At 32.1% G+C, this 57,671-nt stretch carries 45 protein-coding genes and 1 tRNA gene (1 of these 46 running past the window's edge); 7 read left to right on the forward strand and 39 right to left on the reverse strand.

Annotated elements, in window-relative coordinates:
* From BUC03_RS04650 to BUC03_RS04685, 8 genes are all read right to left on the reverse strand, one after another.
* A partial coding sequence (locus tag BUC03_RS04650; protein ID WP_143159137.1) for a hypothetical protein occupies window positions 1–1,443 on the reverse strand: 1,443 nt, incomplete at its 3' end.
* Window positions 1,444–1,445: 2 nt separating this feature from the next.
* The gene (locus tag BUC03_RS15160; protein WP_159432695.1) at window positions 1,446–1,619 is read right to left on the reverse strand and encodes a hypothetical protein; all 174 of its coding nucleotides are present in this window, start codon (window positions 1,617–1,619) and stop codon (window positions 1,446–1,448) included.
* Window positions 1,620–1,901: 282 nt separating this feature from the next.
* On the reverse strand, window positions 1,902–3,977 hold the full coding sequence (locus BUC03_RS04660) for a peptidylprolyl isomerase (RefSeq protein WP_073148770.1): 2,076 nt from the start codon (window positions 3,975–3,977) through the stop codon (window positions 1,902–1,904).
* Between the two features lie 85 nt (window positions 3,978–4,062).
* Complete coding sequence (locus BUC03_RS04665; protein ID WP_073148772.1) at window positions 4,063–5,352, reverse strand: hemolysin family protein; 1,290 nt, start codon at window positions 5,350–5,352, stop codon at window positions 4,063–4,065.
* Complete coding sequence (locus tag BUC03_RS04670; RefSeq protein ID WP_073148774.1) at window positions 5,352–5,543, reverse strand: hypothetical protein; 192 nt, start codon at window positions 5,541–5,543, stop codon at window positions 5,352–5,354. Before BUC03_RS04670 ends, BUC03_RS04665 begins: the two co-directional genes overlap by 1 nt.
* Window positions 5,543–6,109: an LPS export ABC transporter periplasmic protein LptC gene (gene lptC / locus BUC03_RS04675; RefSeq protein WP_073148776.1), complete on the reverse strand. Its 567-nt coding sequence runs from the start codon at window positions 6,107–6,109 to the stop codon at window positions 5,543–5,545. The genes BUC03_RS04670 and lptC overlap by 1 nt, the downstream gene beginning before the upstream one ends.
* Before the next feature lie 10 nt (window positions 6,110–6,119).
* Window positions 6,120–7,493, reverse strand: coding sequence for a hypothetical protein (locus BUC03_RS04680; RefSeq protein WP_073148778.1), 1,374 nt, complete (start codon window positions 7,491–7,493; stop codon window positions 6,120–6,122).
* 201 nt (window positions 7,494–7,694) lie between these two features.
* On the reverse strand, window positions 7,695–8,462 hold the full coding sequence (locus tag BUC03_RS04685) for a type III pantothenate kinase (RefSeq protein ID WP_234971600.1): 768 nt from the start codon (window positions 8,460–8,462) through the stop codon (window positions 7,695–7,697).
* A 64-nt stretch (window positions 8,463–8,526) separates the two neighbouring features.
* Here BUC03_RS04685 and BUC03_RS04690 point away from each other — a divergent pair.
* A tRNA-Phe gene (locus BUC03_RS04690) sits at window positions 8,527–8,602 on the forward strand.
* Window positions 8,603–8,777: 175 nt separating this feature from the next.
* On the opposite strand, the gene BUC03_RS04695 is transcribed toward BUC03_RS04690, so the two are convergent.
* The 16 genes from BUC03_RS04695 to BUC03_RS04770 form a co-directional block, all read right to left on the reverse strand.
* Window positions 8,778–9,419: a DUF6266 family protein gene (locus BUC03_RS04695; RefSeq protein WP_073148782.1), complete on the reverse strand. Its 642-nt coding sequence runs from the start codon at window positions 9,417–9,419 to the stop codon at window positions 8,778–8,780.
* 388 nt (window positions 9,420–9,807) lie between these two features.
* Window positions 9,808–10,089 carry a helix-turn-helix domain-containing protein gene (locus tag BUC03_RS04700; protein WP_073148784.1) on the reverse strand — a complete coding sequence of 94 codons (282 nt, stop codon included), beginning with the start codon at window positions 10,087–10,089 and terminating at the stop codon, window positions 9,808–9,810.
* Window positions 10,090–10,969: 880 nt separating this feature from the next.
* A complete protein-coding gene (locus BUC03_RS04705) occupies window positions 10,970–11,314 on the reverse strand; it encodes a hypothetical protein (RefSeq protein WP_073148786.1) in 345 nt (114 codons plus the stop codon).
* A 4-nt stretch (window positions 11,315–11,318) separates the two neighbouring features.
* Entirely contained in the window at window positions 11,319–11,894 is a 576-nt protein-coding gene (locus BUC03_RS04710) for an XAC2610-related protein (protein ID WP_073148788.1), read from the reverse strand.
* The gene (locus BUC03_RS04715) at window positions 11,891–12,457 is read right to left on the reverse strand and encodes a hypothetical protein (protein WP_073148791.1); all 567 of its coding nucleotides are present in this window, start codon (window positions 12,455–12,457) and stop codon (window positions 11,891–11,893) included. Before BUC03_RS04715 ends, BUC03_RS04710 begins: the two co-directional genes overlap by 4 nt.
* 352 nt (window positions 12,458–12,809) lie before the next feature.
* Window positions 12,810–13,127, reverse strand: a complete 318-nt coding sequence (locus BUC03_RS15285) for a hypothetical protein (protein ID WP_073148793.1) — start codon at window positions 13,125–13,127, stop codon at window positions 12,810–12,812.
* Window positions 13,118–15,793, reverse strand: coding sequence for an ATP-dependent DNA helicase (locus BUC03_RS04725; RefSeq protein WP_073148795.1), 2,676 nt, complete (start codon window positions 15,791–15,793; stop codon window positions 13,118–13,120). The genes BUC03_RS15285 and BUC03_RS04725 overlap by 10 nt, the downstream gene beginning before the upstream one ends.
* Before the next feature lie 235 nt (window positions 15,794–16,028).
* Window positions 16,029–18,881, reverse strand: a complete 2,853-nt coding sequence (locus BUC03_RS04730) for a type I restriction endonuclease subunit R (protein WP_073148797.1) — start codon at window positions 18,879–18,881, stop codon at window positions 16,029–16,031.
* A 3-nt stretch (window positions 18,882–18,884) separates the two neighbouring features.
* Window positions 18,885–19,796: an Abi family protein gene (locus BUC03_RS04735; protein WP_073148799.1), complete on the reverse strand. Its 912-nt coding sequence runs from the start codon at window positions 19,794–19,796 to the stop codon at window positions 18,885–18,887.
* Between the two features lie 171 nt (window positions 19,797–19,967).
* Complete coding sequence (locus tag BUC03_RS04740; RefSeq protein WP_073148801.1) at window positions 19,968–21,161, reverse strand: restriction endonuclease subunit S; 1,194 nt, start codon at window positions 21,159–21,161, stop codon at window positions 19,968–19,970.
* Window position 21,162: 1 nt separating this feature from the next.
* Window positions 21,163–22,782, reverse strand: a complete 1,620-nt coding sequence (locus BUC03_RS04745) for a type I restriction-modification system subunit M (RefSeq protein WP_073148803.1) — start codon at window positions 22,780–22,782, stop codon at window positions 21,163–21,165.
* Window positions 22,783–22,937: 155 nt separating this feature from the next.
* The gene (locus BUC03_RS04750) at window positions 22,938–25,181 is read right to left on the reverse strand and encodes a DUF3987 domain-containing protein (protein ID WP_073148805.1); all 2,244 of its coding nucleotides are present in this window, start codon (window positions 25,179–25,181) and stop codon (window positions 22,938–22,940) included.
* Complete coding sequence (locus tag BUC03_RS04755; protein ID WP_073149400.1) at window positions 25,178–25,471, reverse strand: helix-turn-helix domain-containing protein; 294 nt, start codon at window positions 25,469–25,471, stop codon at window positions 25,178–25,180. The genes BUC03_RS04750 and BUC03_RS04755 overlap by 4 nt, the downstream gene beginning before the upstream one ends.
* Before the next feature lie 4 nt (window positions 25,472–25,475).
* Window positions 25,476–25,772, reverse strand: a complete 297-nt coding sequence (locus BUC03_RS04760) for a helix-turn-helix domain-containing protein (RefSeq protein ID WP_073148807.1) — start codon at window positions 25,770–25,772, stop codon at window positions 25,476–25,478.
* Window positions 25,773–25,889: 117 nt separating this feature from the next.
* Complete coding sequence (locus tag BUC03_RS04765) at window positions 25,890–27,350, reverse strand: hypothetical protein (protein ID WP_073148809.1); 1,461 nt, start codon at window positions 27,348–27,350, stop codon at window positions 25,890–25,892.
* Window positions 27,351–27,366: 16 nt separating this feature from the next.
* The gene (locus BUC03_RS04770) at window positions 27,367–28,680 is read right to left on the reverse strand and encodes a tyrosine-type recombinase/integrase (protein ID WP_073148811.1); all 1,314 of its coding nucleotides are present in this window, start codon (window positions 28,678–28,680) and stop codon (window positions 27,367–27,369) included.
* Between the two features lie 385 nt (window positions 28,681–29,065).
* On the opposite strand from BUC03_RS04770, the gene BUC03_RS04775 reads away from it, so the two are divergent.
* The 4 genes from BUC03_RS04775 to BUC03_RS04790 are packed head-to-tail and all read left to right on the forward strand — an operon-like array spanning window position 29,066 to window position 32,563.
* Window positions 29,066–30,016 carry an SDR family oxidoreductase gene (locus BUC03_RS04775; RefSeq protein ID WP_073148813.1) on the forward strand — a complete coding sequence of 317 codons (951 nt, stop codon included), beginning with the start codon at window positions 29,066–29,068 and terminating at the stop codon, window positions 30,014–30,016.
* Between the two features lie 20 nt (window positions 30,017–30,036).
* The gene (locus BUC03_RS04780; RefSeq protein WP_073148815.1) at window positions 30,037–31,122 is read left to right on the forward strand and encodes an MBL fold metallo-hydrolase; all 1,086 of its coding nucleotides are present in this window, start codon (window positions 30,037–30,039) and stop codon (window positions 31,120–31,122) included.
* Window positions 31,123–31,133: 11 nt separating this feature from the next.
* Complete coding sequence (locus BUC03_RS04785; RefSeq protein WP_073148817.1) at window positions 31,134–32,045, forward strand: helix-turn-helix domain-containing protein; 912 nt, start codon at window positions 31,134–31,136, stop codon at window positions 32,043–32,045.
* A 2-nt stretch (window positions 32,046–32,047) separates the two neighbouring features.
* Window positions 32,048–32,563: a hypothetical protein gene (locus BUC03_RS04790; RefSeq protein ID WP_073148819.1), complete on the forward strand. Its 516-nt coding sequence runs from the start codon at window positions 32,048–32,050 to the stop codon at window positions 32,561–32,563.
* On the opposite strand, the gene pncA is transcribed toward BUC03_RS04790, so the two are convergent.
* The 14 genes from pncA to BUC03_RS04860 form a co-directional block, all read right to left on the reverse strand.
* Window positions 32,558–33,163 (reverse strand): bifunctional nicotinamidase/pyrazinamidase, encoded by a 606-nt coding sequence (gene pncA / locus BUC03_RS04795; RefSeq protein WP_073148821.1) that lies wholly within the window; start codon window positions 33,161–33,163, stop codon window positions 32,558–32,560. The genes BUC03_RS04790 and pncA overlap by 6 nt on opposite strands.
* 5 nt (window positions 33,164–33,168) lie before the next feature.
* Window positions 33,169–34,572 (reverse strand): nicotinate phosphoribosyltransferase, encoded by a 1,404-nt coding sequence (locus tag BUC03_RS04800; RefSeq protein WP_073148823.1) that lies wholly within the window; start codon window positions 34,570–34,572, stop codon window positions 33,169–33,171.
* A 128-nt stretch (window positions 34,573–34,700) separates the two neighbouring features.
* The gene (locus tag BUC03_RS04805; protein ID WP_073148825.1) at window positions 34,701–35,066 is read right to left on the reverse strand and encodes a hypothetical protein; all 366 of its coding nucleotides are present in this window, start codon (window positions 35,064–35,066) and stop codon (window positions 34,701–34,703) included.
* 448 nt (window positions 35,067–35,514) lie between these two features.
* Window positions 35,515–37,605 (reverse strand): glycoside hydrolase family 97 protein, encoded by a 2,091-nt coding sequence (locus BUC03_RS04810; protein ID WP_143159139.1) that lies wholly within the window; start codon window positions 37,603–37,605, stop codon window positions 35,515–35,517.
* Window positions 37,605–39,035 carry a sugar porter family MFS transporter gene (locus BUC03_RS04815; protein WP_262493967.1) on the reverse strand — a complete coding sequence of 477 codons (1,431 nt, stop codon included), beginning with the start codon at window positions 39,033–39,035 and terminating at the stop codon, window positions 37,605–37,607. The genes BUC03_RS04810 and BUC03_RS04815 overlap by 1 nt, the downstream gene beginning before the upstream one ends.
* A 61-nt stretch (window positions 39,036–39,096) precedes the next feature.
* Complete coding sequence (bglX, locus tag BUC03_RS04820) at window positions 39,097–41,409, reverse strand: beta-glucosidase BglX (protein WP_073148829.1); 2,313 nt, start codon at window positions 41,407–41,409, stop codon at window positions 39,097–39,099.
* 26 nt (window positions 41,410–41,435) lie between these two features.
* Window positions 41,436–42,836, reverse strand: a complete 1,401-nt coding sequence (locus tag BUC03_RS04825; protein ID WP_084112812.1) for a glucoamylase family protein — start codon at window positions 42,834–42,836, stop codon at window positions 41,436–41,438.
* Window positions 42,837–42,843: 7 nt separating this feature from the next.
* On the reverse strand, window positions 42,844–43,557 hold the full coding sequence (locus tag BUC03_RS04830) for a carboxylesterase family protein (RefSeq protein ID WP_073148831.1): 714 nt from the start codon (window positions 43,555–43,557) through the stop codon (window positions 42,844–42,846).
* Between the two features lie 9 nt (window positions 43,558–43,566).
* Window positions 43,567–44,937, reverse strand: a complete 1,371-nt coding sequence (locus BUC03_RS04835) for a glucoamylase family protein (RefSeq protein ID WP_073148833.1) — start codon at window positions 44,935–44,937, stop codon at window positions 43,567–43,569.
* Between the two features lie 146 nt (window positions 44,938–45,083).
* Window positions 45,084–46,181 carry a LamG-like jellyroll fold domain-containing protein gene (locus BUC03_RS04840; RefSeq protein ID WP_073148835.1) on the reverse strand — a complete coding sequence of 366 codons (1,098 nt, stop codon included), beginning with the start codon at window positions 46,179–46,181 and terminating at the stop codon, window positions 45,084–45,086.
* 15 nt (window positions 46,182–46,196) lie between these two features.
* A complete protein-coding gene (locus tag BUC03_RS04845; protein WP_073148837.1) occupies window positions 46,197–47,720 on the reverse strand; it encodes a RagB/SusD family nutrient uptake outer membrane protein in 1,524 nt (507 codons plus the stop codon).
* A gap of 11 nt (window positions 47,721–47,731) precedes the next feature.
* Window positions 47,732–50,743 carry a SusC/RagA family TonB-linked outer membrane protein gene (locus BUC03_RS04850; RefSeq protein WP_073148839.1) on the reverse strand — a complete coding sequence of 1,004 codons (3,012 nt, stop codon included), beginning with the start codon at window positions 50,741–50,743 and terminating at the stop codon, window positions 47,732–47,734.
* A gap of 292 nt (window positions 50,744–51,035) precedes the next feature.
* Window positions 51,036–53,798, reverse strand: coding sequence for a helix-turn-helix and ligand-binding sensor domain-containing protein (locus tag BUC03_RS04855; RefSeq protein WP_073148841.1), 2,763 nt, complete (start codon window positions 53,796–53,798; stop codon window positions 51,036–51,038).
* A 94-nt stretch (window positions 53,799–53,892) separates the two neighbouring features.
* The gene (locus BUC03_RS04860) at window positions 53,893–54,342 is read right to left on the reverse strand and encodes a nucleoside deaminase (protein WP_073148843.1); all 450 of its coding nucleotides are present in this window, start codon (window positions 54,340–54,342) and stop codon (window positions 53,893–53,895) included.
* 37 nt (window positions 54,343–54,379) lie between these two features.
* On the opposite strand from BUC03_RS04860, the gene BUC03_RS04865 reads away from it, so the two are divergent.
* Together BUC03_RS04865 and BUC03_RS04870 are read left to right on the forward strand one after the other, a co-directional pair.
* Window positions 54,380–56,158 (forward strand): 1-deoxy-D-xylulose-5-phosphate synthase, encoded by a 1,779-nt coding sequence (locus BUC03_RS04865; protein WP_073148845.1) that lies wholly within the window; start codon window positions 54,380–54,382, stop codon window positions 56,156–56,158.
* A gap of 67 nt (window positions 56,159–56,225) precedes the next feature.
* On the forward strand, window positions 56,226–57,197 hold the full coding sequence (locus BUC03_RS04870; RefSeq protein WP_073148847.1) for an NAD(P)H-quinone oxidoreductase: 972 nt from the start codon (window positions 56,226–56,228) through the stop codon (window positions 57,195–57,197).
* Here BUC03_RS04870 and BUC03_RS04875 read toward each other — a convergent pair.
* Window positions 57,194–57,671 carry the end of an MFS transporter gene (locus BUC03_RS04875; RefSeq protein ID WP_317041145.1) on the reverse strand. 692 nt of this gene lie beyond the right edge of the window, so only the last 478 of its 1,170 coding nucleotides appear in the window; its start codon lies beyond the right edge, outside the window; its stop codon occupies window positions 57,194–57,196. The two genes, BUC03_RS04870 and BUC03_RS04875, sit on opposite strands and share 4 nt — an antisense overlap.

Raw genomic sequence — 57,671 nt, forward strand, 5'->3', positions numbered from 1 at the left:
TAATGTTACTCCAGCAGGGTTGTTTACTTCTAAATAATCTACATCAAAACCTTCTCCCGTTAAAGTTTGCGCTGTAGTTCCTGTAAATTGAAGTTCTCCATCTGTAATTAAGATAGTACCGTGATTATCAAAATCTCCATTTACATCTAAATCAAATCCACTATTAAAAGTAATTTGAGCTCCACTTTCAATAATGAAATTATCTACTTCTGCTGAAGAAGAATATACAGGAAAAAAATCTGCATCTCCAGAAACTGAAATACTAGCAGTACCATCATTAGGAGGTACAGCATCACACCAGTTAGCCGCATTGGTAGGATCTGTATCTGCACCACCAATCCAAATGTATTCATTTGGATCATTAGCTTGACCATAAGTAGCAGTTAAATCTATAGTTAAAATAGAATCACCACCTTGAGTCTCCCGCATTCTAATTTCTATTTGGCTATTGGCATCTAAATAACCATCCCAAACATCTAGAGTTGCCACACGGTTATCCCAAGTAGTTTTTTGATATACCGTTACCCCATCTACAATCACCTCAATAGCATCATCATGTCTTAAAATATCTAAATTATAATAACCACAATCAAAACCTTCTCTTCTGTAAACATAAGAGTGTCTGTCATCTGAAATTCCTGTAGTACCAACATAGCCATCAGTTAAAGAAGTAGGACCACTAGCATCAGTAGGATTATCGCTATCAGCCCAAAGGTCTTCCGTATTAAAAGAAACCCCTTTATGATTATAAGAACCGTAATAAGTGTCAAAATTAGCGCCATCATAAACCCCTACCTTCCATTCAAAATTACCAAAAGAAGTATCTTCTGGAGGTGTAGTTGGGCCAGCAGGAATATTCTCAAAAAGCATTCTACCATAAGATTGGCCTGCACGTTCAGACCAAATAAATATTATTTCAGAATCTCCATCTAAAGAACCAGACCAAACATTAGCACTAACTGAACAACATCCTGTATTACTCCAGACTAATGTCCCGTCAATATAAAGTTTAGCTGCATCATCATTTCCATTTTCACCTGAAGCCCCCTCTATACTAATTTGATAGTCTGTAGCAACAGGAAAACCTTTTCTTTTGTAGACTACATTATATGTATCATTACCTGACATTGGACACCCTTGATAAGTTAAAGCTGTACTTGGGTTAGACGAAGTATTAAAACTGTCTGAAGAATCAAAGCTAATACCACTTGTACCGTAACCTGCATCTATATAATACCCCTGGTAATTAGAGATGGTATCAAATGTTGAGGAGTTATAATCATTAGTACTAGATGAATAATCATATGTATGAGCTATCCATTCATTATTCCCAAAATCATTTTGACTATACGTACTACTACTAGTAGGTAAACATTGTGCTATTGAGTTATAACTTAATAGAAAAAAAAACAAACTAGATAAAAAAAAGTAATTTTTCTTCATAACTACTTCTTAATTTTTTTCACCCCATATACACCTCCGGCTAAAAAACCTAAACAAACTAATGCATCAATAGGTGCCGCTGGAGTTTCATCATCTACATCATCTCCAAAACCTGGAAGCTGAGCAAATGCAGAAAATGAGCAAGAAAACAATAGTATTGTGAATACTAAACTCATTTTTAAATAATTTTTTTTCATAACAATAATCACTTAAATATTTAAAAAAGTAAAAAACAATGTTTGAATTTCTAGCTTTCACAAACCAGTACTTTCAAGGTTTTTACGATACAAATCTATTTGGAAAAAAAATAAAGGGGAAAAAATTGAAGCTAAAAATATAATAATTAACAATATCAATGTATATCGTCTATTAAATAGGTATTTCACCGAGTTTAGCAAAAAAAAGGCCGCAAAATGCGACCCTTTTTATATAAAAATTTAAAAATTTTATGCCAATTTCTAGTAGAAATCTGCTCTATTATCTTCTATTTCTGCAGAGCTTTTTAATGCTTCATTTACTCTATTTAATGCATTAGCTGATCTAGATTTGCTTTCTCTTTCTGCAAAAGTTCTATAAGAGTTAAGTGGAGTAACTTCGTTTTTCTTAACTAACTCTACTAAATAAACTCCTTTTTTTCCAGCAATAGGATCTGTAACTTTTCCTGGCTCTAAGCTAAAAGCTGCACCTACAACTTCTGGCTCACTAGTAGCTCCTGGTAATGTAGGGTTACTTAAACTTACCGCACTTGCAGATTGAATAGAAACGTTTTCACTAGAAGCTACATCTGCCATACTTTTTCCAGCAATTTTCTTCTTTATAATTTCTGCTTGTTTCTCTGCTCTTAATATTGGTGTAACTACTGGTGATGCATCTTCTGCAGATTGTACACCTTTACCTTTTCTAGATACTAACTTTACTACCACATAACCAGAATTTAAATCAAATCTTTTTGTAGCACCTACTTTAGTATCCTCATTAAACGTCCATTGTACAATAGATCTTTGGTTACCTAATGCAGAATTAATATTTTCTTGCATTGCCTTGATGTTATTTACTGTTTTTACATCGTAGTTTCCTTCTTTGGCAATAGCATCAAAATCTGCATCTTTAGATTTCATTTCAAAACTTGTAGTCTCTGTATATAAGTTACTAGAGGTAGTTTCTGAAGCAACAATTTCTTTTGCAATAGTAGCTAACTGAACAGCTTTTTGAAAATTGTTAGCCTCTTCAATCATTACAATATGAAACCCTATTTGATTTTCAATTAACTCTACATCACCTTTTTCATTATTGTAAGCAAAATCTTTTACTTCTGGTGTTAAACGAGCGTTAGTGTAACGATTCCACCCTAAATCTCCTCCTTTGTCTTTAGAGCTTACATCATCTGAAAATTCTGGAGCAAGTTCATCAAACTTAGCTGTATCTGCATTTACTGCAATTAATAGACTATCTGCTAATGCTTTTGCTTGCTCTTTTGTTTTAGTGTAATTTCCTTGGTCTATTGCAGAACCTTGGTAAGAAACTAAAATTCTTCTTAGTTTAACAGAATCTGCAATTTGCTTAACTCCTGTAACCTTAGTATACTTCCAGAAATCATTTTCTTTATACGGACCAAAGTTTTCTCCTTCATTTAAGTTAAAAATTTGATCTGCGTTAGTAGATGGCAATGCAGATTTAAACTTAAATGTACCGTCATAAGGCATATCTGAATTTTGAGCTACAAACGACTCGTTATTTTCTGCCTCATTAAACTGTGCTATTATCTCGGTAATCTCTTCTTTAGCTGCATTATCGTCTTCTAATGAAGGTTTTTCTTCAAAATAAACATATTTGATAGCTGTATTTGCTTCTTGCTCAAAACGAGATTTGTGTTTATTAACGTATTCTTTAATTTCTTCTTTAGAAACTTCTACGTTATCTACAGAAGTATAAGGTACTAATACAAATTTTAAGTCTACGCTTTCGTTTTGCATTAAATATGCTTGCTCACCTTCTACTAATGTTGCTCCAACTCCAGCTCTAATCATATTATAATAAATTTGATTTTTTGCTTGAAGCTCAATTTGCTTTTCCATTAACTTCCACTGCTCATAAGCTTGTGGTGAAGTTACTTTTAAATTAGCTACGTACTCTTCTAAAACAGCTACATCAAATAAACCTGCCTCGTTAGTAAAGTTTGGGTTACCTGCATAAACTTGTTTAAGCATGTTGTTAAACTGCTCATCTCCAACTTTAATTCCTGTTTTTTCAATTTGCTCTTCTAATAAAGATTCTTGCAAGGTTAAATCCCATACTTCATTTACAGCTTGTGTACTAGTAACATTTCTACGGTTACGTTGAAAGTTTTCTACTTTTCTAGCAAAAGTTTCTCTATCTACATCTTCTCCGTTAATGGTAGCAATTGTATTTTGATTTTTTGCCCCCGTAAAACCTCCGCTTTTAAACAAATCTGCCAAAACAAATGAGAATAAGGCTAGAGCTATTATTATAATTAAGAAAAAAGAACGCTGTCTAATTTTATTTAATACTGCCATTTTATGTGATTTTTAACTCAATAGTGGGCGAAAATAAGATATTTATGTATATTATAAAATATATATTACTTAAAAAGTAAATGTTTTAATCTTCTTGCAATATCTCTAACTCTACCAACTCTATTTTGGTGTTAGAAACTTCTACAATTGTGATTCTAAATTGTTCTATATAAACAGTACCGCCTTGCTCTGGAATTTCTTCTGTATGATTAACAATCCAGCCTCCTAAGGTTTCATAATTCTCTTCTTCTGGTAAGTTTAATTTGTAGGTTTCATTAATATAATCTACCTCCATTCTGGCAGAAAACTTATATTTATTTTCTGAGAATTGCTCTTCTATAAGAACTACAGAGTCATGCTCATCTTCAATTTCACCAAACAGCTCTTCTACAATATCTTCTACTGTTAACATACCGCTAGTACCCCCATACTCATCAATTACCACGGCTATACTTTTTCTTTTTTTTATTAAAACGTTTAAAACATCTTTTACCAGCATTGTTTCAGGAATATACAATACCGACATTAAAACAGATTGAAGATCTTTTGGGTTTTTAAAAAGCTCAAAACTATGTATATAACCTATAATATCATCGTTAGTTTCTCTATATACTAAGATTTTTGAGAGCCCGGTTTCTGTGAAAATCTTGGTTAAATTTTTTGGTGATTCTGATATATCTACCGAAATAATTTCATTTCTAGGTATCATTACTTCACGAGTTTTAACTTCTGAAAACTCTAAAGCATTTTTAAAAATTTGTATCTCAGAGTCTACCTCATCATCATCTTCTGCCGTTTCCATTTGCTCTGTAATATAATTACCTAACTCTACCTTGCTAAAAGCCAATTGCACTTCATCTCCATCGGTTTTAAAGAATAATTTTAAAACTAAGTCTGAAATCCAAATAACAAAAGAAGAAATAAATGTGAAAAAGATGTAGAAAAAATACGCAGGCAATGCAAAAAGCTTAAGCATAGAGTTTGCATAAATTTGAAAAAACACCTTCGGAAGAAATTCTGCGGTAAATAATATTACAATCGTAGAAATTAATGTTTGTGTAATTATTAAACCATCAGTAATCCAATAATTAAAAAAAGCTGTGTCAAAAGGCCCCATTTGAGAGAGCCAATTTACCAGTAAATCTCCCATATAAAAACCATAGATAACCAAAGCTATATTATTACCCACTAACATTGTGGCAATAAACTTAGAAGGCTTTTTGGTTAATCTATCTAATATTTTAGCTAGAAAACCATCTTGCTTCTTTTCTATTTCTATATGAATTTTATTAGAAGAAACGTAAGCAATCTCCATACCTGAAAAAAATGCAGATAATATTAGAGAGCTTATAATAATTATTATTTCTGTATGCATTAGCCGTTATTGCGATCTTCTATTTTTTTTCTAAACCTGCGTTTAAAGAAAAACATAAATACAGCTACTGCGCCTAAAAATAGGCATAAATAAGATCTATCTGAAGACTCTCCCCATACGCGGTAGGCTTCAAACAAAAACAGTACTGCAAATACTAAATAAGCGTATTCAAAATATTTAAAAAACTTCATTATTTTTTAGATTCGTCTAGGTATTGCACTCCCACATTTGAGCGTGAAATGAATTTATCAAAATTTTCGTTAGCATCAAAACCTTCTCCATCATTTAATGCTCCATTATTCATCTTTATATTGTATTTCTTATCAGAAAAAAGCCAACTTCTTGCTTGGTCCCAATATAATTGCTCTGCGTTTAAAACAGTAGTATCACTAGTAACTATTTTTACATTTCCGCGCAAATCAATTAAATCTGTTTGGCTATACACAATACCATAATCTGCCACTATCGTAGTTTTTTCTTGTTTTTCGTTAAAAAAATCTACTTCTACCCCATTAGGAAACTCTCTATAAGCAAACTGTTGGTTTGTAAAATCTAGCATTTTAGGGCTTCTTAAATTAGCCTTTACTTTACCGCTATCTGTGTAAAAAAGATTTACATTTTCTCCTACTGTTTGTGGCGTAGGATGATCTCCATCAAACTTTCTTGCCTCTGATAGTCCGTTTTGACATGAAAAAAGCATTGTCACTAATAAAATAGCGACAATGCTTTTTAAAATATGATGATATGTTACACTCATAAAGTATTTACTAATTAGCAGGAACTCTTACGCTCTCACCAATCCAACAACTAAATGATATAGAGTCTCCTGGTTTGTAATCTGATGTAAATATATCTTGTTTTTGCGGAGCAGTACCTCTATAAGAAGCTGCTGTTTGGTTTGCATTAGATTTTAATGACGGATCTACTTTACCTGCTCTATCTGCGTACTCTGCAGCTAACCAATAAACGGCTCTCTTTTCAAAAGATGTTTCACCACAGTTATTTGCACTTCCTGCATACATTGCTGCAATTTTTAAGTAAGCAATCCCTAATGATGGCTGAAACTTTAATGCTTTTCTGTAAAAACTTCTTGCATTAGAGAAACTTCCTTTTGCTTTATATTTATTAGCAATAGTGTAATATACTTTTGCTTTTGCTAAAGGCTCACTTTCTAACTCTGCAGATTGATTATAGTATTCTAAAGCTTTAGAAGAGTTACCATCTTTATCTGCTAACTGACCTAAGTAAAATGCTGTTTTTGCTGATGGCTCTGCAGTATGTAAAGCTTCTACCAATTGGAAAAATAACGGATCGTCACACTCTTTAGCAGAAAGTCTTCTTGCAGCTCTTTTTAACCATTCTGTATCTGTTTTCTTCTCTTCAAAATCTTTTTGGAACAATGGAACAAGGTTTTCACAATCTGCTTTCTCCCCTAACATACCATTAATGGCTCCTTTAATTTTCATAAAGTTAGTTAAGTATATTTCAGAATTACCTAAAACTCTTTTTTCATTAGAAGTTAATTCTTCTCCAGCTTCTTGCTTCTCAATTAACTTTTCTGCCTCTTCTGCACGAATTACTTCTTGACTTTCTATCTTCTGAATTAACTCATCGTATTTAGTAAATACGTCTTGAAGATCTTTTTTACCGTCTTCTTGTAAATCTACTAATACATTAAAGTATGCATATAATGCTTTTGGGTTATTAAAAGATTCTTTATCTATTTCCCAAGCTTTATCAAAAGCAGCGTATTGCTCTTCTTTACTTCCTAATTTGTTATCAAACATTGTTTGAGCAATATCTGAATACACTCCTCCTTTTGGAGTTTTTTCAGGGAAATTCTCTAATCTTAGCTCATAATTTTTAATTAAATCTTGAGCGTATTGCTTTTTTAAAGCCTCATTATCTTTAGCATCAAGTATTAATTGAGTATACATACGCTTACCATATTGATAAACTGCTAAATTAATTTTAGGGCAATTTTCTATAAGAACTTTATATTCTGGCAATGCAGATTTATAATCCTTAATTTTAGCACTCTGAGAAAATAAATTTAAAGTTGTATTACAGTCTACTTCTTGAGCATTTAAGCCGAAGCTAAAAAAAACAGCAACTAGTAAAGCTAACAATTTGGTTTTCATAGTTGATTTATTATATAAATATTAATTAATTTTTAATTTGAATGGCTTGCTGGCAAACTTATAGAAAAACTACCAAAGTCTTATTATAGGCACTTTTAATTTGTACGCACATATTATACTCTATACCAAAACGTGTGCCAAACCCCAGAAACACACTACAACACAAATGCATTGCAACTAATAGTTAGGCTACATATCTAGCTATTTATTAAATTCTAGAATTTGATTTAACCCCTCTATTAAAAAATTTGAGGAGGCAAATATGCTATTTTTTACGTTCTTAGACAAAACTTGACTATCGCCACCAGTTAAAATAATTGTTAAATCTTCATAAACATCTTTATACTCTTCAATAAAACCGTCTATTTCTAACGATGTTGCTTTTAATACGCCAATTTGCATACATTGTTGTGTATTCTTTCCTAAAATTTTATTTTCAATATCCATATTAAGCTCCACCAAAGGTAATTTGCCCGTATATTGATGCATTGCCTTTGCTCTCATTTTTATCCCTGGAGATATTGCTCCACCTAAATACTCTTTGGTTTTGTTTAAAAAATCATACGTTATACAAGTACCAGCGTCTATTACTAACACATTTTTATTTGGGAAATTATATGCTGCACTCGCCACAAGCGCTATTCTATCTATCCCTAAAGTATTTGGTGTTAAATATCGATTAGAAAAGAAAACAGGAGTTGCGGAAGTAAGCTTGATAAAACAGGTTTTTTGCTGAAGAATTTTTTCCCAAGTTAGCGGATGTTCTTGCACACTTGATAGTATAGAATGACTAATTTTTGGGTAAGTTTTAAAAAAATAATTAATTTTTTTTTCAAATAGATTTTGTTCCATAGAATCTACTTCGATTAGCTTATCATTTTGAAAAACAGCAACCTTAACTAAGGTATTCCCTATATCTACAATTAAATTCATTCTTCTATTTTGTTTTTCAAATATACATAAAAACATTTTTTTTGCTTTTTTTGTTGTGAGATTGTAAGAAAGAATATATATTTGCAACCGCTAACGCGATGGTGCCTTAGCTCAGTTGGTAGAGCAAAGGACTGAAAATCCTTGTGTCCCTGGTTCGATTCCTGGAGGCACCACCATAAAAACCTCAACTTTTAGTTGAGGTTTTTTGTTTTAAGCCTCATTACACTTGACTTTCGAAGGTTTTTTACAAATATTTAATATTAGCTTTTTTCAATTAGGGTGCAACATAGGGTGCAACAAAAAAACCGTTACTAAAAGCAACGGTTTTTGAAAAATGTATACCTAAATATTCTAAGCAGCCGTACCTGATCCTAAATATACACTATTTGATACTTTTGTTCCATCTGCTGAAATAAAAGCCATAAACATCTCTACAGTATCTCCCGCATATGTTGCAGGAATTTGAACGATTTGTGAGCCTACGGTTCTCTCTGCACCTTCTAATACGTACATTGACTCTTTTTTAGCTGGATTATAAACTAAAACCATAACTTTGTCTGTAGTTGCAGCATTTCCTTCATTCGAGTTATCATCCCAAATAAATGTCACTTGCTCTGGTGTGGCAAGATTTGTATCAGGATTTAAAGCTCCTGAAAGTCCCCCTCTACTTAATAAAGCATCTGCATATTGTACTTCAAAGTTTGGTGCAATACCCGTAACCGCATTATTCAATACATAAGACATAGCAGCATTAAATTCTGTTTTCTTTACCGCATAGGCTCTGTAACCTTTTTTTATGAATGGTTGGTTAGGCTGTAAAAACTCTAATGTAACCGTAAATTTATTTCTTTGGTTTACCTGACCTTCTGTTCTTGGATTGGCTACACTAGAAGGCTTAATTCTTAAATAATCAATACCTTTCCAGTTACCTCCAATTACGTTACCCACTTTACCGGATAACCCTCCTAAAATTCCTTGACTAATCTTTCCCATTTTATATACAATTTTAAATTAATACTTAACCTGTTCGGACTTGGTACGGAGAAAAAACGGCTTAGACTTTAATTTTACATTGTAAATTTCAGGATAAATAAAGCTTAAAAGAGAATTTTGAAGGGATTGGCAGCTTATTTCAGCCTTAGTCAAAAACTTCCGCAGAAAACTTGGAACATTCTCTTCAATTATTTTTTTTCAGCTAAAAAATATGCCTTTGTTATTGGCAGCGTTGGATTGCTGTCAAGGTTTTTCTGAAAAAATAGCCCGCAGGATTTTTGGAAAAAGCAATTGCTTAAAATTGCTATTTATTCCGAAAACCCGTAGGGCTTGACCTTTATAGCAAATTGCGGTTGGCTTTAAGTAAGCTGCCTATATTTGCCATATTTTATAGCTTATTCTTTTCTAATTTTTCATCGATTTCTGTTTGTTTATAATAAACTCTACTACCTAAACCATAAGATTTTAATTTCCCTGATTTAGACCAATTCCACAAAGTAGTTAAACTTACCTTTAAGTATTCTGCAGTTTCATTTCTTGTTAGAAAACTTTCTTCTTCAGCTTTAGAGTTTTCTAAATAGCTAGTTAGTTTGGGAAGTAGCTTTTCAGCTATCTTTTCTGTTAACTCTTCTACGGTCAATTCGTTAATTATAATTTTTCTTTCTTCCATTGTTTTGTGTTTAATTAGATAATCTAAAATTAATTTTTCGGCAGGTAATCTAAAAGGCGCGAGCCGTCTGCGAGTTTAACAACGGGTGTGCTGGCTTTTGGTATGTAATACCGCCAGTGCTATGTTGTAGACACGTGTTTGGCGCTGTAATTGGTTCGGAGGGAAAATAAAGGGCTGTTTTATTAATGTCTTACATATTATTGATAACGAACCCTTTTTAAAAATATTCAGAATTTTAGTCAATAACTAATTTTAAAACAGCTCTTTTGTGCGGTTTGCAATAAGGCATTTTTTTTTATGACCAACGGAAATAAAATAAATAAGCTTTATGCAAATATGGATGTTCCAATTACTGTGACAAACTATACCGCCCGTTGTTATCGCAGGCTCGCACATCAATTAGTAGCGGTTGCACCCAATAAAACATACTTGCGTAGCAAAACTTTATGGGTTTGGGTGCAAGAGTAGCTACGGGTGCTGTAGGAATGTCGTGTGTGAAATAATACAAATGAATAGCTTTTGAAGCCTGAGGATGGAAGGCGTAAAAAGCGTATGAATGGTAGGTGCAAGAGATTAGGAATTAATAGATTTTAGGCTCGGAGAAATTTATTAATTAATCTACGTATTCATTAGACCTAAATGCACTTGCAGCTATGTAGTATGAAACAAAACAGAATGACGAAAGCTCTCCTTATTACCTGCCACGAATTTGCGTTGGGAAAAGCAAGTGCAGGATGAAATGGATTGTAGTACAACGAAAAGAAATGAAGGACTGCTCTTGCTGTGCGTTGCTGGAAGTGGGTGATTGTAGTAAGTGAGGGACGAGCAAACGAAAAGAACCTACTGGAAGCAAATGGCTGTACGGTGGGAAATTTTCAAATCAGAACGGCATTGTATCAATATGCAATTTATTATTAGTTTCTTTGATTTCAAATGATACACGATCATAAGTATGGACCTCATCGTAAAAATTGTAGTAAACAATATTTTCATCATTTACCCACTTATATTTTTCTATTTTTAAGGTTAAGTTACCTTCTTTATTTTTGTGTGCACAGTAAAGAAAACTTTTAAAACAGCTGTAAAAACGAGATTTATTTGGAGAACTAACTTCTACATTATTTGACAATAAGTAAGGTATAAAAGCAGCAGAATTATTGTGAATACAACAATTAATTAAAGCTTTTTTTATTTGTTGAATTGTAAATGTTTTTTTCGTGTACATACTGTTAATAGTTAATGACCTTTAATTTGATCAGCTTATCTTGATTTATTTGATATAATATTTGTTCTCCAGTTTTAGATGAACCATCTGGTTGGGTAATTATTAGTTTCTTTTTTCTATTTATTCTTTGAATACGTAAATAATCCCATTCTTTTTGATGTTCAAATTTTTGAGATTTGAGGTTAAATAAATAGTATTTAAAATAACAAGATTGCCCACATTCGATTGGAACAGTAAAATCAATTGCTCCATCCATATTATAATCATAAAAGGTTAAAACTATTTGCCCTAAACCAATATTATCTTTAAAGTTATAGAGAGTTTGAATTTCGTTATTCATTTTTAAAATATGAAGTTCGGCAATACCTCCATAATAACCAAGGTTTGAAGAATAACTTAGTTGATTATCCCAAACAGAATTAAAGGAAAAACCCTGAATCTTTTGGATTTCTGATTTGGTAAAAGTGAGGGTCGTTGTAAGCTCGTTATCCATTACTTTCCAATCTTTACTGGTAAAACTTTGACTCTTTAAGATTGTAGCTGACAGTAATAGTAATATAAAAAGTATTGTCTTTTTCATAGTTCAATAGGATACCATTTAAGTTTTTTTTCTATTTCTTTTCGAAAATTTGTTGCGATTTGAATAGGTGTCTTTCGTATGTATTCTTCGGTTATTGTCTTAGTTAAACCATCCAATGATTTTAAATACTCTAACCTGCTTCTTGTTTTAGATTTTACCCTATCCGTTTCTTCCCAATTTGCTTTGAGATTTATCCAAATTACCACATTAATTTCGGGATGATTGGTCAACCATTCTTTAATATTTGCAATATACTTGAAATCGTTTGGTTTGGTTTTATTTGTGTGTTTATCATAATATCCAATTGCGCTTCTGGCAGAACCTTCCCTAACTGCGAGGTTTAATACTACTTCCTCTATAGTAGTATTTGTTGAGATGGCATAAAGCGACTGAACTAGTATTGCATTAGGGTCTAAAACTAGGGTTAGTCTTGAATCTTGTGAAATACGCGAAAATTCCAAGGGTAGCATAGGATCATCTTTTTGCCAACCAAAAGTGGTATTGTATTGAAGTGATTTTGGATTCCAGATTAAAGAACCCCAACCGAGGATTGCGATTTTCATAATAAATTTATTGCTTACATAAATGGTTAAATTTTGCGCAAAAGTTTGCTCTTAAATCTTTTGTTGAAATCTTCTCATCAAATTCTGCCTCTTCTATTATAGCTTTTTATAATTCTTAATAACAACTTCTAAATCCCTTTGAAACTGGTCACGGTAGATTATTTTTCGCCATTTTTACATTCATAAGATAGAATTTTTGAAGAATTTTTCCGTATAAACCAATTATTCTTAGTTTGGGTTTCGTGAAGCAACGCGCATCGAACATATCTAAAGAACTCCTCTCCAAAGATATTCTGCTCTTTAAAAGGGCTTCGCTTAGAAAAAAACGAAATAAAAATACTGGAATTCTTTTTCAATCTTTTCCCCCCATTTGTGCATAGCCATTTTCTATTTTTTTATCATACCACTTATTGTTTGACGAATTATACACCCAACCATTAATAAAGCTTTCAATCGTTTCAATAAGTGAGCATTGTAGATTGATCGCTGCAAAACCCTCCCCGTTATATTTTTCTATTTCGAGAATTGCCTGTATAGGCTCTAAATATCTTGTACGGATGCGTTCTTCAAAAAAATGGAAGGCATTACCCCAATTTTCGTTCTTTTCGGGTTTTAATATATAAGTTAACTCTTTCCAGTCATTAACTGTTAATGTTCCTGCTACTCGCATTTTAACATTTTTTTTATAATCTGTTCAATTAAAGCATCATCCAAATATGGTGAAAAGCAGTGATAAATTTCTTCACTAGCCTCCCATTTAGAAGCATATTTGTAAATTAGAGGGAGGCTATATTTGAGACCTTTGTTATTACTAAGGTTTTCAAAGCTGTTTTTCCAAATTAAATTACGTTCGTATTTGGAAAGTATTTCTTCTGTCCAATTGATTGCAGGGTTACCACTAAGCCCTCCCCAATCCCATTTATCTACATACTTGTCTATCAACCTTATAGACCAAGGAAGTGCCGAGTTATAGGATAAGTTTTCCCAGCAAAAATATTGCTCATATCTATTGATAAAACTTTCACTCCAAGGTAAGAAATCCTTAGTACTTAACCTGTACCAGTTAAACTTATCTTTAAATTCCTCTATAAATTTTTCTGACCAAGGCAGATTGGGATTATCACTTAAGCCTCCAGAAAATCCATATTCATCACCTTCCCAATCGAATTTATCGGCATTATCTCTAATAAAGTCAATAGGTAGTTTTAAGTACGTTTTATGAGATAGATAGTAAAGAGATAAACTATTTTTCCATCTATAAACCATTTCAAGCGACCAGTTTATAGCGCTATTACTTGATAAAACTTCCCAGTTCCATCTTTCATAAAAATGCTCAATTAGTACCTCAGACCACGGTAAAGATTGGTTGCTGCTAAGATTACTCCAGTTAAGTTTTTCTTTAAATTTTTCAATAAGATTAATTGACCAAGGTATAGCTTTATTAAAGCTTAAACCAGTATAAAATCTATTGTCAAAATTACTAGCCGAACCACTATGCCATTTCCATTTAGTTTTAAAAAAATCAATTAATTCTTCAGACCAAGGCAAAGATGTATTCGAGCTTAAAAACCCCCAAACCCATTTATCTTCAAATTCTTGAATTATCTCTAAAGACCAAGGGATGCCTTTATTACAGCTTAGATCAACCCAGTCCCATTCATCAATAAATTCATTAATTAATTCTATGCTCCAAGGAAGATATGGATTGTTGCTTAAGGTTTTATCTATTTGTGATTTAGGACTTGACCTCCATACTAAAAAATTCTTATAACGCTTTATAAAGGTTGTTGACCAAACAACATCTTTATAACTGCTAATTACACCCCAATTCAAATAACCTTTATTTTTTTCAATATATTCAGTATTAATCTTTATTTCTTTTGTTGGTGGGTTTTCTTTTAACTGATAAGTCTTTGTCGGTTCTAAAAAAATATATTTTTGGAATAATTCCTTACTATTAGGGTACCATTTCCAAAGTAAATCAAAAAACAATAGGAAATTTTCCCTTGCAATCTCAATAATAAGCTTCTTATAGTAAATGTCCACATTTTCTGAATTATGCTCAAAATCTAACACATGTTGACTAACCAATACATCCCAAAGGGCCAAAGGTTGTTTTAAATAAAGACCTGCTAAGCTTTTTACACGGCTTAAGGCTACATAGGCTTGGCCGCTGGCAAAAGTACCAGTATGGAAATCGATGATTAATTTTTCAAAGGTTAAACCTTGACTTTTATGGATGGTTATTGCCCAAGCAAGTTTTAAAGGGTATTGTCTAAACGTTCCTTTAATATCTTGTGTTATTCTTTTTTTCTCTCGATTATAAGTATAAGTTTGATTTTCCCAACTTACTGGAGTAACTTTTTCTATCCTATTATCCTCCAGTTCTATCTCTATTGCGTTTGCGCTCAAACTGTGAATTTTAGCTATACTGCCATTATACCATCTCTTCTCCGGATCGTTTTTTATACATACTACTTGAGCACCAACTTTTAGTTCTAGATTAAAATCTGTTGGAAATTTACTTTGTTCAAAAGTTCCATCAATATTAGCTTCATAAAAATAACTTTGTTGATTAAGTTCATTTAATTTTATGTTATTTAAGTGATTAGCTGTATTATTTCTAGTAGTAAGTGTTATCACAAACTCTTCTTCAAGAAGGTGTTTATTGTTCTCGATTTTATGATTGAAAGTATTTACCTCTTCAGCCGTTATGGAAGCATCTCTAACTTTCTGCAAAAAGTCTATAAAGTAATCGTCCTCTTGACGGAATAGCTCGAATAGCTCTACCACTGGCAATTCGATTTTCTTAAATACGTGAGCACTAAAAAAATAGGGAGAATCATATAGTTCCGCTATAATTTCCTTATCTCGATTACCTGCAACTACAGGCTCTAATTGAAATAAATCACCAATCATTACCAATTGTTTACCGCCGAAAGGAAGGGAGAGGTTGTTAGTGTTTTTACGTAAAGAATAATCGATAGCATCTAAAACGTCTGCTCGTACCATCGATATTTCATCAATAATAAGGGTATCCATTTTATTTAACAGATTACGTTTTGTTGAATTTGGAGGATAAATGGTTATACCCTCATCAGCATGAAGGAGCGGCCTAAAGGGAAAATTAAATAATGAATTAATTGTAACTCCATTTGCATTTATTGCAGCAATACCTGTGGGTGCCACTACCAAGAATTCTTTATTACAAGACTGTACAATATGTTTTAAGAAAGAAGATTTACCAGTTCCTGCTTTACCTGTTAAAAAAAATGACTGGTTTGTATTTTCTATTAGATTTAGAGCTTTTATAAATTCGTTATTTTTAAATTCCATTTTTCTTTTTTACAAAAAACCAAAGGTTATCTTTTCTAAATTCGAGTATTTCACTATCGTCAAATTGAGGTAGCATTTCAGAGTATTTAATGGTTACTCGTTGGTTTTAAAGCAATATTATCTATCTATCTTAATCTTTTAATTATTTCTACTGTAGTAGCTTTTTTACCCATATTATCATTTTATTTACCAACTTACCTATAAAAATTATAAATATTTACAGCATTAACAAACACTAATTATCCATTCCATTAATAAAAGTTTCTACGAAGTCTATTATTTTTTTTAATAAGCGATCGCCTATTTCCTTTCGGTGTAAAACAGAAGGTTTTTCACCATTTAAGAGGTTTAATAGCTCGTCTCTAAGTGGTTCTCTTTCTGCGAAAAGATAATCTTCGATTAGTCTTTGCGTTTTTTCTTTATCTAGATTTTCTTCTTCAACTAATTTATTAAAAGCTTTTTGCTGCTCTTTTGACCAGAAGTTTTCAAATTCTTGTGGAATTTCTTCTGTGTCTTTAACTAATGGTAGGTTTTCTTCAATAAACTTTTCTATTAATTCTCGCTTACTTCTAAGATTAGTTTCTCCAGCAATTAAATCTACTACTTCTTTTTTCTTCTTTTGTTTCTCTGATTCTTTAGTTTCTTTTAAATCTGCTAAAAGTTTTAAAATATAGGTTACATTAATTTCATCTCTATGAATTAGCTCTAATTCAAAATCTACATCTTCTAATACAGAAACTTTTTCTTTGCTATGGTCTGTTTTAACTTTATCGTGAAGATCTAAGTATTTGCTTTTATAATCTTCAAATTGCTGTGCATCCATCGCTAAATCTTCCCAATCAAAATCGGCAAAAGAATTCATCGTATTTTTAAGACGCATTACTTCTCTGAAAGCTTTTATAAATTCTAACTCATCTTCTTCACTTACTAAATCATCTACACTTTTAACTGTTGGAGTTACTTTTAAAAGATTAATAAAGGCTTCATTAAATTTCTTTATATAATCTTCATAAGGCTTCATAATAATCACTTCAATAGCTTCTTTATTGCTAAAAAGTGTAATTGCCTCATCTGTTGCTTTTTTAAGGTTTCTAAAAACAACTATTTCTCCTTGTGATTTTTGTTCATTTACAATTCTATTTGTTCTTGAATAGGCTTGTATTAAACCGTGATAGCGTAAGTTTTTATCTACATAAAGCGTATTTAATGCCGGACTATCAAACCCTGTAAGAAACATATTTACTACAATAAGTATATCTATTTTTCTTTCTTTTACCTTTTTAGAAATATCGTTGTAATAATTGTAAAATGATTGACTGTCTTTTGTTGAGAAATTAGAACCAAACATTTTGTTATAATCGCCGATATAACTTTCTAACTTATCTCTTTTGTGTTGATGTAAACCATATAAGACAGGACTTTCTTCTACTACCGAAACTTCTTCCGGAATAAAACCATTAGCATCTGCATCCTCTTCATTTGCTACATAACTAAATATTGTTGCTATCTTTAAATTATGCTTTCCTTCTTCTTTTTTCTGCTTGAATAAATCGTAATATTTTAATAAAACATCTGTACTACTTACACATAACATTCCTGTAAATTCTCTGCTATGTGTTTTTCTATTATGGTTAGCAATGATGTAATCTACAATTTTGTTAATACGCTCTGTAGATTCCATTAACTCTTTACGGTCTATATCTTCTACCTCAACATCTATTTCTGTCGCACTATTTTTTTGTTTGAATTTACCAACATATTCTACCGCAAATTTGAGTACATTTTCATCTTTAATAGCATCTGTAATTACATATTTATGTAAACAATTACCGAATAAATCTTTTGTAGTTCTTTTACCTAATTCATTTTTAGCTGCGTTATCTGCAAATATTGGTGTACCTGTGAAACCAAACATTTGATGATTATGAAAGAAGTTTTTTATTCTGTTATGCGTATCTCCAAATTGGCTACGGTGGCACTCATCAAAAATGAACACCATACGTTCATCCTGTAAGTTTTGCATTTTTTGCAAATAGCGTTTTTTGCTAATTGCCGTGTTTAACTTTTGAATAGTGGTTACAATTAACTTTGTATCATCTTCAAATTGTTTTACTAATGCTTTTGTATTATCTGTACCATCAATACTACCTTTAGAAAACGAATTAAATTCTTTAGTAGTTTGGTAATCTAAATCTTTTCTATCTACTACAAATACTACTTTCTTAACCTGTGGCATTTGCATTATGATTTGGCTTGCTTTAAAGGAAGTTAAAGTTTTTCCAGAACCAGTAGTGTGCCATATATAGCCATTATGCGTACTATTTTTAACTTTATCTATCATTGCTTCTACTGCATAGAATTGATAAGGTCTAAGTACCATTAGTATTTTATGGGTTTCATTTAGTACTATGTATTTACAAATCATTTTAGAGATATGGCAAGGCTCTAAAAAATCGCTTGTAAACCCATTAAGAATATTGGTTAGCCTTTTATTATTTTTATCTGACCAATAGAATGTTTGTTTAAATGATTGATGTCTATTATTAGCGTAGTATTTTGTATTTACACCATTACTAATGATGAAGATTTGAACATATTGATATAAAGCAGAATTACTGCCAAACGAATGCCTTTGGTAACGGTTTACTTGGTTAAAGGCTTCTTTCATCTCTAAGCCTCTACGTTTTAATTCTATTTGGACTAATGGCAAACCGTTTACTAATAAAGTTACATCATATCTGTTTTTATAACTTCCTTCAATGGTGACTTGATGTGTAACTTGGTATTCATTTTGGCACCAATGCTCTGTATTAAGAAACTCAAAATAGAGATTATCGCCGTTATCTCTAATGATATGTTGTTTTTCTCTTAGGGTTTTAGCTTTCTCGAATACCGAACCTTTACTAAGTATATTTAAAACTCGTGCAAACTCATCTTTAGAAAATGTAATATTATTATGCTTTTCTAACTGTGATTTTAGATTTAAAACTAAAGCTTCTTCATTAGGAATTACCACTTTAGTATAACCTAAACCTTTTAATTGTTCTACTAACTTATTTTCTAATACTTGTTCTGATTGAGTACTCATATATTATTTCCAAAGTGGTTCTTCTTGCCAATGTGGTTTCATACCCAAAGCTCCTGGGTCCACATTGGGGTATTTATTAAAAAGTTCATTTAGGCGTATTGAAAAATCATTATCTGGTTTAATAGTATTTACTAAATATCTCATTAAACACATATGGATGTATAAGCGCTGAAACTCGTGTTGCTTAGGTACATTTTCTTTTTCTAAAATCCAAGGGTTTGGTGGTTTGGGTAACAGTTTAACCGTACCCGGTAAATTTCTATTCCATAGTCTAGAATGATGTGCGCAAAAATTTCTTATTACCGCAATTGATTGTAACCAACTTGGTAAATACGTATGGTTTACTGCTCCAAACTCTTCTGCTATAATATCTTTAGCTTTTAAAGTGTGCTTTAGATTACCATATAATTTTGACAAAGCACCAAAACTGGTATGTTCTAAAGATTTCCAAGCAGGAGGAAAACGTTTATCGTCTTTATGTTTTTTAAAATGATTTTTTAAAGTTATATCTTTAGAACGTTCCACCTCTTCTTGCAGATTAGCTAATGTCTTGACTAAAGCTCTACTATCATTAAACAATTCAAAGTTTTGAAACCACCAAGGATCAACCTCGTGCGATAAATGGTAGATAAGTTTAGTACGTAAGCTGATTTCTATTTTTTCAATGACATCAAAAAGAAGTAAACGTAATTCTGCATCAAAATTATAAAGTGCAATTACATCACTAAACCTACTGTTAGGTTTGAAGATATGATTTTCTTTATCTGCTTGCATTACATACCAATATTCCCCTAAACGATAGTAACTTATATTTGCTAAATAGCGTTCTGCGAGTTTAGAATTTGGAATATACAAACCTCGCTCTTGAAGCTGTTTAACTTGCTCTGTAAGTGTAAATGCTTTTTTGCTAAACATAAGAAGTAGGCATTAGACTTAGCAAAAACAGAAAGGTATATAAAGCAAAAGACACACCCTGGTACGCTGATCTAACGGGTAGCGTGGTGTGTACTGTTACTGCAAAAGTACAATATAATTGCCATATTTTACCCCATTTTACCATAAATTACCGTTTTTTAACATTTATTATTAAACAAACATCTGTTGCAACAAGCCTTTTTTATACCCCTTTGTCTGTTCAATTTTTGTATTGACTAATTCTATATTTTTATCTATGGCTGATAAGAAATTAGCGATTTTGATTTGTTCTTTTAGTGAAGGAATAAGTTTTTTGAATTTTATAAATTCATGGTAATGCACTCTTTTTTTCTCTTCCAGAGTTCCAGTAGCCATTTTATTATAATACTGAATCATATTATAAGAAGTTAAGTAATAATCAAAGAAATTGGCGCTTCCCTTTTCATTACAGTAGAAAATATTATAATACTTTGATACGTTTATCATAATATCTCCTTTAAACCTCTTTAAAGCTCCAAATCTTAAATTCATTGGATTAAATGCAAAATCATTTTTATACATAACTTTATAAGCATCTTTTGTATCACCTACTAAAAACTCTCGTTCGTATCTTTTACTTTTTGGAATAACACCATCCTCAATAGTTAAACTGTATAGAGGATAGTTTTCTAATCCCTTTTCTTTTCTTTCTACAAAATAATATCCTAGCTTCTTTTCTTCCCACTCCGGAAACGCTTTACCATCATCATCTTTGAACCGTATTTCTTGTTTAAAGATTTTTTGGGTAATGCCTTTTTTGTATTGCTCTAGCAGTTCTTTTTTCTTTTCTAAGTTTTGAATACGATTATCTACCGCTGAAAGGAAATCGGCTATTTTTTGTTGTTCGGGAAGGGGTGGAAAATTTACACTTATTTTTTTCACAATTTTAGCTGATAAATTTCCTTGACCTCCTTGTAAATAGGTATTTACGATTGATGTTTTTTTATAGGATAACCTCTGATATAAGAAATTTTTATTTTCTTCTGTTCTAATACAAAGAATGGCTTGATTTATAGCTCCGGCAATCTTAGAAATTGAAACATCACCGCTATTAGCACCGTATAATGCATATAATATATCGCCTTCTTCTACTAATTTGGCTGAAGAGCTTTTTAAAGCATCTTCATTGATATATTTATCAACTTTAGAATCGAAAATATTACCAGAACCTATAAAAGGTATACTACCAGTATAAAAATTTTTATTAGAACTTGTTGGTGTACCACCAGAAAAAAACTTACAGATTTTTTCTAATTTAATTTTTTCCCATTCTCCTTCAAACTCCGAAAACCTTAATTTAGGTACAAGTTGTTTTTCTTTCTGCATCTTAAAACGGGGTTTTGATGTTTAACTCTTGGCAAAAAGAAGTGATGGTTGCTTTGTTATCTTGCAATTCGCTGTTTAAACTTTCAATTTCATTGGCTACCGCATTTATATCTACCGGCTCTTCTTCTTCAAAAGTATCTACATAACGCGGTATATTTAAATTATAGTCGTTTTCAGCTACTTCATCTAAACTCGCTACATAACTATATTTATCTTCGGTTTTGCGTTCTCGATATGTAGTAACTATTTTATCAATGTTTTCTGGCGTTAAAACATTTTGCGTTTTTACTTTATCATAATGTTCACTAGCATCGATAAATAAAATATCATCAGGATTTTCTCGACATTTTTTAAACACCATAATACAAGTAGGAATACTTGTCCCGTAAAAGATATTAGCCGGTAAACCGATAACGGCATCTAAAAAGTTTTTTTCTTTAATAAGGTATTCTCTAATATAACCTTCTGCGCTTCCTCTAAATAAAGCGCCGTGTGGTAATACTAAAGCCATTGTGCCATTTTCTGCTAGTTGATGAACCATATGTTGTACAAAGGCGTAATCTGCTTTGCTTTTAGGTGCGAGCTTCCCGTATTGGCTAAAACGGTCGTCACTCATAAAAAGCTGATTAGCACTCCACTTTGCTGAAAATGGAGGGTTTGCTACAATTGCCTCAAAACGTTCATCGATATGCTGCGGATATTCTAAGGTATCTTCTTGCTTAATATCGAATTTACGATAATGCACCCCGTGCAAAATCATATTCATACGTGCTAAGTTGTAAGTGGTTCTATTAAGTTCTTGCCCATAAAAATCATTTACTTCTTTTACCTCTTTGGCTACTCGTAACAATAAAGAACCACTACCACAAGTAGGATCGTATACCGATTTTAATTTGGTTTTACCTGTAGTTACTAATTTTGCCAACACAATACTTACTTCTTGTGGGGTATAAAATTCACCCGCTTTTTTACCGGCACCACTAGCAAACTTTCCAATCAAATATTCATAAGCATCGCCTAAAACATCGAGTTCTGTTTGTTCTAATTTAAAGTCAATTTTATTTAAGTGCCCTAAAACTTTAGCTATAATCTCATTACGAGCAGATGGGTTTTTACCTAGCTTAGTTGAGTTTAAATCTAAATCTTCAAAAAGATTATCAAAATCTTCCTCACTTTCTGTACCCATTGTAGAGTTTTGCACATTGTTGAGAATGGTTTGCAAATCTTCTAAAATAAAGTTACTCTGTGTTTGGTAATCTTCATCGGGATCTGCTGCTTGTGCTACTTCTTCTAAACTAACCTCCTTATGATTTCCTCTTTTAGCTACCGCACTAAATAATTCTGAAGGTTTTAGAAAATAACCTAATTTAATTAGCGCTTCTTCTTTAATGGCTTCTAAGTATGCTTTCCCATTTTCGGTTTCTTCTTCAATATCTGTATAGCTAATGCCATCTGGTTTTAAAATGGTGTCTGCATAGATTTCCATTTTTTCAGAAAGGTATTTATAGAAAATAAAGCCTAAAATATAGTCTCTAAATTCATCGGCATTCATTTTACCTCTTAAGGTGTTGGCTATATTCCAGAGTTGCTGCTCTAATTGTTTTTTATGGTCTTCGGACATTTAAATAAGGCTTGGCTGTTTTGTTCACTTTAAGCGAACATAGATATTTTTCTTAATAAAAGCCTAAATATAGAAAAAGTCTAGCTTACCAAGTAAATTATCATTGGATTTCTACTTAAATATTGCTCTGCAAAACTTACAATCTTTGCAAACTGTTATTTTAGTTTTTTGTACATCCCGTTTTTAATTTTATCTAAATACTTGAAGGTTTTTAATTTAGACAAATAGAGGTCTGCTGTACGTTCCTTTATACTAAAACTAACCGCAATGGCAACTGCTTTTTTTCGTTGAAATTTAGCAGGAAGTGCATCATAAAATCGTTGCATTACCTCATCTGTTACACTTCCATTTTTAGGTAATTCTTTAAAAATAAAAATAGAATGCTCTTGATATACTTTTATTAGTGCCAGTGCTATTTCAAAATCTTCGTCTGAACAAGTGTAGGTCGTCTCTATTTCTCCATTCTCATAATAACGTAGTACTGTAAGTATCATTGCTATTCGATACACTATAAGCCCTAAGCGTTTTGCCGTACTCGATAAATCTTCACTTACAAAAGTAGCTACGGTATATAAGCATTCTCTCCCGTAATCGTTTAATAAGGTCCATTGCTTATCTGTTAGCTTAAAGGTAATATCTGCATGATGTTTGTAATACTCGATAAACTCTAGCACTTGATTGCTTAATTTATCAAAATGCTCAGTAAGGTTTACACCGTTATTTGTTTCTGCAGCATCTATCCAAACCACTTCTGATTTGAACGTGTAAAATAAAAACCTACTGAATAGGCCATCTTCTGCCGAAGCTATAAGGTTTTGCACTTGGCCGGGAGTACCCGCTAAAGCAACAGATAATTTAGGACGTTTAAGTTCTACCCATTCTTTATTGGTTTTTCTACTGTAGGAAATTGGTTCGTGATGAAAAGCTTTGCGTAATAAGTCTGAATAACCACCCCAATCTTGTTTAAGCACGTTACCCATAGAGTCTGCTTCTGTTTCGCAAAAAATACCTTTTTCTCCCCCCTCTTTTAATTGCTGAATCACTCGTGCACTACTGTTATTTGCAGGAATATAAAGCACTTTGAATGGCGGTTCTTCTGGTTGCGGGATTTGAGAAACATCATTTTTCTTATTAGAAGCCAATTTTTTATATTCTGCTAATTCAATTTGATATTGCTTATAAGCAGCTTGGCTTTCTTTTACTAATTTATCGTGGTACTTCTCCCCTAAATCTTTAGCATAAGTTAAGGCTCCTTTACCGCTAGCTGCCGGAGCAATGATAAAGCTAAATAGGTTAGCAAAATGTGTTTTGCCGCGATAGCCGCCTGAAATAACCTCTATGCACCCACTTAATACCGTTAAACCTCCTGTGAAAAACACATCTCGCTCTCTTCTATCTGTAAATGCTTTGCAGCCTTCTTTGAGGATATGCGGTAGTTTAGGAAATATCTCATCGGGTAAATAAGGCATTGAAAACAATAATTCTTCTTTTGAAACAGTTTTATTTACCTCTTGTTTAGTATTTGCAAGAGTTGCAATGTTTGCAAAGCTTGCAAACTCAAATGCGTTGTGTTTATAGGCACTTTTTACACATCTTCTATTTTCTTTTTGAGGAAGGTCAAAATTTTGTAGAGAATATTCTAAGGTATCTGCCTCATTCACCCCCCAACGATTGGCATTGCAAGCAAACGAGTGAATAAAGTTATTGCGGTTGCCATTTTGATAGGTTTGTACCTTCTCTGTAAACTCTTTGCATTTGTCGAGAATTTCAAAACTTGTTAAGTGCGTATAAGTACGGGCATTAGTTGTTTTAATCTCAGATTGACTTTCTGACACCTCTTCTACATCTACTTGAAAAATCTCTGAATTTTTATTGATGTAGATATCGGGATCTGATGATATAAAGCATAAACGCGTATAATCTTTATTTTTTAAATCTAGTTGTACCTCTAAAGCTTTCTCATAATAATCAACTACTTGTTGGTACGCGATGCTATGGTATTCTAGTTCTGAACTTACTCGCACAATAATTTTTAAACCTAAGCCACTAGGGCTTATAAAACTTGCATAGGTGTAAGGTGCTAAATGTGTTTTGTAATTCAGAATTTCTAATTGTTGTTTAGTAACCTTATCAATATCTAAGATTAGCATTTTGGAATATTGATTAATAAATTCTTTTTTACGATTTTCTTTAAATGTCCCGCTTGTGGTAAAAGCTGGAAGTTTATTTTTTAGACGATCGTATGTTTTTTCATCTCCTTCAGCAAGATAGGTTCTCATTTCTTCGATTTGCTCCTTTAGACCTTCTAACTTTATGCCTTTAAGAATTTCAGCTATATCTGTGTCTTTTATTTTTTCTGTATAGTTTCTATATACAGATATTAATGTATCGTTTTTCATTGTGTACGGCTTTTAAGTGAAACTTGGTGGTAGTGGTTATCTAGGAAAGTTTGTATATCGTGCATACGGTAGAATATTTTGCTTCCGATTTGAGAATAACTGATTTGATTGTCGTCTCTCCATCTCTGCAAGGTTCTGGCACTGATATTGAAAATTTGAAGTAAGTCTGCATTATCGAGAATGATATGCTTTGGATCTTGCTGCAAGGTATTTTGCAGTTTACTAACGGTAGCTTCTAATCTTTGTATAATTTGCTGCCATTCTTGAATAGATAAATTTTTAGCACTCATCTTCTTACTTTTTAGAATCATTGATTTGTACTAAGGCTTCATCTAGTTCAGCTCTTTTATACCTGATTAGGTTACCTAAGCGATAGGGATTGAGAATTCCTTTTTTATTCCAATCTGATAAAGTGATTACCGAGATTTTTAGAATCTCTGCGGCTTCTTTTCTAGTAACATATTCTGAAGGTGTTACTGGTTGGAAATTTTGAGCTAATAATTTCAGCTCTTCTCTTACATCATTTAAGATGCTTTCTTTTAATTCTTCCGGAGTGATCCCGTGAATTTGGGTAATGGTACTTGCTGCCATAATGTTATGTATTAAAATTATACACAACAAATTTTGACAATTGATTGTAAGGCTAAGTTCGCTTTACATACGAGCTTATTCTCTATTTTGTACGGGTTTATTCTTTTTGTTCGGGAATTATTCGGAAATGAATTTTTCTATCAATTTATCTACTTTACTTTCGTGAATCATACCACTAGAAAGCTTTTTATCTGATGCTATTTTAGCATCAAATCTTTGGTTTAAATAATTTATATAATCTCTCAATGTTAAACTATAAACAAAAATTTTATCTTTCACCTCTTGCACTGAAAAAATAGCACTGACTTTAGCTTGGAAACCTCTTATTGATTTACCATTACCATCAATGGCACTCAATTCTTTTAAAGAATTGAGAAACCAATTTTCAGCTTCTAACGATTTAAATATTTTTTCATTGAATTTAGGTATTGATTTTTTTAATACAGTATTTTCTTTATCTGGTTTAATTTGATCATCCTTATGTTGATTCGGTAAATTTTCATATTTAGGAACAACAGTAGTTTTCTTCCTAACCGTATATGAATTAAAGTTCTTTAAAACTGTGTTTTCTTCTTTTAATTTATATTCTAAGAACTCTATTTTTTTATTAATAGATTGCCTGAATATAATTTCATTATCTGAAATGAATTGTTGATAATTAATTTTTTCTTCATTGTATATAAAAAAACGATAGGTATTAATATTAACTAAAGTACCTATTTCATTTTTAATAAAATCTAGTTTAGTACCATCTAAATGTTTTACTTGATATTGATTAAATCTGTCAGCAAAGCGATCTAAATAAACCGCAGAAGGACAATCTAACCAATAAAAATTATCTTTCGCAGAGCTATAATAGAGTTCTTTTATTAAAATTTTTATTTCTTTCTCTGCTTTTTCATAAACTTTCCCTTTTTTCTCTAATACTTTTTTTGCTTCTAGTAATTTTTCTTTTTCATAGAATAAGGAAGTTTTCTTTAATTTCAATAACAGCTCCTCTAATTCCTGGTAAGCTTTAATTTTTAATACTATTTCTTCGACTAATAAAGTAGATTCTGTGTTTTTATCTATTTCTGTATTCTTATCATTAAATTTTATACTGTTCTTTATTCTAGTTCTCTTAGCCTGAAGGTATACTTTCTTTTTTTCTAATGTTTGCTTAAAAAACTTATTATCTCTTGTAAAGGAATAATAGTTTATTTCATTAAATAACCAGCGATTTTCAAAGGTTTTCTCTAAATCTGTTAATTCATCTTGTATAAAATCTAATTCATTTGCATCAATATATTCTTGTAGATAATCATTAAGCCTTGATTGATAATGATGCTTATAAACCTGTAAAGGACAATCATAAAAAAAGAAATTATCTTTTACTGAATTTTTATATAAGTCTACTAAAAGTTGTTCTATATGGATTGAATCTCCTGTATATTTTGAGTCAAAATACATCTCTTCAGGAATATAAGATTCATCTCCACTTTCTTTCTTTCTAGCAATTAAGTCGCCTTCTGCTTGAACCCACTTTCTAAACTTTTTTATTTCATCGCAAATTTCTTCTGCTAAATCAATTGAATTCATTCTATTGGCTGCTTAATTAAATATTGAAAAAGCCATTTTGAGCTATATGAGAGGCTCTTTCTTCATCTTTGATTCTAATATACTTATAAAATTCTTTTTCTGTGGTATGACCGGTAAAAAGCATTATATCATATACGTTCATTCCTGCTTTATATTTATTGGTAGCAAAACTACGTCTTGCCGTATGAGATTTGATTAAATTATAACGATTCTCTTTTATAGAATGAAATTTACCGCCTTTAGTATATTCTACTTTAATTTCTCTATTTAAAGAATCTAATTCTAACATCTGGCCAATTTGCTTAATATAATCGTTCAAATCTTTATCCGGTATTCTTTTAGGTGGTTTGCCTTCATGGCGCGAGTTCATAATATGCCACATTTCTTTAGTAATTGGACACAAGACTTTACGACCTCTTTTTCTGTTTTTCTTTTGAATTATTTTAAAATAACTAACTCCGTTTAAAACCTCTATTTCATCTTCTTTAAAACTATTATAATCGCTAACCCTCTGCCCTGTATAACAACCCATTAAGAATATATCGCGAGCGTGTGAAAGTTTTGGGTACTTAGTTAAGTCTTTATCGTAGAAGGCTTGTATTTCTTCTTCTGTAAGGTAAATTTCTGTTGTTATTTCTTTTACTGCCTTGAAAGCTTTACTTCTAAAGCGTTGGTTTTGTGAATAACCTTCGCTTACTGCATAATTAAGAAATGTCTTTATTGTTTTTATATGCTTTCCAATGGTGTTTAGACTATACTCCTTTGCTTCCATATATTTCTGAAACTTCGCATAGAAAGTCATATTAAAACTATCGAAAGTTAAAACTGTACGATAATATTTCTCATAGCCTAAAAGGTGTTTTTTAGCTTGTTTATAAGCCCTCAATGTTACATTTGCTATTCTTCCTTCTTTTTCGTTTAAAAATTGGTCTACGACTTCAAAAAAGGCTAAATACTGAACATTAGGATCTTCATTTACTTTCCCTGTAATTATATCTAACTGATGCTTTAATTCTTTAGGTGTGATATGCGGGTTTTCTGCAAACACTTTATTAAAGCGTTCGGTAAATTCATCTTCTAATTTTCTGATTTCTGAATTAACCTCATCTTTATTTTTGATGTTAGCTTTGTTCTTAACTCTTCCCTTATCGAATATCCAATCATTATAGCAAGATTTGTAGCCGGTAGAATACTTTAAACGTTTACCCCTCCCATAAGAGAAAAAAAGATAAATTAAATATTGTTTAGATTTTTCGGCTTCTAATTGATGTAACGGTTTATTAAATCCAAAGCGAATTGTACCTTTGGACCTTTCTATCTGGCTGCTCATAAGAATATTACATTTATATAAATATACGAAAAAAGGGTGTTACATAGGGTGTTACATCAACTTTATTTATATAAAATTGCAGATAATTAACACTAACTTAAAAAACAACAAAACCCTTACAAATAAAGGGTTTTGAATGGTTTTATTAGTATTTGTTATATTTTAATATAGTGCTGAAACGTGCTGGAGGCACCACCATAAAAACCTCAACTTTTAGTTGGGGTTTTTTGTTTTTATATACTTTCAATATTCTGTCTACCTTAAATTTTAGCTTGTATTTTTTGTACCATCTACCAAATAGTATACAAGATGAGAAAATTTGTATAACAACTTAAAGTACTTTACCCTATAATTTTGCCTTGTTAATTAGAAATAAAATGCAATAATGAAGGCAAATCAATTTGGTAAAGAAGGTTGGACACCCAACAGAATTAAAGACCTTAAGGGTAAAACATTTGTTATCACAGGTACTACCAGCGGAACAGGTTTTGAAGCAGCAAAAATATTGCTATCAAAAGGCGCAAAAGTTGTAATACTTAATAGAAACCCTAAAAAAGCAGAAGATACCATTAAAACTTTAAAGCAAGAACTAGGAAACCATATAGACGTTCTAGCTATAAAAATGGATTTGGCTATACAGGCTTCTATTAAAAAAGCCACTGAAGAAGTTTTAAAAACAGTCTCTCAAATAGATGCGCTTATTTGCAACGCAGCAATTGCTCAAGTACCTAAACAAACATTAACAGAGGATGGATGGGAAAGCCAAATGGGAACGAATTACTACGGAAATTTTACGCTTCAAGCCCTATTGTTTCCACTTATTGAGAAATCTAAAGGACGAATTGTAACTGTAGGAAGTTTGGGATATGATATGGGAATTAAAACCATCAAATTTGATGATTTGAATTGGGACAAAGATTACACACCTAATAACGCATATAGCCAAAGTAAGTTAGCTCAAATTATGTCTATTTACGAATTACAAGACAGATTAAAATTAGCGGGGAAAACAGAAGTTAAAGCATACGCTTGTCATCCTGGCTCTTCAAGAACCAACTTGATAAATACAAGCGGTAGCTTTATAATGAAATTCATCTTTAATCTAATGAAATTATCGCCACTCACACAATCGGCTGAAAAAGGTGCTTATCCGCAATTAATGTGTGCTACAGAACCAAATTTAGATCAAAAAGAATTTTATGGTCCAACTGGTAGAAATTTCTGGACTGGCCCTGTTGGTGCGCACAAACTAGAACCACACGCTAAAGATAAAATGGTAGCTAAAAGGCTATGGCGACTTTCAGAAAAAGAAACTGGTGTAAAGTGGAATATATAATATCTTTATTTAAAAAAATAATGACAGTATTACTAATTATCTTAATAATTATTGGTGTTGCAACACTCCTATTTTTAAATACAGAACGATTTGGGAAACATCCATCTGGAGAACGTTTATTAAAAATAGAACAATCTCCAAATTATAAAAACGGGCGCTTTCAGAATTTAAACCACACACCAATGCTTACAGAAGGTGTTGGGTATAGTAAAGTATTGTATCAATTTCTTTTTTCATCAAAACCAAAAGAACCATCCATTAAAATACCTTCTATTAAAACTGATTTAAAAAATCTAAAACCTGATGAAAATGTATTAATTTGGATGGGACATTCATCATATTTTATACAATTAGACGGTAAAACAATATTAGTAGATCCTGTATTATCTGGTAATGCTTCTCCTTTATCGTTTACCACCAAAGCTTATAATGGCACAAATATTTACACAACAGATGATATTCCTAAAATAGATTATCTTTTTTTATCTCACGATCACTGGGATCATATGGATTACAAAACACTTAAAAAATTAAAACCAAAAATTAAAACTGTAATTACAGGTTTAGGTAACGGTGCACATTTAGAACATTGGGGATTTAATCAAAATATAATTTTAGAAGGAGATTGGTATGATAATTTTTCTTTTGATGATGAGTTTGAAGTACACATTACACCAGCAAGACACTTTTCTGGAAGAGGTTTTACAAGTGCAAAAACACTTTGGGCTTCTTTTGTATTAAAAACACCTACTAAAACTATTTTTATTGGTGGTGATAGTGGATATGATTCTCATTTTAAAGAAATTGGAAATAAATTTGGCCCTTTTGATTTGGTTATTCTTGAAAACGGACAGTATGATAACAATTGGAAACATATTCATATGCTACCTGGAGAACAACTAAAGGCTGCAAATGATTTAAATACAACCACAATTTTACCTGTACATGCAGGAAAATTTACGTTAGCCAATCATAATTGGGATGAACCGTTTATAAACATTTCAAACAAAAAAACAGAAACCGATATAAAAATTATTACACCAATGATTGGTGTATCTGTAAACTTAAAAGATAGCTTACAACAATTTAAAAATTGGTGGAATTAAAATAATATAGAATGCAACATTTTAAAACATTATCGTCTTTCTTAGAGTATTTAGAATTACCTCGACCAGAACACCCTATGTTTAGTGTTTTCAACTCTAAGGAAGAAGGATTTTTGCCTTGCCCTAGAGAAAGTTCTCCTCCAATCACAAACGATTGCTACTCTATTAGCTTTAAAAAATTTGTAAAAGGAGATTTAAATTATGGAAGAACAAAATACGATTTTACCAATGGTGTATTAATATTTATTGCCCCAAGACAAGTGCTTCAATGGGATAGTAGTTTCGTGTTTGAACAGAAAGGTTTTTCCATAAATTTTCATGAAGATTTTTTAAAAGGAACCGAATTAGCACATCAAATTAAAAAATACGGTTTCTTTTCTTATACCGTAAATGAAGCATTACATCTTTCGCCAAAAGAAGAAAAACAAATAGAATCAATCGTTGAAAATATTGAAATTGAATATCAAAACAATCAAGATGAATTTAGCAAAGAGATTATTATTTCTCAACTAAATACCTTATTAAAATACGCCAATCGTTTTTACGAAAGACAGTTTTTAAACAGAAAAGAAATCTCTAACAATTTGCTAGACCAATTTAATCAATATCTAACCCAATATTTTGAATCTGGACAATTGCAAGAAAAAGGTATACCAAGTATAGAGCAAATAGCAACTAGAATGCAAGTCTCCCAGCGTTACCTAAGTGACACCTTAAAAAAAGAAACTGGCAAAACGACTACTGAACATTTGCAATTACACTTAATAGATGAAGCAAAAAATATATTATTACAACCTAATAAAAGTATATCTGAAATAGCTTACGAGTTAGGATTTGAATATCCACCCTATTTCTCAAGGTTATTTAAAAAGAAAGAAGGTATAAGTCCAACCGAATACAGAGAAAAATATAAATTGAATTAATTATGGATATATTAAAAACAGCTACAGATTGGGCAAAATCTGAACTATTCTCGACTCCGTTTTTTATACTATTCGGAATCGTATTTGCAGTTGCAAGCCTTGGATTTTGGCAACTTGGGAAAACAGATATAGCAAGAGCATACATAATTCCTACTTTGGTAGCAGGCGTTCTACTAGTAACTATTGGTCTTGGATTGTTTTTTACCAATAAATCAAGGATTACACGATTTGAAACTGCTTACAATAAAGATGCCTCTGTATTCGTAGAATCGGAAATCACTCGTGCCGAAGCAACTCTGAAAGAATATAATACAATCGTTTTTAAGGCTATTCCGATTATAATCATTGTAGCAGCCTTGTCAATTATTTTTATCAATACACCAACTTGGCGTGCAATTAGTATCACAACCATTGCTATGATGATTGTTATTTTATTAATAGATGGCACTGCACACGCCAGAATTGAAGCTTATTATAAAGAATTAAAATTAGTGGATATTAATAATGAACCTTTATAGATTATTAGACTGAATTATTTTTCCACCTAAATCTAAGATTACTTTTTTAATTTTTTCATATTCTTCTACGTCTAATGGCTTAGAAGCATCTTCTATTAAGTAAGAAGTAAATCCTTCTGCAATAGCATCTTTTAGAGTGTAATACACACAAATATCTGTAGCAAGACCACAAAAATAAACCTCGCTTACTCCTTTTTCTTTTAAATAACCCGATAGACCTGTAGATTTTAGATGTGCATTATCATAAAAGCCACTATAACTATCTATTCTAGGGTTGGTGCCTTTTCTAAAAATGGCTTCAATTTTAGCCGTATTTAAATCTTTATGAAAATCTGCGCCTTTACTATCTTGTACACAATGTGCCGGCCATAAAACTTGAGTTATACCTTCTACTTGTATGGTATCAAACTCTTCTTTCCCCAAATGATTATTGGCAAAACTTATGTGGTTTTCTGGATGCCAATCTTGCGTAGCTACAATTAAATCAAACTTAGATTGTATACTATTTATAACTGGCACTATTTCATCTCCTTTTGGCACTGCTAATTTTCCTCCAGGCATAAAATCGTTTTGCACATCTACCAATACTAGAGCTTTCATAGGTTTTAATTTTTATGACTATCAATTAATAAATCACGTTCCTTTTTTAGAGCATCACTAATTCCTATTTTGTAAATATGCGGATTATCAAAACGTTTATATTCAAATGGTAATAACAATAATCTTTCTTTACTAAAACTAGCTATTTGCTCTAATGACGGACTATCATTTAACTTTTCTCCATTTTGCATTACTACTTGTAGTAGAGCTTCTTTTTTAAATTTTTCAATATTTAAGGTTTTGTATGGCTCGTAAGGATGATTCATCATTTCTATCTCTTTTTCTTCTATCATTGCAATCACATCTGAACCTGCAAAAAATCCATTTTTATCGTAATTTCTATATACTTGTTTACGATGCGGAATGGTGGTTTTTGTTAAACTTTCTGAAATTTTAATTCTTGGTTTCCCAGAAGAAAAAGCTAACTTATATACTCCATCTAGTGCTCCGTCAGGTTTCCCTATCACCAGATTAGTACCTACTCCATAAATGTCTATTGGCGCATCTTGTTCTTGTAAGCTTCTAATAACATACTCATCTAACTGATTAGAGGCTGCTATTTTTACATAATCTAAACCTGCATCATCTAAAAGTTTCCTGCTTTCTTTGGCAAAATAGGCTAAATCTCCACTATCTAATCTAATTGCTAGTAAACACTGACCTTTTTGCTCCATTTCTTTAGCCACGGTAATAGCGTTTGGTATTCCACTTTTTAAAGTATCATAAGTATCTACTAGCAATACGCAATTTGTGGGTCTATGAGTAGCAAAATCTCGAAAAGCTTCTAATTCACTATCATAGCTTTGTATGTAAGAATGTGCCATTGTTCCAGATATAGATATATTAAAATCTTTACCAGCAACTACATTGCTTGTACCATTAAAACCACCTATTACCGATGCTTTTGTTGCGTAATAACCTCCTGGACCTTGCGCCCTTCTGAGTCCGAAATCTAATAAGGTTTTTTCTTTTGCTACTAATCTAATTCTACTTGCCTTAGTAGCTATTAAAGTTTGAAAATTTAAGGTGTTTAAAAGAATAGTTTCTATAAGCTGCGCTTCAATGATATTAGCTTCTACTTGAAGTATTGGTGCTGTAGAAAATATTACTTCTCCTTCTCTACAAGCTCTAATAGAACCTTTAAATTTAAAATTCTGTAGATAATCTAAAAACGAATCATCAAAATTTTGAGTTTTTAAGTAATCTATATCTTCTTTACTAAATGATAAATTCTCTAAAAGCTCTAAAAATTCATTTAGACCAGCAAAAATTGCATAACCGCCTTTAAACGGAATTCTTCTAAAATAATAATCAAATACGGCTGTTTCTTGCGTTTTACCTTTTAAAAAATAGACTTGAGCCATACTTAGTTGGTAAAGATCTGTGTAGGCAAGAGTGAAGTTATTCATAGCTATAAACTTTTTACAAAATTAGCTAATGAAATTTTAGCAATGCGATTAAAATATGCTAAAAATGAATTAAAAAAAACCTCCAACTTCTGTTGAAATCGGAGGTTTTATATTCTAGAAGTAATCTATTATTTAATTACTCTAACTTCTGTATTAATGTCATGTGGCTGACCGTTCACAAACTTACTAAAATAGGTAAGCTCTTTTCCTTCAAAATTATTTAAATTTCTTCCTAACTCTTGTTCTGCTTCTTTTAATGAATAAGATATTACTTTGATGTCATTGTAAAAAGAGTCTTCATTTTCTTTTTTTATACCTACCTCAATAGTTCTTGTGGTTTCATTATACTTAGCATACTTCGCTTTTAACGTATGCCTAATAATTTCTACAAACTCATCAGATAACTGATGACAACTTTTACAATTTTCTAAATATTGCTTTACTAAAGTTTTTAAACTTGTCTTGATCTCATACTCTGTTAAATAAGCTGTCATTACAATTGTGTTTTAGTTATAGGGTAAAAGTATGAACTATTTTAATTCACTAAAACGATTTCGTAAATTTTTAACGCTTTAAGTAAAAGTTTTATTAATGTCTAATTTTTGAGCCTTTTAAACTTATATAAGTTTAAAATAAAGCTGTACAAATTGCGAATATTAAAACACAAAATATTGAAAATTAACACTTTCTATCTTAAAAAAACAAATTAACTGATAGCCCAACTAATAAATTAGAGCCTTTACAAAGATAAAAACTGGATAAAAACATAGTGAAAAGCGGTAAAAAATTTACATTAAATTAACTTCTGTAGATTTTAGTAAAATTCTTCTGTGGAAAAAATTCACGCCACAAAATGCACTCAAATTTTTAAGTATTTATAACTAACAAAAAAAGCCTCTATTAAGTAAATAGAGGCTACCATAAGCAAACGTGAAATATTTTTTATTTCTTCAAAATAGACATTGCTAAGCCACCACCCTCTGCAAGATGAGCTTTTATCACTGTACTTTTAGTAACTTCTAACTCTTCAATTTGATAAGCCGAAGGGTTTTTAGCAAAATTAGCTTCTGCTTCATCTTTATAGATTATAGCTTTATAAGTGCTATTTTCTTCTAGAAAATCTAACGAAATTTCTAAGTCTCTTGCTTCTTCATTAGTTACACTACCTAAAAACCAGTTATCACTATTACGGTCTTTTCTAGCTATGGTTACATAGTCTCCTATCTCTGCGTTAATAACTTTAGTTGTTTCCCAGTCTACCGCTACTTCTTTTATAAACTGAAAAGCATCTTCATATTTGGCATAATTTTCTGGTAAATCTGCCGCCATTTGCATTGGACTGTACAAAATAACGTATAGCGCCAATTGATTGGCTAGGGTAGATTGTATAGCTTGACCTTCTCTGTATTTACTCAAATCTATTTGAAAAATACCTGGAGTATAATCTACAGGACCTCCTAAAATTCTTGTAAAGGGTAAAATAGTGGTGTGTGATGGCGGATTTTCATTAGCCCAACCATTAAACTCCATACCTCGTACGCCTTCACGCGTCATAAAATTAGGATAAGTTCTTCTTAAACCAGTAGCTTTTATTGGCTCGTGGGCATCTATAGCTAATTTGTGTTTGGCTGCTACATCAATAACTTTTTGGTGATGACGCACCATATACTGTCCGTGATGAAATTCTCCTTTTGGAACAATACCTCCTGCATAACCAGTTTTAATGGCATGGATACCTAAATCTTCATAAAACTGATAGGCTTTTTCCATACGATTTTCATAGTTGTTAGCGTCTCCAGATGTTTCGTGATGACCAATAATTTCTAATCCGTTTTCTTTTGCTGTAGAAACCACTTTATTTATATCAAAATCATCATATGTAGTAACAAAGTCAAAAAAACCAATGGTATCTTGTGCTCCCCAATACTCCCAACCGGTATTCCAACCTTCAATTAATAAGCCTTTTATTTCGTGTTTTTTATTAAAATTGATATACTTCATAGCATTTTTTGTAGTTGCGCCATGTGTAGTATATTTTCCTTCTGCATCTTTTCTACCCCACGTACTTAGACCTAAGTGCATTTCCCACCAAATGCCTGTATACTTTATAGGTTTAGCATAATCTGCTACATCTTGTAATTTATTAGGCTCGTTAAGGTTTAAAATAAGGTAATTAGTCACTAAATCTTTAGCTTCTTCATTAATCATAATAGTTCTCCAAGGAGAAACAAAAGGTGTTTGTGTTCTTACTTTATCTCCATTTTCCCAAGGGACTAACTCTGCATTAAAGGTGTGATTTTCTGTTAAACCAAGTGTCATCCCAGCATAATCTGTAAGGTTAGCTTCGTGTATACTTACATACAAACCTGTGTTGGTTTGCATAGTAATTGGTGTATTTACCGAATGAAAATTAGTGATATTTCTATCATGACGTTGTGCATAACCCGCTTTTTCTGCATCTATTTCAGATAGTTTAGTTTCAGAATAATTATATTCATAACTATCATAATCACCAGGAATCCACCAAGATTTATGATCTGCAGTTAACTTAAATTGAGTAATTTCATCTAAGATTACCACTTCTCCTTTTAAATTTTCTTGTTCAGGAATATCGTACCTAAAACCTACTCCATCATTAAAAACTCTAAAAACTACATTTAATTTTCTTGAATTTTTAAGTGTATCTTCTAAGCTTAATTTTAGTTCTTTGTGTTGATCTTTTATTATGCGTTGCTCGCCCCATGGTTGTTCCCACTCTGTATTTACTTCTTCTATTTGAGAGCTGGTAATTTTAAAACCACTTACTAAATCGGTTTGATTTTTAAATTTCAATCCTAAATAAGAAGTATCAATCACCGTTACTTTATTTTTAAGAACAGTGTAAAACGGACTTCCTTCTTTATCTACTCCAAGATGAACTTCTAAGTCTCCATTAGGCGAGGTTATTGAAGTTTGTATTTTAGTTTCTTCTTTTTCTTTAGCACACCCTGTTAATAACAAAATGACACTCAAGCAACTTAATATATTTTTCACTATTTATTTTTTTTAGTCCAAAGTTCACGTACATCTTTAAGATCACGCCCTTTTGTTTCTGGTACAAATTTCCACACAAAAAGAGACATTAAAACGCAACTAACCCCGTATACCCAATATGGGAAGGTACCGTTGCTCATTTCAAAAATGGCACTTTCTTTATCCATCATAATCGGGAAGGTTTGAGAAACCAAGTAGTTAAATAACCACTGTGCTGCAACAGCAATACCCATAGCAAGACCTCTTACTCTATCTGGAAAAATTTCTGATAACAATACCCAAGTTACCGGCCCCCAAGTCATTGCAAAACCTGCTATAAATAATAATATCCCTGCTACTGCTAATAAACTAAATTGCTGGGTGTAAATATCATAAGTAAGCATTGCTAAAGCGGTTGCCATAATAAAACCTCCCAAAATAAGTAAAGGTTTTCTTCCCCATTTATCTACCGTAAAAATGGCAATAATGGTAAAACTAAAGTTAACTACAGCTATTAATATGTTTTGAAAAATAGCGCTTTCTGCAGTATTTCCTAAAGCCTGAAATATAGAAGACCCATAATACATAATGGCATTGATACCTGTTAATTGCTGAAAAATAGAAAGCATTACTCCAACAAAAACCGCAAAACCAATTCCTTTTAAAGCGCTCCAGTTACCACTCTCTTTCTTCTCTAAAGAGTTTTCTATTTCTACTGCTTTAATATTTGCTACGTCTTCTTTATAACCTAACCTTTGTAAAGATTTTATAGCGTTTGTTTGGTCTCCCTTAATTACATACCATCTTGGAGATTCTGGTACAAAAAAGAGTAATAAGAAAAATAATATAGCAGGAATTAATTCTAACCCAAACATATATCTCCATCCGTAATTTACATTCCAGGTATTTAAGGCTTCTTCGGTAACATCGGCGGTTATCATAGAAGAAGCTAAGTGATTACCTACCCAATAATTTACAAAGAATACTACTAAAAAACCAGTTACAATAGCCATTTGGTTAAGAGAAACCATTGCTCCGCGTTTTTCTTTAGGTGATACTTCTGAAATATACATTGGTGAAAGCATAGAGGCTAAACCAATACCTACACCACCTACAATTCTGTATATTGCTAAGCCAAAAAGGGAGTCTGCTAATGCACTACCCAATGCAGAAATTGAAAATAGAAAAGCCGCTATTAATAAAGATTTTTTTCTTCCTAAAGATTCTGCTAATACTCCAGCACCAAGACCACCAAATATACAACCTATTAAAGCTGAACCTACTGCCCAACCTTGCTCTGCTGTAGAGAAGTTGAAATAATCTTTAAAAAAGAGTTGTGCTCCATTTATTACTCCTGTATCATAACCAAATAAAAACCCTCCTAAAGTAGAGATAATGATAGGTAATATTAACTTTTTATTCATAATCTGTGTGTATGTGTGTAAAGAAATTTAACCCATAAATATAAGTGTTAAACTTCTTTTTTAATTCTACATAAGTTAAATTTATAACTTACTCGTTTAGTGTAAACCTAAGTTGTTGACTATTATCACTAGAACTTGTACCTACAAATACATCAAATTCACCAGGTTCTGCTACGTGCTCTAAATTGCTATTGTAAAATTTTAAATCTTCTGCAGTAATAGTAAATGTTACTGTTTTAGATTCTCCTTTTTTAATGGCAATTTTATTAAAACCTATTAGTTGTTTTTTAGGCGGAGTAATGCTTCTTACTTTATCGTGAATATATAGTTGCACTACTTCTTCTCCATCATAATCGCCTATATTAGTTACAGTAGTACTTACGGTTACAGAGCCTTCCATATTCATTTCTTCAGAAGAAATTTTGGTATTACTATATTTAAAATCAGTATAACTTAATCCGTATCCAAAAGGAAAAAGAGGAGAATTATCTACATCTATATATTCAGATTTAAACTTCTCAAAACCTTCTTGTAAACCTGGTCTTCCTGTATTTTTCATAGAATAATATACAGGAACTTGCCCTACGTTTCTTGGCCAAGAAGCAGTTATTTTTCCTGAAGGGTTATAATCTCCAAAAACTACATCTGCAATAGCATTACCTGCCTCTACTCCAGGATGCCATACTTGAAGAATATCTATAGGAAGTTCTGCTTCTTCAGAAATATTTAATGGTCTACCACTCATTAATACCAACACCATTGGTTTTCCTGTTTTAGCTAATTCTCTAATTAAAACTTTTTGGCTTTCTGGTAAAAGTAAATTTGTTCTACTTGCGGCTTCTCCACTCATTTCTGAAGCTTCACCTACCACTGCTACAATTACATCTGCTTTTTTTGCAACTTCTAAAGCTTGTCCTAAGAGTTCTTCTGGAGATTCTTCACTAATTTCAATTTTAGGTCCAAATACATTTACATTTTTTGCCAGTTGTTTATCGTTAGAAATATTAGCCCCTTTTGCATAAGTGATTTTTGCTTTTTTAGCTACGTTTTGAAAACCTTCTAATACGGTAATAGAATTTTTAAAATCTCCTGTTGGTGCCCAAGTACCTGGCATATTTGCCTGATCTTTAGCTAACGGACCTATTAATGCTATTTTTGTTTTTTTATCTAACGGAAGTATTTGTTGGTCTTTTTTAAGTAACACGAAAGAATGTGCTGCTGCTTTTCTTGCAATGGCTCTATTTTCTTTAGTAAGAATATCTTTTTTAGCTCTTTTCTTATCTAAGTATTTATAAGGATCTTCAAATAGGCCTAATTTATACTTTGCTTCTAAAATTCTTCTTGCAGCGGTGGTAATTTCTTCTTCTGTAACTTTGCCTTCGTCTAAAGATTTTTTTAGAGTAGTTACAAAACCTTCTCCTACCATATCCATATCTAAACCTGCTTTAAGAGATTGAGCAGATACTGCTTGTAAATCACCTAAACCGTGAGCAATCATCTCGTTTACAGATGTATAATCTGAAACTACAAAACCATCAAACTTCCAACGGTCTCTAAGTAAATCTGTTAGCAACCACTTGTTTCCTGTAGCAGGAATCCCATCTACATCATTAAAAGAACTCATTACACTTGCTACACCAGCATCAATTGCAGCTTTGTAAGGTGGTAAATATTGATTAAACATTTTTACGTGACTCATATCTACCGTATTGTAATCTCTGCCCGCTTCTGGCGCTCCATATAATGCAAAATGCTTTACTGTTGCAATCATAGTGTTGGTTTGTGTAAGATCATCACCTTGGTAACCCTCTACCACAGCTTTTGCAATTTGAGAACCTAAATAAGCATCTTCTCCTGCACCTTCTGCAACTCTACCCCAACGCGGATCACGAGAAATGTCTACCATAGGAGAGAAATTCCAATTAATTCCGTCTGCTGTTGCTTCTTTTGCTGCTACTTGTGCTCCTTGCTTAATTAAATTCATATCCCAACTTGCTGCAGTACCTAATGGAATTGGGAAAGTTGTTTTATAACCGTGAATTACATCTGAACCTATAAGTAAGGGAATACCTAATCTAGTATCGTTTACTGCGTACTCTTGTGCAATTCTAATTTTTTCTGGACCAGAAACTCCAAATAGACCACCTACTTGCCCATCTTTTATTTTCTGTTGCACATTATCACTCACTACAGCACCTGTAGCTACACCTCCACCTGGAGTAAGTAAGTTAAGTTGCCCTATTTTTTCTTCAATTGTCATTTTCTCTAAAAGAGAATTGACTTTTTTGTCCATTTCTTCTTTATTAATTTTTGGACCTGTGTATGGGTTTTCTTTTTGCTGAGCAGATAGCGAAAAGCTGAATATACTTAATGCTATAACTGCAATTGATTTTTTAAACATGTGAGTAGGTTTTATTAAGTAGTTTTTTATTTTTTGTAAGAAAATCCTAGTTTATCAAGACCTTTTTGTACTTCTGGAGCTTGCATAAATAAATCCCAAATAAGTCCTGTTCTATAATTTTCTATCATTACTATCATTGGGCCCTGATCTATTGCTAGATATTTTTTTGCTGACCATTTACCATAATCTAAACTAAATGCATCATAAAATCCAGCAGGCCCCCAAGTAAGTTCATTTAAATCTGTGTAATAATAACGTATGGCTCTCATAGATTCTTTAGGAGTATAAGGTAAAGAGCTTACTGCTGCTGTTGGCGAAACTACCCCACGATCTTCATCTGGAGAATGAGCAGCATAACCAAGTGTCCCATAATTACTTCTTGTATAACTAGCTGTGATACCCCAAGAATTTTTACTATAGGTTTTCGAGTTGTTTGGATTTTCTTGACAATATTCGTAGTTAATTTTAGAGTGATTTACATTTAAATCCCAATAATTAGCGTATTTATCTTCTAAACCTTTTGGATTTAAGCCTAAGTAAGAATAATGTGCCCAAAATAACGGTCCGCCTTTATCCCCTACGGTATTATGTTTTAAGATTAAAGGAATACCGTAAGCTTTTTCGTCTGTAGTGATGTTACCGCTACGTGCCCAACCTTCGTGATAAACTTCTGGTTTGATACTGTGGTTTGGCGATGAAGCTGCCATTACATAAGTAACTAAACACTCATTATAACCTTCAATCATAAAATTTTTCTCAAACTTATAATCTGGTGACCAATGCCAAAATATTCCGTTTTTATTGTTGGTATACCAACTCCATTCAATAGTATTCCACAGATTGTCAAACTTTTTGGCTACTGCTTTTTCTTTTTCGTTACCGTTTTTTAGATACTCTCTAACCACAATAAATCCTTGTGCTAAAAAAGAAGTTTCTACAATATCGCCTCCGTTATCTTGGCTATCAGATCCAAATTTTTGAGTATTACCCGTTTCTCCATTAATCCAATGTGGCCAAGCCCCGTGATAACGAGGTGTGTTTTCTAAGAAATTGGCAATTTTTTCTAAACGATTTACAGCTTCTTCACGATTGATGAAATTTCTTTCCATCCCAACAACAATACCCATTAATCCAAAGCCAGAACCTCCCGTAGTTACAATATTTGCATCGTTTTTTGGATACTCTCCATCTGGATGGTAACGTTCTCTACCTAAACCAGAATTAGGTTCAGCAAAATCCCAGAAATATTTTAAGGTCTGTTGCTGTACCATATCAAGCAGTTCCTCATCACTTAATTTAGTTGAATCTGTTTTTATATTGGGAGTTTCTTTTTCTGTAGTATTAGAAGAATTGTTCCCTTTTTCTTTACAAGAGAAAAAGCAAATTGATGTACATATTACTATTAATGTTAAGCTTAGTTTTTTCATGTGAATTTTATTGCTTTTGATTTAACAACCATTTGTAAAACTCTGGATTGTTGTAGGTTTCTGTCCAACTATTATGATTTGCGTATGGGTAAACCGTATATTTTACATTTTTGTTACCAACTTGCTGAAGTGCCATTACCATTTTATTACTATTTTCTGGTAGTACCACATCATCTAAAGCGCCGTGAAAAATCCAGATAGGCATATTTTTTAAATGCATTGCATTTCTGTAAATAGGTCTATAAATTGCTCCGCAAACAGGAGCCATAGCAGCAAAAAGTTCTGGGTATTCACCTCCTACAGCCCAAGTACCATAGCCACCCATACTTAATCCTGTTAAATAAACCCTACTGGCCTCAACTCGATAAGTTTTAATGATTGATTTCACTAATGCAGCGACTTGGTGGGGTTGCCAGTAGGTGTTATTTGGGCATTGTGGTGCTACTATTAAAGCATCTATGGAGTTTCCTTGTTCTATATAATTTAAAGGCCCGTGTACTTTTACTTTATTTACATCTGTACCTCTTTCTCCTGCACCATGTAAAAAAACAATAAGCGGGTAGTTTTTTTTAGAATCGTTATAACCTTCAGGTTTATACAGTAAATAATCTAAATCTACTGGCATTAAAACCTCTTTTTTATATTGATTTGTTTCAATTTGTGAAAATGAAGCATTGAATACAAAAGCAAATAATAGTAGCAATATTGATTTTTGTTTCATTTTAATAAATTAATAGTTAAAACCCAGACTGTCTAGTCCATCTTGAATTTCTGGTGCTTGCATAAACAAGTTCCAAATTAAACCTGTTCTATAATTTTCTATCATAACAATCATTGGGCCTTGGTCTATTGCTAAGTAGCTATTTGCAGACCAATTACCGCCTTGTAAGCTAAAAGCATCATAAAAACCAGCTTCTCCCCAAGTTAAATCATTATAATTTTCATAAAAATTATGCATTGCCGCTAAAGATTCTTGTGGTGTATATGGTATAGAGCTTACTGCTGCTGTGGGTGAAATTACACCACGGTCGTTAGTTGGTGAATGTGCTGTGTAACCAATAGAGCCATCTGCCTCTTTCGTATAACTTGCAGTTAAACCCCAAAAATTTTCTCCATAACCAGTATACCCATAAGGGTTTTCTACACAATAATTGTAGTTAATTAAGGTATGGTTTTTATTTAGTTGCCAATAGTTTGCATATTGATCTGTAAGATTAGTAGGGTTTAAGCCTAAATAAGAATAATGTGCCCAAAAAAGAGGACCACCATATTGCTCGTGACCATTATGTTTTAAAATTAATGGTAGATCATACTTTGTATTTGCGGAAGTAATATTTCCGTTTCTAGCCCAACCTTCATGATAAACCTCTGTATCTATTCCATAATCTGGAGAAGAAGCTGCAAGTACATAGGTAATTAAACATTCGTTATAACCTTCTAAAGGAAAATTCATTTGCCAATTATAGATTGGTGACCAATGCCAATACAAAACATTTTGATTATTTGTATACCAATTCCACTCTATGCCTTTCCAAAGATTATCAAATTTTTGAGCTACTGCTTTTTCTTCTAAAGTTCCGTTTTTTAAATACTCTCTTACCACAATCATTCCTTGTGCTAGAAAAGAAGTTTCTACTAAATCACCACCATCATCAAACGCACTAAAAGGTTCTGCTTGCCCTGTTTCTCCATTAACCCAATGTGACCAAGCACCGTGAAAACGGTCTGAATTTTCTAGAAAAGTAGCTATATTATTTAAACGCTGTACTGCTTCATCTCTAGATATAAAGCCTCTTTCTATACCTACAATTATTGCCATTAACCCAAAACCAGAGCCTCCCGTTGTTATTGTTGCAGAGTTGTTGCCCGTTGGATAATAACGTTCTCTAGCTAATTGTGAATTTGGCTCTGCATACTCCCAAAAATATTTTAAAGTAGTGCTTTGTACAGCATCTAATAATTCTTCATCTGTTACAGGTTCTATTTTGGGTTCATCTTCTCCTAAATAAGGGTCTTCATAACTATAATCGTTATTGTCTGAACACGCTAAAAAAAATACTACGCTAAAAATAAGTAATATGGCAACCTGTATTTTTTTCATAATAATTTTAAGTTATTTGTACCTTATTTAAAGTAAAATATTTTCCAATCGTTTAATGAGTCCCTAAGACTTATATTAAATCATATTTATCATAGGGACTGTAGCTAACTCATTAAATAATTAAGAATGATAAACAGCAATGGTTTTTATTCTTCTGTATACTCCATTACGTTCATAATATCATCTTCTGTCAATTCTTTAGTAAAGAATCTTAAATCATCTATATAACTAGAATCTGATAGGTGCCCCCACCCTGCAAATCTTGGTGCTCCAGACATAATTGAGAAAAATTCTGTACCACTCCAACTCATAGGAGTTGCTAAGGTTGCAGTGTTAACTAAGGCCCCATTAATATATATTTTAGTTTCTGTTGCAGAAATAGTAAAGGCAATGTGCGCCCATTCTCCCGCAGCAGGATCTACAGTACCTCCATCATTCCAAGATTCTGCATCTCCAGTACCAACATTTAATTTTATTACTTGTAAACTACCTGATGCTTCTCTAAATAACCTAAACCCACTTGTTCTTAATATTTGTGCATCTGGATTTTCTGTGTCTTCTGGTCCTGCAACTAAGATACCTGCACGGTCTGGCACTGCATTTACCTTATACCAAAAGGTTGCGCTAAAATTTTCTGAAGTTAACCCATCTACTGGAGCTGTTAGATAAGAATCTGTATTTCCGGCATAAGCATTAGAACCTACTTTAGCTTCACCAGCGTAGCCTGGCTGTCCCACTACTGTAATTTCTGTATTACTAATAAACTCGGTATAATTACCATTAAAATTCATGTAAAAAGCCTCTTCATCGAATTGTGGTAAATAATCTACAGTAGATTTGCTAAAACTTACAGTGTCTGTAGTGATATTTCCTACGATATCTGTAGCTTGTACTGTTAAGGTATAATCTCCGTCACCAAGCTCATAAGCTATTTCTTTAGGTACAATTCTATAATCTGTAAACTCATTATAATATTCTATTTCTTCACCATTTAAACTGACAGAAATTTCTACAACTTCAATATCATCAATAACTTCAAAAGCTATATCTAACATGGTAGTTTCTGCTGTAGTTTGAAAGCTCATTCCATCACTTGGAGAAGTAATTTCTACCACTGGAGCAGATTCATCTGTTCCTGGATCAACACTAGTAATATCATCTATACTTTCTTGCTGGCAAGCGATTGTTGCAACAACAACTAATGAAAGTATGCTAATTTTTTTGAATATATTTTTTTTCAACATCGTCTTACTTTTTAATTAATCATTAGTTAATGGTAATGCATCTACTTGTTCTTGTGGATAAGGTAAATATTCTGAATTTGCCGTAAATGTTCTTCCGTCGTAACTTAGTTCACTGTAGTTATTCAATCTAATCATATCATAATATCTAATACCCCATTCCATAGCAAGTTCTGCAAATTTTTCATCCATCACGTCTTCTGCTGTAACGCCAGATAAATCTGCAAGACCTGCACGAGATCTAACCTGATTAACTGCTTGAGTTGCACTTCCTGCAGTTGGCGTAGCACCTCTTGCTACTGCTTCTGCGTACATAAGTAGTACTTCTGCATACCTTGTGATAATAAAGTTTTTTCCTGCTCCGTACACATTTTGTCCCTCTGGAAGTTGATCTGATGGTAAATAATGTTTACCACTTGAAAATAGTGCTCTTTCAAAATCGCTAATTTCATCACCACTAGCTGTAATATTAGAGACATAATCTGGAAGGTTTGTATAGCCTTCATCATTTAATTCTCCTATACCTCTTTCTGTAAATAAAACACTAGTTTCTAAACGAACAGTTTCATTACGATCTAGCATAAATTTTATAAATTTTTTACTAGGCTCATAAAAACCCCATCCTGCAGATGCATCATCTCTAGATGGTATCCAATTTTGAGGTCCAAATGGCGCATATTCATTATAAAACGTACCTCCTACATCTGTACCAAGTTCATCAAACTGAAGCTCTAATAATGACTCATCACTAAGTTCTCCTGGTGTTTTAAACAATTGGTAAAAATCTGGATATAAAGAAAATCTTCCGCTGTTTATTATTTCTCCCGTTGCATCTGCTACACCTTGATAATTTTCTAATTCTAGATTAGCCATTGCTTTTAACGCGTAAGCTGTATAACTAGTTACTCCTCCAGGATAATCTGTACGTTCGTTTGGTCTCAAATTTGGTAATAACGGAATTGCTTCATCCATTTCAGCAATAATAAATGCCATTACCTCTTCTTTAGAAGAAACTCCGTTAGCTTCAATTTCTTCAAACGGATTGTTGGTTTGATAAATAAATACATCTCCCCAAGTTCTAGCAACATTTAAGTGCAACCAAGCACGTAAAACTTTAATCTCTGCAATGTACTGCTGTGCGCGGGTAATATCATCACCCTCCATAAACTCTTTATAAAGTTCTAATTGGTTTATAGCAGTGTTTAAAGTAATAATGTCTGAATAATGTAAATTCCATAAAGAATTATACATCCAATAACTATTATTATAAATAAAATTATCTGTATCTGCATAAGCTTGTTGATCGCCTAAACCTCCTGCATTTACATCATCACCACGAACTCCTAATAGTAAAGACTCTTCCCAACCTCTCGTTGCAAAAGCACTGTAAGCTCCAACTAGTGCCTCTCCCATTTCTGACGGGTCTGTATAATCTAAATCACCAGTATTTAATTGACCTGTTCTAGTATCAAACTCATCGCTACAAGAAAACAAACTTGCAGATAACCCGAGTACTAATAATATTTTATATGTTCTTTTCATGATAATTTTTTTTAGATTTTAACATTTAACCCTACAGTATATACTGCTGGTATAGGATATGTTTGACGATCTACACCATCTGTAATCTCTGGAGTAAATCCATTATATTTGAAGAAAGTTAATGGTCTCTCTGCCGTAAAATTAAATCGTATTTCTGGTAATTTTGAAGAACGAATAGTATAACCTACTTGAAAATTTTGAATTCTAAAGAAGTCTCCATCTTCTACCCAAAAATCACTTAATTGTTGATTCCAAGATTTACGTAAACCTGCAGAAGATGGGTAACTATTACTAGTACCTTCTCCATGCCATCTATTTATAGCTAAATCTGCATCCATATTAGTGTCATTAGTATAAATAATCTCTCCTCTTTTTCTATTTAAAATTTTATTACCTCCTTGACCATAAATACTTAAAGAGAAATCCCAATTTTTATAGTTTAAGTTTATATTAGCACCGTAAGTGAATTTTGGTAAGAAAGAACCTAGAAAAACTCTGTCTTCATCATCAATTACACCATCGTTGTTTTGATCTTTAAAAATTAAATCTCCTGGTTGCAAACTAGCTTCTGGGTTATTTTCTGAAAATGGACTTGCCTCTACTTGTGCGTCGTTTTGATAAACACCTACTACTTCTAACCCAAAGAAAGATTGTACCGGCTCTCCAACCATTGTTCTTTGTCTAAACTCTGCAGTACCTCCATTAATGTAACCTTGTTCGTTTATAATTTCTGTTACTTCATTTTTAATTGTCGTAAAGTTTGCTCCTACAGAATAACTAAAGTCATCTTTTATATTGTCACTCCAATTAGCAGAAAGCTCTAAACCTTGGTTACGAATAGTTCCTGCATTTTGGTTTAATACGGTATTTATTACTGGTATAGTGATAGGCAGTATTGCATTATCTGTGTCTCTAATAAAATAATCTGCATTTAAAGAAAGCCTGTTAGCTAAAAATTCTGAATCTAAACCAAAATTAAATTCTTCTACTAATTCCCAGTCATTGTCTGTAAATACACTAGATGAAGTATAACCCGTGTATGCTGTACCATCAAAAATAGCATATTGATTAGTTACGGTATTAGAACCTGAACTTGCCGCAACATTATCATTACCTAATTGCCCCCAACTAGCTCTAAGCTTCAAAAAATCAATAGCCTTACTGTCTTTTAAGAAATCTTCTTTACTAAGTACCCAACCTGTTCCTACAGAAGGAAATAGACCCCAAGGATCTTTGGTAAATTTAGATGAACCATCGTAACGTAAAGTACCATATAGTAAATACTTACTATCAAAATTATAAGCCGCTCTTCCAAAAAATGATAATCCATAAATTCTAGAAGCGTTTTCTCCAACATTTCCACTAAAAGAAGTAGGGTCTGCAAAATCTAAATATTGACTTGTATCTAAGTTTATACCTCTAATATCTCTTCCTGAAGCATAAAAAGTATTAGTAGCCTCATCTCTAAAAGAATGACCTGCCATTAAAGTTAGATTATGCTTTCCAAAACTATCGTCATACGTTAAAGTATTATCCCAGTATTGGTTTGAGTAGTTATTCTGGTCTCTAGTTATACCAGAAAAACCTTCTACATTATTACCTAAATTAAATGGAAAATCTATATAATGCCCCTCAATAGTAGAAAAATCGTGACTATAAGAAGTTTTAAATGTTAACTTATCTTTAATGATATCTGCTTCAATATATGCGTTTGCTAAAACCTTTCTTGTTTTTAACTGATTTTTATTATACGACATGTCTGGAAAAGGATTCTGAGTATCTCTATATCCTAAATTTTGTGCATTAGAATAAGCTATAGGTGTAGCTGCAGTATTCAAATTATCGTAAACTGGCATAATTGGTACAGCGTGGTATGCTTTAAACCAAGCTGAACTTTCTGGAGCATATTGTGTAGCATTACTAAAAATAAAACTGCTTCCCATTCTTATACCATCAGTAACATCTATATCTAATTTAGAGCGAAGATTTAATCTTTCATATTCATTCTTCATATCTAAAATACCTTCTTGCTTAAAATAATTGGCACCTACAGAATAGTTAGAATTTTCACCTCCACCACTCACACTAATACCGTGACTTGTAATTACAGCATCTCGTAAAATTTCATCATACCAATCTGTATTTACTGCTGGTACATTTGGGTTAATTTCACTTCTTCCATAGCGCTGCATAGCGTTTAGTATAAACTGAACATCTGCAGTAGAACCAGACTCATATGCCATAGTGGTAAACTGCTCTGCATTAGCCATTTTAAGAACATTTTGAGCAACTTGTATACCTGTATATGTATCATATTCTATAACAGGTTTTTTGTTTTTTCTACCTTTTTTTGTTTCTATAATTACTACTCCATTAGCAGCACGCACCCCATATATAGCTGCAGAAGATGCATCTTTAAGGACGTTAATAGATTTAATATCTTTAGAATCTAAAAAATCTATATTATTATAAAATGCTCCATCTACCACATAAAGCACACTAGAACTTCCTGCATCATAAGAACCTAGACCACGAATACGGACAGTTGGAGATGCTCCTGGAGATCCTGCAGAAACAATTTGCACACCAGAAACTTTTCCTTGTACAGATTGCATTACATTAGAGTTAGGAGTTTTCTGAATTTCCTCAGAATTTATAGTAGCAATAGACCCTGTTAAATCTTCCCGTTTTTGCTCTCCATAACCTACTACAACCACTTCACTCAAAGATTCTAAATCTGCTTGTAATGCAACATTTAGCACCTCTTGATTTTCTACTGTAATTGTTTTTGATTGAAACCCTACATAACTAAATACAAGTACATCTCCATTTTCTATTACGATTTCGTAATTTCCATCAAAATCTGTAGTTGTACCATTGGTTTCACCATCAATAACCACATTTGCTCCCGGTAAAGGCAAACCATCATCTGCAGAGGTTACTGTACCAGTAATCGTTTTTTCTTGTGCAAAAAGCTGAAATCCCATAAAAAGGAACAGCAATGCAAGTAAATTTGTTTTCATGTTGTCTAAATAGCTTTAAATGAACTTAGATTTGAATCTATCAATTCTCAGCGTTTAAATTATCAATATGTTAAAAAAACCGCCGATTAATTATCAAAAATATAAACAACATCTCTTAGATAGAACATTTACGATATAACTAAACTCATCAAAGAAAATATTATTCACAAATAATTGATAATCATTGTTTTGTAAACTAAAATGTTGTGTTTAATTTTGACTACTTTACGTAAATGATGAGTAATTGATGTGTTTTTTGAAGCACTATTACAACGTTTTCGTTTGTTATATTCTAGTCAAACGATAACAAAAACTTAACTAAGTTCTCCTTTTTGTCTAAATCTAACTTCTTTCTAAGTCGATAACGATGTAACTCTACACTTCTGTAAGTGATTCCTATTAATGGTGCAATCTCTTTTGAACTAAGGTTCATTTTAAGATAAGCACAAAGTTTTAAATCTTTGGGAGTAAGTTGCGGATAGGCTTTTTGAAGATTCTTAAAGAAATCGTCATGAACTTCATTAAAATTCTGTTCAAATAATTTCCAGTCGTCTTTAGAGTGAGATTGTTTTTCTTTAAATTTATTTAAGCGGTCGTAAAGTTTACTATGCTCTTTTTTAATTTCTTCTTTATTAATTTCTTTTTCTAACTGAATTAATATTTCTTCTTTCTTTGCCATACTGGCGGCATAGGTAGCCAACTCTCTTCTTTTAGAGTCTAACTGTTCTTTTAACTGTTTTTTTTCTAGTTCTGCTAAACGCTTATTATTCTCTAGTTTTTCTTGTTGTAATTTTAATTCATTTCTAAAAGAGACTTCTTTTTCAAATCTTTTTTGTTTACTGATGTATCTTTTTTTATTGTATAAATGAACTAAGTAAAAAGCTAATATGGCTAATAAAATGTACCCAATAATTGCTTTGGTACTAAAATACCACGGAGGTAGAATTACAAAATTATAGCTTAGAGTTTCACTTTCTTGATTACCAGATCTGTTTTTTACTAAAAGCTGATAATCGCCTTTTGGTAAGTTTTCAAAAGTTAATTGGTTTGTTTCTATTAAATGCCAATCTTTATCATAGCCTTTCAATTTATAGTTAAATTGGTGTTGCAAATAACTTGCAGGACTTTGATTAGTAAGATAAAATTGAATGGAATTTTTTTGAAATGGAATTTCGTGAAGTGCATTAATAGTTTGCGGCTCTCCATTAATTAATAGATTAGAAATAACAGGTGCTTCATTTTTTTGTTCTTCAATATTTGTAGCACTCATATCTACCATTAAATAACCATCATCTAAAAAAAGATAAATAGAATCTCCAACTGCTTTTGCAAAATCAAAATCTTGTACTAATTTATTCTCTGTAATTTTAGAAGATAGTTTGAGAGACTCTCCCTTAGAAATGTCTAAAATATTTACGTTTGCACCATATTTAGTGACTATAAATTTATTTTGAAATGCCATTACATCTTCTAAAGGCATTAATTTTTCAGTTAAAATTTCATCTTTAATTACTGTATCATTTACAATATCGTATTTAAAAACATGTTTTTTGCTAGTAAGAAACACCTCATTATTAAGCTCAAAAATATGTTGTATATCTTCTTCTGGAAAAAAATTACTTTGTAAAAGCCTCTTCTCATCCATTTTAAATTGATAAACACCATTATGTGGAGAGTGTATCCAATAATTATTTTGTTTATCTAATGCTACTTCATTTACCCTAAAATTAATTTCATTAAAATGATTTAAATTCCACTCATTATTAGCTTTTGTAAATTTTGTTAATCCAGAGTAAGTGGCTTGGATAAACTCATTGGGTTGAGGTGTTTCTATAAAACGCATCCCTCCGCTAATTCTGTTTAAAAGATTTACATTGTCTTTTTCAATAATAAAGGTTCCGTTATTATGGCCACAAATAATTTGATTATCTACTCGACTTAAATTCCAAACCTGCCCATTAGAATTCTCTAAAAAAGTTAGCTTCCCGTTCTGTTTTTTAAACACACCATGGTTACTCCCTAAATATTCGGTATTAGGTTCTTCGTTACTTATTTCTACGGCATATAAAGTTCCTAATCTTCCACTTTTATCGTTAAATGCATAAAGAGGAGAACTTAAATAGATACAAGCAATTCCATTATCTAGACCTAACCATAAATTACCAGATATATCTTTATACTGACTTAAAATGGTGTTATTTAGCAAGCCGTTATTGGTATTAATGGTATAAAGTAACTCTTTGCTTTCATTAAGAATTAACAAGCCGTTATTGATGGTACCAATACAAATTTTATGATCTATAATACTTAAATTGTTTACCTCTACCCCATTAATACTTGGTGCATTTTTATCAATCCATTTAGTAAGTGTATTATTTTTATAGAAGTAAATACCGTTAAGCTGTGTACCTAACAAAAAACCGCCTTTATAAGCAACCATAGATTGGATGGTAAAGTTTTTTAAGGGTAAGCTCCAATCTTCAAATTTAAAAACTTCTTTATCTAACTTAAAAACCCCTCCGTTTTTACTAGCTAGATATATGGTTTCATCAAAATTATATGTAAAAATTGCAGACACTTGAGGAAAACTGATCTTTTTAACCTCTTTACTAGTTTTATTAAACAGATATAAACCTTTAAAAGATTGAAAAGCAATATAATTTTTATAGGAATAAATTTTCCAGATAGCATCATTTTCAAAAAAAACAACCTCTAACTGCTTACTAATACTTGTATAAATTAATTTATTAGTATCGTCGTGTAACCAATAGCCAAATTCTTGATAAGCACCTGTATATAATGTATCGTGAATAACCTCTGCAGACCTAATTACTAAGTTTTTGGGGAGTGCATATTTTTTCCATTCATTACCATTATATTCCAGAAGCTTATAATTATTGGCTGTATAAATAATTCCATCGGCATTTTGAGTAATATCCCAATTAGCATTTTCTCCTTGATAATCACTTTTAGAATAATTTTTGAAATAAGGAGTGGTTTGCTGAGCGTAAAAGCAAAAAGGGAGTAGAAATAAGATGAAAATTAATTGCTTCATTAACTAAAGTGAAATAAAAAAGAATATTTCAAATATAAATATTATCAAATTAAACATTAAAAATTGTAGAAAAAGCACTTAAACCTAAATGGTATTAATTCAAATTACGCTTTTTTATAAAGAATTGTTTTAACAAACTAGAGGCTTCTTCTGCTAGTAAGCCTTCGGTAATTTTTGTTTTAGGGTGTAATTGTGCACCCATAGCACGGTAGCCTCTTTGCTCATCTTTTGCAGCAAAAACTATCCTAGAAATTTGGCTCCAGTACAACGCACCAGCACACATTTGGCAAGGTTCTAATGTCACATAGAGCGTGCAATTTGTTAAATATTTACCTCCCAAATAGTTTGCTGCAGCAGTAATAGCTTGCATTTCTGCATGAGCGGTAACATCATTAAGCATTTCTGTAAGATTATGCCCACGTGCAATTATTGTATTTTCGCTTACAATAATGGCCCCAACAGGTATTTCATTACGGTTATAAGCCTCTTGCGCTTCTGCAAGGGCTTTTTTCATAAAATAAGTATCGTCAAAAGGAGTTAACATAGCCCAAAAATACAATTTCAAACTTTACCTTTGCTATATGAAATCAAGATTATTACAACATATAAATTCTTCACAAGATTTAAAAAAGTTAAGCAAAGAAAATTTACCAGTACTTGCTAAAGAACTTAGAGAATTTATTATTGATATAGTTTCTGCTAAAGAAGGGCATTTAGGTGCGAGTTTAGGTGTGGTAGAATTAACTATTGCTTTGCATTATTATTTTAATACTCCAGAAGACCTTTTAGTTTGGGATGTAGGGCACCAAGCTTACGGACATAAAATTTTAACAGGAAGAAGAGATGTTTTTGAAACTAACCGAAAGTTAAACGGACTTAGTGGTTTCCCGAAAAGAGAAGAGAGTGAATATGATACCTTTGGCGTTGGGCATAGCTCTACCTCTATTTCTGCAGCTTTAGGTATGGCAATAGCATCTAAATTAAACGGAAATATAACTAAAAAACATATTGCGGTAATTGGGGATGCTTCTATTGCTAGCGGAATGGCTTTTGAAGGTTTAAACCACGCTGGAGTAACCAAAGCTAATTTATGGGTGATTTTAAATGATAATGCTATTGGTATAGATCCAAGCGTTGGTGCTTTAAAAGAATACCTTTCTAAATCTAAAATTGGAGTAAAGTCTAAGCAACATAATATGATTGAAGCTTTAAATTTTCACTATTCAGGGCCAATAGACGGTCATGATTTTGAAGCTATTTTAGAAGCTTTTAAACAATTAGAAAAAGTAGAAGGTCCTAAATTTTTACACATTATCACCAAAAAAGGAAAAGGGCTACAGCAAGCTGAAGAAAATCAAGTGGTTTATCACGCCCCAGGTAAATTTGATAAAATCACAGGTGAATTACTTCCGAAGAATAATAAAAACCTGCCTCCTAAATTTCAAGATGTATTTGGATTAACATTGGTAGAATTAGCTAAACAAAATAAAGACATTATAGGGATTACTCCCGCAATGCCAACTGGAAGTTCTTTAAAATTTATGATGTCTGAATTTCCCGACCGTGCTTTTGATGTAGGTATTGCAGAGCAACATGCGGTAACTTTAGCAGCAGGAATGGCTACACAAGGTAAAATAGTTTTTTGCACTATTTACTCTACCTTTTTACAACGTGCTTATGATCAAGTAATTCATGATGTTGCTTTGCAAAATTTACCCGTCATTTTTTGTATTGATAGAGCTGGTTTGGTTGGAGAAGATGGAGCTACTCATCACGGAGTTTTTGATATTGCTTATTTACGCTCTATTCCCAATTTAATGATAGCGACTCCTGCTAATGAAGTAGAATTACGTAATCTTTTGTATACTGCATCTTTAGGTTTATCCAATCCTATTGCTATTAGATACCCTCGTGGCAGAGGTTCTATTATAAACTGGCAAAACGATTTTAAAAAAGTTGCTATAGGAAAAGGAAAACTTTTAAAAACAGGAACCAAAGTGGCTATTATCTCTATAGGTACTATTAAAACAGAAGTTGAAAAAGCAATCTCTTTACTAGATCATACAGAAAAAGTGGCGCATTACGATTTAGGTTTTATTAAACCTTTGGATAAAAAGTTATTGACTGATATTTTTAAACAATATTCAACCATATTTACAATTGAAGACGGAGTAATTTCTGGCGGAGGAGGAGAAGCTATCGTTAGCTTTGCACAACAGCATCAATTTACTTCTACCGTGGTTAATTTAGGTATTCCAGATAAATTCATAGAGCAAGGTTCTACAGAAGAATTACGTGAAATAGCAGGTATTTCAGCTAATAAAATAGTAGAAAAAATTCGTGAATATATATCATTATAATCTGTATTTTAATTATAGCATTTCTTTAAGATTAACTTATTTTGGTTGACTTATCTTTAAATAAAAAATGAAAGCTATAGTTATTACTGAAGCTGGCGGTCCAGAAGTTTTACAATTGCAAGAAGTAGAAAAACCTCTACCTAATGCTCAAGAAGTTTTAATTAAAGTAGAAGCTGCTGGTGTAAACCGAAGTGATATTTTAACGCGAGAACAACCAGATGCCTACGGAAGCAATACTCCTATTACCAAAATACCAGGTTTAGAAGTTGCAGGAACTATTGTAGATCTTGGAAAAAATGTTAATCAGTTTAGCTTACAAGATAAAGTTTGTGCTTTGGTAGCAGGTAATGCTTATGCAGAATATATTTGTGTAGACCAACGCCTTTGCCTACCAATCCCTGAGAATTTAAATTTTGAAGAAGCTGCTTGTTTACCAGAGGCAATTTTTACTATTTGGTTTAATTTATTTCAGCAAGCACAGCTTAAAAGCGGAGAAAATCTATTAGTACACGGCGGTACTAGTGGTGTGGGAGTAATGGGTTTACAAATTGCTCAAGCTTTAGGCATTACTACTTATGCAACTGCAGGATCAGAAAAAAAAATTGCATTTTTAAAAGAGATTGGAGTAACCAAAGCAATTAATTATAAAAAAGAAGATTTTGAAATAGCCCTCAAAGAGGTACCTCTTGATGTTATTTTGGATATGGTTGGTGGTGATTACACAGATAAAAATTTAGAATTACTACAATTAAAAGGTAGACTCGTTAATATTAATGCTATGAAATCTGCACAAGTGTCTATTAATTTATGGAAAGTTATCTCTAAAAATTTAACCATTACTGGCAGTTTATTAAAACCTCAACCAATAAAAGTTAAATCAGAAATAGGTAAAGCGATAAAAGAAAATATTTGGCCCTTGCTAACTTCTAAAAAAGTTAAACCATACATTTATAAAATATTTCCTTTAAATGAAGCGTCTAAAGCACATCAGCTTATGGAGAGTAGTGACCATATTGGTAAAATTATTTTAAAACCCTAAACATACTTTTTAGCTACACGCTTTCTATTAATCATTACTGCAATACAAAAAAGTGCTCCCATAAAAGCCATAACTGCTCCCACTGCTTGTGGTGATGTATAGCCTAAACCTCTAGCTATTGGTATGCCTCCCAAAAAAGCTCCGATAGCATTGCCTATATTAAAACCTGCTTGCATCGCAGCAGAAGCCAACATTTCTGCTCCCTTTGCAGATTTTATCATAAGCATTTGTATAGGTGCTACTACAGAAAATGCAACCGCTCCAGTTACAAAACTCATTATTAAAGATAATAATTGATTTTCTGCTACAATCATTACAGTTAACAAACAAAGTACCATAACAAATAATAAAACCATACCTGCCTTTACAGGTGAAATTACATCTGCCAATTTACCACCAGCAAAATTACCTACCGTCATCCCTACTCCTACTCCCATTAATATAAAAGTAATACTAGACTTCTCAAAACCACTA

This window comes from Mesonia phycicola, assembly GCF_900141885.1.
Taxonomy (GTDB): domain Bacteria; phylum Bacteroidota; class Bacteroidia; order Flavobacteriales; family Flavobacteriaceae; genus Mesonia; species Mesonia phycicola.

Excerpts from the sequence above, each read along its gene's own strand:
- BUC03_RS15160 (WP_159432695.1), bottom strand. The coding sequence starts at position 1,619 with ATGAGTTTAGTATTCACAATACTATTGTTTTCTTGCTCATTTTCTGCA.
- BUC03_RS04660 (WP_073148770.1), bottom strand. The coding sequence starts at position 3,977 with ATGGCAGTATTAAATAAAATTAGACAGCGTTCTTTTTTCTTAATTATA.
- BUC03_RS04665 (WP_073148772.1), bottom strand. The coding sequence starts at position 5,352 with ATGCATACAGAAATAATAATTATTATAAGCTCTCTAATATTATCTGCA.
- BUC03_RS04670 (WP_073148774.1), bottom strand. The coding sequence starts at position 5,543 with ATGAAGTTTTTTAAATATTTTGAATACGCTTATTTAGTATTTGCAGTA.
- lptC (WP_073148776.1), bottom strand. The coding sequence starts at position 6,109 with ATGAGTGTAACATATCATCATATTTTAAAAAGCATTGTCGCTATTTTA.
- BUC03_RS04680 (WP_073148778.1), bottom strand. The coding sequence starts at position 7,493 with ATGAAAACCAAATTGTTAGCTTTACTAGTTGCTGTTTTTTTTAGCTTC.
- BUC03_RS04685 (WP_234971600.1), bottom strand. The coding sequence starts at position 8,462 with ATGTTTTTATGTATATTTGAAAAACAAAATAGAAGAATGAATTTAATT.
- BUC03_RS04695 (WP_073148782.1), bottom strand. The coding sequence starts at position 9,419 with ATGGGAAAGATTAGTCAAGGAATTTTAGGAGGGTTATCCGGTAAAGTG.
- BUC03_RS04700 (WP_073148784.1), bottom strand. The coding sequence starts at position 10,089 with ATGGAAGAAAGAAAAATTATAATTAACGAATTGACCGTAGAAGAGTTA.
- BUC03_RS04705 (WP_073148786.1), bottom strand. The coding sequence starts at position 11,314 with ATGTACACGAAAAAAACATTTACAATTCAACAAATAAAAAAAGCTTTA.
- BUC03_RS04710 (WP_073148788.1), bottom strand. The coding sequence starts at position 11,894 with ATGAAAAAGACAATACTTTTTATATTACTATTACTGTCAGCTACAATC.
- BUC03_RS04715 (WP_073148791.1), bottom strand. The coding sequence starts at position 12,457 with ATGAAAATCGCAATCCTCGGTTGGGGTTCTTTAATCTGGAATCCAAAA.
- BUC03_RS15285 (WP_073148793.1), bottom strand. The coding sequence starts at position 13,127 with ATGCGAGTAGCAGGAACATTAACAGTTAATGACTGGAAAGAGTTAACT.
- BUC03_RS04725 (WP_073148795.1), bottom strand. The coding sequence starts at position 15,793 with ATGGAATTTAAAAATAACGAATTTATAAAAGCTCTAAATCTAATAGAA.
- BUC03_RS04730 (WP_073148797.1), bottom strand. The coding sequence starts at position 18,881 with ATGAGTACTCAATCAGAACAAGTATTAGAAAATAAGTTAGTAGAACAA.
- BUC03_RS04735 (WP_073148799.1), bottom strand. The coding sequence starts at position 19,796 with ATGTTTAGCAAAAAAGCATTTACACTTACAGAGCAAGTTAAACAGCTT.
- BUC03_RS04740 (WP_073148801.1), bottom strand. The coding sequence starts at position 21,161 with ATGCAGAAAGAAAAACAACTTGTACCTAAATTAAGGTTTTCGGAGTTT.
- BUC03_RS04745 (WP_073148803.1), bottom strand. The coding sequence starts at position 22,782 with ATGTCCGAAGACCATAAAAAACAATTAGAGCAGCAACTCTGGAATATA.
- BUC03_RS04750 (WP_073148805.1), bottom strand. The coding sequence starts at position 25,181 with ATGAAAAACGATACATTAATATCTGTATATAGAAACTATACAGAAAAA.
- BUC03_RS04755 (WP_073149400.1), bottom strand. The coding sequence starts at position 25,471 with ATGAGTGCTAAAAATTTATCTATTCAAGAATGGCAGCAAATTATACAA.
- BUC03_RS04760 (WP_073148807.1), bottom strand. The coding sequence starts at position 25,772 with ATGGCAGCAAGTACCATTACCCAAATTCACGGGATCACTCCGGAAGAA.
- BUC03_RS04765 (WP_073148809.1), bottom strand. The coding sequence starts at position 27,350 with ATGAATTCAATTGATTTAGCAGAAGAAATTTGCGATGAAATAAAAAAG.
- BUC03_RS04770 (WP_073148811.1), bottom strand. The coding sequence starts at position 28,680 with ATGAGCAGCCAGATAGAAAGGTCCAAAGGTACAATTCGCTTTGGATTT.
- BUC03_RS04775 (WP_073148813.1), top strand. The coding sequence starts at position 29,066 with ATGAAGGCAAATCAATTTGGTAAAGAAGGTTGGACACCCAACAGAATT.
- BUC03_RS04780 (WP_073148815.1), top strand. The coding sequence starts at position 30,037 with ATGACAGTATTACTAATTATCTTAATAATTATTGGTGTTGCAACACTC.
- BUC03_RS04785 (WP_073148817.1), top strand. The coding sequence starts at position 31,134 with ATGCAACATTTTAAAACATTATCGTCTTTCTTAGAGTATTTAGAATTA.
- BUC03_RS04790 (WP_073148819.1), top strand. The coding sequence starts at position 32,048 with ATGGATATATTAAAAACAGCTACAGATTGGGCAAAATCTGAACTATTC.
- pncA (WP_073148821.1), bottom strand. The coding sequence starts at position 33,163 with ATGAAAGCTCTAGTATTGGTAGATGTGCAAAACGATTTTATGCCTGGA.
- BUC03_RS04800 (WP_073148823.1), bottom strand. The coding sequence starts at position 34,572 with ATGAATAACTTCACTCTTGCCTACACAGATCTTTACCAACTAAGTATG.
- BUC03_RS04805 (WP_073148825.1), bottom strand. The coding sequence starts at position 35,066 with ATGACAGCTTATTTAACAGAGTATGAGATCAAGACAAGTTTAAAAACT.
- bglX (WP_073148829.1), bottom strand. The coding sequence starts at position 41,409 with ATGTTTAAAAAATCAATTGCAGTTATAGCATTAAGTATATTCAGCTTT.
- BUC03_RS04825 (WP_084112812.1), bottom strand. The coding sequence starts at position 42,836 with ATGAAAAAACTAAGCTTAACATTAATAGTAATATGTACATCAATTTGC.
- BUC03_RS04830 (WP_073148831.1), bottom strand. The coding sequence starts at position 43,557 with ATGAAACAAAAATCAATATTGCTACTATTATTTGCTTTTGTATTCAAT.
- BUC03_RS04835 (WP_073148833.1), bottom strand. The coding sequence starts at position 44,937 with ATGAAAAAAATACAGGTTGCCATATTACTTATTTTTAGCGTAGTATTT.
- BUC03_RS04840 (WP_073148835.1), bottom strand. The coding sequence starts at position 46,181 with ATGTTGAAAAAAAATATATTCAAAAAAATTAGCATACTTTCATTAGTT.
- BUC03_RS04845 (WP_073148837.1), bottom strand. The coding sequence starts at position 47,720 with ATGAAAAGAACATATAAAATATTATTAGTACTCGGGTTATCTGCAAGT.
- BUC03_RS04850 (WP_073148839.1), bottom strand. The coding sequence starts at position 50,743 with ATGAAAACAAATTTACTTGCATTGCTGTTCCTTTTTATGGGATTTCAG.
- BUC03_RS04855 (WP_073148841.1), bottom strand. The coding sequence starts at position 53,798 with ATGAAGCAATTAATTTTCATCTTATTTCTACTCCCTTTTTGCTTTTAC.
- BUC03_RS04860 (WP_073148843.1), bottom strand. The coding sequence starts at position 54,342 with ATGTTAACTCCTTTTGACGATACTTATTTTATGAAAAAAGCCCTTGCA.
- BUC03_RS04865 (WP_073148845.1), top strand. The coding sequence starts at position 54,380 with ATGAAATCAAGATTATTACAACATATAAATTCTTCACAAGATTTAAAA.
- BUC03_RS04870 (WP_073148847.1), top strand. The coding sequence starts at position 56,226 with ATGAAAGCTATAGTTATTACTGAAGCTGGCGGTCCAGAAGTTTTACAA.